The organism is Panacibacter ginsenosidivorans (assembly GCF_007971225.1).
Lineage (GTDB): Bacteria > Bacteroidota > Bacteroidia > Chitinophagales > Chitinophagaceae > Panacibacter > Panacibacter ginsenosidivorans.
Genome location: NZ_CP042435.1, coordinates 288,358 through 346,028, shown reverse-complemented (window position 1 = coordinate 346,028; position 57,671 = coordinate 288,358). Strand labels below are relative to the sequence as shown.

General features: G+C 37.7%; 45 protein-coding genes (1 of these 45 running past the window's edge). 26 read left to right on the top strand and 19 right to left on the bottom strand.

The annotated features are described in order from the left end of the window. Positions 1 to 111: 111 nt before the first annotated feature. The 5 genes from FRZ67_RS01380 to FRZ67_RS01360 form a co-directional block, all read right to left on the bottom strand. Positions 112 to 591, bottom strand: coding sequence for a hypothetical protein (locus FRZ67_RS01380; protein ID WP_147187820.1), 480 nt, complete (start codon positions 589 to 591; stop codon positions 112 to 114). 43 nt (positions 592 to 634) lie between these two features. After that, entirely contained in the window at positions 635 to 1,099 is a 465-nt protein-coding gene (locus FRZ67_RS01375; protein WP_147187819.1) for a hypothetical protein, read from the bottom strand. Between the two features lie 236 nt (positions 1,100 to 1,335). After that, positions 1,336 to 2,556, bottom strand: a complete 1,221-nt coding sequence (locus FRZ67_RS01370) for a hypothetical protein (RefSeq protein ID WP_147187818.1) — start codon at positions 2,554 to 2,556, stop codon at positions 1,336 to 1,338. Continuing rightward, positions 2,553 to 3,113, bottom strand: a complete 561-nt coding sequence (locus tag FRZ67_RS01365) for an RNA polymerase sigma factor (protein ID WP_158638278.1) — start codon at positions 3,111 to 3,113, stop codon at positions 2,553 to 2,555. The genes FRZ67_RS01370 and FRZ67_RS01365 overlap by 4 nt, the downstream gene beginning before the upstream one ends. Before the next feature lie 57 nt (positions 3,114 to 3,170). Next, a complete protein-coding gene (locus FRZ67_RS01360; RefSeq protein ID WP_147187816.1) occupies positions 3,171 to 3,638 on the bottom strand; it encodes a hypothetical protein in 468 nt (155 codons plus the stop codon). 258 nt (positions 3,639 to 3,896) lie between these two features. Here FRZ67_RS01360 and FRZ67_RS01355 point away from each other — a divergent pair, with 258 nt between their 5' ends. The 4 genes from FRZ67_RS01355 (at position 3,897) to FRZ67_RS01340 (ending at position 11,665) form a co-directional block, all read left to right on the top strand. Continuing rightward, positions 3,897 to 4,727 (top strand): hypothetical protein, encoded by an 831-nt coding sequence (locus FRZ67_RS01355; RefSeq protein ID WP_147187815.1) that lies wholly within the window; start codon positions 3,897 to 3,899, stop codon positions 4,725 to 4,727. Between the two features lie 188 nt (positions 4,728 to 4,915). Beyond that, positions 4,916 to 5,860, top strand: coding sequence for an FAD-dependent oxidoreductase (locus FRZ67_RS01350; protein WP_147187814.1), 945 nt, complete (start codon positions 4,916 to 4,918; stop codon positions 5,858 to 5,860). 10 nt (positions 5,861 to 5,870) lie between these two features. After that, positions 5,871 to 6,335, top strand: coding sequence for a GNAT family N-acetyltransferase (locus tag FRZ67_RS01345; protein WP_147187813.1), 465 nt, complete (start codon positions 5,871 to 5,873; stop codon positions 6,333 to 6,335). Between the two features lie 497 nt (positions 6,336 to 6,832). Continuing rightward, positions 6,833 to 11,665 (top strand): fibronectin type III domain-containing protein, encoded by a 4,833-nt coding sequence (locus FRZ67_RS01340; protein WP_147187812.1) that lies wholly within the window; start codon positions 6,833 to 6,835, stop codon positions 11,663 to 11,665. 78 nt (positions 11,666 to 11,743) lie between these two features. On the opposite strand, the gene FRZ67_RS01335 is transcribed toward FRZ67_RS01340, so the two are convergent. After that, a complete protein-coding gene (locus FRZ67_RS01335; RefSeq protein WP_147187811.1) occupies positions 11,744 to 12,286 on the bottom strand; it encodes a hypothetical protein in 543 nt (180 codons plus the stop codon). A gap of 305 nt (positions 12,287 to 12,591) precedes the next feature. Between FRZ67_RS01335 and FRZ67_RS01330 the strand changes: the two genes are divergently transcribed. Both FRZ67_RS01330 and uvrA read left to right on the top strand, forming a co-directional pair. Next, positions 12,592 to 12,945 carry a T9SS type A sorting domain-containing protein gene (locus FRZ67_RS01330; RefSeq protein ID WP_147187810.1) on the top strand — a complete coding sequence of 118 codons (354 nt, stop codon included), beginning with the start codon at positions 12,592 to 12,594 and terminating at the stop codon, positions 12,943 to 12,945. Between the two features lie 192 nt (positions 12,946 to 13,137). Next, the gene (gene uvrA, locus FRZ67_RS01325; protein WP_147187809.1) at positions 13,138 to 16,011 is read left to right on the top strand and encodes an excinuclease ABC subunit UvrA; all 2,874 of its coding nucleotides are present in this window, start codon (positions 13,138 to 13,140) and stop codon (positions 16,009 to 16,011) included. Between the two features lie 104 nt (positions 16,012 to 16,115). Here uvrA and FRZ67_RS01320 read toward each other — a convergent pair whose 3' ends face one another. After that, entirely contained in the window at positions 16,116 to 16,964 is an 849-nt protein-coding gene (locus FRZ67_RS01320) for a hypothetical protein (RefSeq protein WP_147187808.1), read from the bottom strand. Between the two features lie 148 nt (positions 16,965 to 17,112). Further along, positions 17,113 to 17,565 carry a GNAT family N-acetyltransferase gene (locus FRZ67_RS01315; RefSeq protein WP_147187807.1) on the bottom strand — a complete coding sequence of 151 codons (453 nt, stop codon included), beginning with the start codon at positions 17,563 to 17,565 and terminating at the stop codon, positions 17,113 to 17,115. A gap of 155 nt (positions 17,566 to 17,720) precedes the next feature. Between FRZ67_RS01315 and FRZ67_RS01310 the strand changes: the two genes are divergently transcribed. The 5 genes from FRZ67_RS01310 to FRZ67_RS01290 all read left to right on the top strand — a co-directional run bounded on the left by FRZ67_RS01310 (position 17,721) and on the right by FRZ67_RS01290 (position 21,282). Next, entirely contained in the window at positions 17,721 to 18,275 is a 555-nt protein-coding gene (locus tag FRZ67_RS01310) for an RNA methyltransferase (RefSeq protein ID WP_225975468.1), read from the top strand. An 8-nt stretch (positions 18,276 to 18,283) separates the two neighbouring features. Continuing rightward, complete coding sequence (locus FRZ67_RS01305; RefSeq protein WP_147187806.1) at positions 18,284 to 19,195, top strand: UbiA-like polyprenyltransferase; 912 nt, start codon at positions 18,284 to 18,286, stop codon at positions 19,193 to 19,195. Positions 19,196 to 19,291: 96 nt separating this feature from the next. Then, positions 19,292 to 19,705 (top strand): Holliday junction resolvase RuvX, encoded by a 414-nt coding sequence (gene ruvX / locus FRZ67_RS01300; RefSeq protein ID WP_147187805.1) that lies wholly within the window; start codon positions 19,292 to 19,294, stop codon positions 19,703 to 19,705. 69 nt (positions 19,706 to 19,774) lie between these two features. Then, positions 19,775 to 20,353, top strand: coding sequence for a peptide deformylase (def, locus tag FRZ67_RS01295; RefSeq protein WP_147187804.1), 579 nt, complete (start codon positions 19,775 to 19,777; stop codon positions 20,351 to 20,353). Continuing rightward, positions 20,350 to 21,282 (top strand): hypothetical protein, encoded by a 933-nt coding sequence (locus tag FRZ67_RS01290; RefSeq protein ID WP_147187803.1) that lies wholly within the window; start codon positions 20,350 to 20,352, stop codon positions 21,280 to 21,282. Before def ends, FRZ67_RS01290 begins: the two co-directional genes overlap by 4 nt. Before the next feature lie 177 nt (positions 21,283 to 21,459). Here FRZ67_RS01290 and FRZ67_RS01285 read toward each other — a convergent pair whose 3' ends face one another. Then, positions 21,460 to 22,047 carry an outer membrane beta-barrel protein gene (locus FRZ67_RS01285; protein WP_147187802.1) on the bottom strand — a complete coding sequence of 196 codons (588 nt, stop codon included), beginning with the start codon at positions 22,045 to 22,047 and terminating at the stop codon, positions 21,460 to 21,462. 345 nt (positions 22,048 to 22,392) lie between these two features. Here FRZ67_RS01285 and FRZ67_RS01280 point away from each other — a divergent pair, with 345 nt between their 5' ends. Continuing rightward, positions 22,393 to 22,788, top strand: a complete 396-nt coding sequence (locus tag FRZ67_RS01280) for a response regulator (RefSeq protein WP_147187801.1) — start codon at positions 22,393 to 22,395, stop codon at positions 22,786 to 22,788. A gap of 260 nt (positions 22,789 to 23,048) precedes the next feature. Continuing rightward, a complete protein-coding gene (locus FRZ67_RS01275) occupies positions 23,049 to 26,228 on the top strand; it encodes a CheR family methyltransferase (protein ID WP_147187800.1) in 3,180 nt (1,059 codons plus the stop codon). 182 nt (positions 26,229 to 26,410) lie between these two features. Here the strand turns inward: FRZ67_RS01275 and FRZ67_RS01270 are convergent, their stop codons facing one another. The 4 genes from FRZ67_RS01270 to FRZ67_RS01255 are packed head-to-tail and all read right to left on the bottom strand — an operon-like array spanning position 26,411 to position 29,026. Continuing rightward, entirely contained in the window at positions 26,411 to 27,094 is a 684-nt protein-coding gene (locus FRZ67_RS01270) for a response regulator transcription factor (protein ID WP_147187799.1), read from the bottom strand. Beyond that, positions 27,094 to 27,840 carry a sensor histidine kinase gene (locus FRZ67_RS01265; RefSeq protein WP_147187798.1) on the bottom strand — a complete coding sequence of 249 codons (747 nt, stop codon included), beginning with the start codon at positions 27,838 to 27,840 and terminating at the stop codon, positions 27,094 to 27,096. The genes FRZ67_RS01270 and FRZ67_RS01265 overlap by 1 nt, the downstream gene beginning before the upstream one ends. Then, the gene (locus FRZ67_RS01260; protein ID WP_147187797.1) at positions 27,804 to 28,445 is read right to left on the bottom strand and encodes a hypothetical protein; all 642 of its coding nucleotides are present in this window, start codon (positions 28,443 to 28,445) and stop codon (positions 27,804 to 27,806) included. The genes FRZ67_RS01265 and FRZ67_RS01260 overlap by 37 nt, the downstream gene beginning before the upstream one ends. Before the next feature lie 29 nt (positions 28,446 to 28,474). Continuing rightward, positions 28,475 to 29,026, bottom strand: a complete 552-nt coding sequence (locus FRZ67_RS01255) for a hypothetical protein (RefSeq protein ID WP_147187796.1) — start codon at positions 29,024 to 29,026, stop codon at positions 28,475 to 28,477. Positions 29,027 to 29,332: 306 nt separating this feature from the next. On the opposite strand from FRZ67_RS01255, the gene FRZ67_RS01250 reads away from it, so the two are divergent. Further along, positions 29,333 to 31,066 carry a sulfatase-like hydrolase/transferase gene (locus FRZ67_RS01250; protein ID WP_147187795.1) on the top strand — a complete coding sequence of 578 codons (1,734 nt, stop codon included), beginning with the start codon at positions 29,333 to 29,335 and terminating at the stop codon, positions 31,064 to 31,066. Between the two features lie 380 nt (positions 31,067 to 31,446). Next, entirely contained in the window at positions 31,447 to 33,180 is a 1,734-nt protein-coding gene (locus FRZ67_RS01245) for a sulfatase-like hydrolase/transferase (protein WP_147187794.1), read from the top strand. Between the two features lie 111 nt (positions 33,181 to 33,291). On the opposite strand, the gene FRZ67_RS01240 is transcribed toward FRZ67_RS01245, so the two are convergent. Next, on the bottom strand, positions 33,292 to 34,635 hold the full coding sequence (locus FRZ67_RS01240; RefSeq protein ID WP_192903894.1) for a sensor histidine kinase: 1,344 nt from the start codon (positions 34,633 to 34,635) through the stop codon (positions 33,292 to 33,294). A gap of 118 nt (positions 34,636 to 34,753) precedes the next feature. Between FRZ67_RS01240 and FRZ67_RS23900 the strand changes: the two genes are divergently transcribed. Further along, the gene (locus FRZ67_RS23900) at positions 34,754 to 34,966 is read left to right on the top strand and encodes a four helix bundle protein (protein ID WP_147192991.1); all 213 of its coding nucleotides are present in this window, start codon (positions 34,754 to 34,756) and stop codon (positions 34,964 to 34,966) included. Positions 34,967 to 34,990: 24 nt separating this feature from the next. Here the strand turns inward: FRZ67_RS23900 and FRZ67_RS01230 are convergent, their stop codons facing one another. The 5 genes from FRZ67_RS01230 to FRZ67_RS01210 all read right to left on the bottom strand — a co-directional run bounded on the left by FRZ67_RS01230 (position 34,991) and on the right by FRZ67_RS01210 (position 40,128). Then, positions 34,991 to 36,352, bottom strand: coding sequence for a sigma-54-dependent transcriptional regulator (locus tag FRZ67_RS01230; protein WP_147187793.1), 1,362 nt, complete (start codon positions 36,350 to 36,352; stop codon positions 34,991 to 34,993). 616 nt (positions 36,353 to 36,968) lie between these two features. Further along, positions 36,969 to 37,511: a transposase gene (locus tag FRZ67_RS01225; protein ID WP_147187792.1), complete on the bottom strand. Its 543-nt coding sequence runs from the start codon at positions 37,509 to 37,511 to the stop codon at positions 36,969 to 36,971. A gap of 3 nt (positions 37,512 to 37,514) precedes the next feature. Then, the gene (locus FRZ67_RS01220; RefSeq protein ID WP_147187791.1) at positions 37,515 to 37,784 is read right to left on the bottom strand and encodes a hypothetical protein; all 270 of its coding nucleotides are present in this window, start codon (positions 37,782 to 37,784) and stop codon (positions 37,515 to 37,517) included. Between the two features lie 453 nt (positions 37,785 to 38,237). Beyond that, positions 38,238 to 38,510, bottom strand: coding sequence for a helix-turn-helix domain-containing protein (locus FRZ67_RS01215; protein WP_225975467.1), 273 nt, complete (start codon positions 38,508 to 38,510; stop codon positions 38,238 to 38,240). Between the two features lie 673 nt (positions 38,511 to 39,183). Further along, a complete protein-coding gene (locus FRZ67_RS01210; protein WP_147187790.1) occupies positions 39,184 to 40,128 on the bottom strand; it encodes a tyrosine-type recombinase/integrase in 945 nt (314 codons plus the stop codon). Positions 40,129 to 40,770: 642 nt separating this feature from the next. Between FRZ67_RS01210 and FRZ67_RS01205 the strand changes: the two genes are divergently transcribed. The 10 genes from FRZ67_RS01205 to FRZ67_RS01160 form a co-directional block, all read left to right on the top strand. Next, positions 40,771 to 41,409 (top strand): DUF6266 family protein, encoded by a 639-nt coding sequence (locus FRZ67_RS01205; RefSeq protein ID WP_147187789.1) that lies wholly within the window; start codon positions 40,771 to 40,773, stop codon positions 41,407 to 41,409. Between the two features lie 515 nt (positions 41,410 to 41,924). Further along, positions 41,925 to 43,181 carry an efflux RND transporter periplasmic adaptor subunit gene (locus FRZ67_RS01200; protein ID WP_147187788.1) on the top strand — a complete coding sequence of 419 codons (1,257 nt, stop codon included), beginning with the start codon at positions 41,925 to 41,927 and terminating at the stop codon, positions 43,179 to 43,181. A gap of 50 nt (positions 43,182 to 43,231) precedes the next feature. Beyond that, positions 43,232 to 43,909 (top strand): ABC transporter ATP-binding protein, encoded by a 678-nt coding sequence (locus tag FRZ67_RS01195; protein ID WP_147187787.1) that lies wholly within the window; start codon positions 43,232 to 43,234, stop codon positions 43,907 to 43,909. A 34-nt stretch (positions 43,910 to 43,943) separates the two neighbouring features. After that, positions 43,944 to 44,162 carry a hypothetical protein gene (locus FRZ67_RS01190; RefSeq protein ID WP_147187786.1) on the top strand — a complete coding sequence of 73 codons (219 nt, stop codon included), beginning with the start codon at positions 43,944 to 43,946 and terminating at the stop codon, positions 44,160 to 44,162. A gap of 240 nt (positions 44,163 to 44,402) precedes the next feature. Then, positions 44,403 to 46,766 carry an ABC transporter permease gene (locus tag FRZ67_RS01185; RefSeq protein ID WP_147187785.1) on the top strand — a complete coding sequence of 788 codons (2,364 nt, stop codon included), beginning with the start codon at positions 44,403 to 44,405 and terminating at the stop codon, positions 46,764 to 46,766. Between the two features lie 437 nt (positions 46,767 to 47,203). Next, on the top strand, positions 47,204 to 48,241 hold the full coding sequence (locus FRZ67_RS01180) for a DUF4097 family beta strand repeat-containing protein (RefSeq protein ID WP_147187784.1): 1,038 nt from the start codon (positions 47,204 to 47,206) through the stop codon (positions 48,239 to 48,241). 316 nt (positions 48,242 to 48,557) lie between these two features. Next, a complete protein-coding gene (locus FRZ67_RS01175; RefSeq protein ID WP_147187783.1) occupies positions 48,558 to 50,981 on the top strand; it encodes an ABC transporter permease in 2,424 nt (807 codons plus the stop codon). Positions 50,982 to 51,170: 189 nt separating this feature from the next. After that, complete coding sequence (locus FRZ67_RS01170; RefSeq protein ID WP_147187782.1) at positions 51,171 to 53,570, top strand: ABC transporter permease; 2,400 nt, start codon at positions 51,171 to 51,173, stop codon at positions 53,568 to 53,570. Positions 53,571 to 53,789: 219 nt separating this feature from the next. After that, entirely contained in the window at positions 53,790 to 56,213 is a 2,424-nt protein-coding gene (locus FRZ67_RS01165) for an ABC transporter permease (protein ID WP_147187781.1), read from the top strand. A 204-nt stretch (positions 56,214 to 56,417) separates the two neighbouring features. Further along, positions 56,418 to 57,671: the 5' portion of an ABC transporter permease gene (locus tag FRZ67_RS01160; protein ID WP_147187780.1), read on the top strand. The gene runs 1,128 nt beyond the window's last position; only the first 1,254 of its 2,382 coding nucleotides appear in the window; the start codon lies at positions 56,418 to 56,420; the stop codon falls past the right edge of the window.

Below are 57,671 nucleotides of genomic sequence, written 5' to 3'. Positions count from 1 at the left end.
AGTGTGCGACGCAACGATGTTTAATACTTACTCAAATGCGCGGCCCGAAATTTTAAAAACAAAAGCCACAACATTATTTGTTGTGGCTTTTTTAAAATAAGCGTAATATATTTAGAAAGTATAACGAACGCCAGTTCCACCCCATCCAGCCTCAAAATAATTGTACCCAACAAAATTGAAAGAAGGCTGCCAGTCAACAAAGATATTTATAGGTACGGCCTTAAACTTGTAATCAAGACCACCAACGCCATCTATGCCGATGGCAATACCTGCATCTCTTACCGGGTAATCTTTTTTCCATTTATCATTCCAGAAACCAACATGAATACCGGGCCCGGCATACCATTTCAATCCGTCAATACCTGGTATGTCTCCATGAAATTCATACAAGCCTGTGGCTCTTGAACCATAGTTCCAGAAATATGCAATACCTTCCACAGCTCTGTTTTCTTTTAGAAAATGTTTGAAAGTTATTCCGGCAGGGTATATTTTAATTCCAATGGCATTCTCATAAGTACTGCCTGTGCTTTGCGCTTTTGATACTGATAAAATTGTGGTAAGTATAATTACTGATAAGATTATTTTTTTCATTCTGATGTTTGTTTTGAAGTGAAAAAATTATGACAACAAAAGATTAAAAAGTATAACGAACAGCTATACCACCGTACGATGGTGTAAAGCCCGCAGAGCCTACCAGTGTTACGGCTGGCTGCCAGTCAACACTTACATTGACAGGGATGTCTTTAAATTTATAATCAAAACCAATAATTCCATCCACACCAAAATCTGCACGGCTGTTATAATCTTTTTGATAATTATCTTTCCAGAAACCAATATGTACACCCGGGCCAACAAACCATGCAAGCCCTTCAACATTTTTAAAACTGTAAAAATTAAATTCGTACAAAGCGCTTGCCCTGTAACCTTTATTCCATAAGGTTAACTGCGCTTCCACATTATTAGTCTCTGTAAGAAATTGTTTATAAGTAGCAGAAAAACCACCGGGTACTTTTACGCCAATTGCACGGCTATAAGTGCTTTGAGCGTTTACAATTGCGGTGCTGCATAGTGCTATAAGGAGGATCAAAAACTTGCGCATAAAAATTGTTTTGCAATACTATGCATGAAACGCACCAGACTACGTCTATGTTATCAAATAACTTGTTAAAGTGTTTTTATCCACAGTCGCGAGTTTTAGAACCTGGCTAAGAATATGATTGAGCTTTTGTTGCGTCGCACTCTTGTACAAACTGAATGCGTTTGAACAGTAGGTTTATTTTGCGCTGAAAAATAAGCTTGCTAAAACTGATTTATTGATGGCCCGCTAATAGTGTCTTACTTAAACCGGTAAGCTGCTCTTAATGTAATCAATTTATTTTTATCAGAAGATACTGCTGCGCCTTTTAGAACAGGTCTTACACCTGCCTGGTATTGCATACTAAAGGAGATTTTTTTTGCATTGTAGCTGATGCCTGCAATGTATCTTATATCCAACTTATGGGGATCGATCATATTATTGTATACAGGAGCTGCTGACGGTATTGGAGCTAATGTGCCCACATCAGTTACGCGTATCCTGTTACTATCAAAGTCATATGGATCAAGAGAGGTTTTGGTTTTTGTACTTAAGAGGCGAGAAAACTGCACACCGCTTTGTACAGATATTTTACTGGTCAATTTTATACCGGCAGTTAATGAAAGATCGGCATAAGATAATTTTTGATAATTGAGCTTTTCATTGTATCTGCTTACATCTGCAGATGTGTCATTTAGATAAACTGTTCTTTTAATGCCATTTGCATTTGAGCCCACCGGAGCAAATAAAGCTAAAGATGCAGAGACAAAAAAACGTGGTACAAACTGGTATTGTAATTCTGCAAAAGGATAGGGTTGTAATGCATGCGTAGTATTGCTTAAAGAAATATTTTCAGCCAGGCCACCATTCAAATACCATTTTTTATAAACAGTTTTTGCTGATTTTTTTTGTTCACTGCTTTGTGCAGTAGTTTTTTCTTCTTTATTATCCGTTTTAGTAGTAATACTGCTTATAGTATCTTTATTAATGAGGGGGTTGTTAAGCGTTACTTCATTAGATTTCGTTTTGTCGCCATATATATTTACTAAAATATCGTTTGGAGTGTTGGAATTATATGAATCAATAACTGCATCATTAAATCCTGCTGAAGTCATTTGGTTTCCTATAGGATGGTTTACATATCTATGCTGTGCGGTAGTTGCTTTTATCTTGTTATTAGTATTTTCGTCTTGCGTTGCTACAACATGCTTCTTTGCTTTTGATATAATATTATGTTTAAAAACAGATGTTTCATTACCGTGCACTAAATAATTTTTTAAAGGCAAGGCTGTTGTTAGGAAAATGATTGTTGTTAATACTCCTGTTATAAAAAAAATATACCGGCGTGGTTTTCTTTTTGATAATAGCGGCATGTCAGCATTAAGCAATTGCTGCATTTGTTGCCAGCCTTCTTCAGCAGAAATAGAAGGCTGACCATCTGCCTCTTGATCAAAGAAATAATATCGCAGGTCGTCACTCATGTTTTTGCCAGTTTTTTTGGGTTGTTTAACTGCAGGCTTACCCTTAGTCTTTTACGTGCTTCTGAAAGATGCCAGCGGCTCGTTGTTTCTGTAATATCCAGGTGCTGTGCAATTTCTTTGTGCGTATAGCCATCAAACGCAAACAGGTTTACAACAGTCCGTGTAATATTGGGAAGAGATTGTAAGTGTTGCATCAGTTCATCATGCTTCCATTGATACTTTAAAGCAAAATCCTCATCTCCAGGCTCTTCTATATGGTCTATATGTACCACTCTTATATCTTTTTTCTGGCTGCGTAAATAATCAATAGCGGTATTAATTACAATTGTTTTAAGCCATGATTTAAAATGACCCAACGTTTCGCGGTAGTGTACTATATTTTTAAAAACTTTCAGGAAAGCATCATTTACTATACTTAAAGAAGCATGCGGATCTCCTGCATATCTTTGGCAAAGGCGAAACATATCTGTATAAAAATATTTATACAGTTTTTCCTGGGCAGCTCTTTTATTCTCCCGGCATTCTTCCAATATTACCAGTAATTCCTCCTGCGTCAAAGTATTGATTGTTTAAAGGCGCTGCAAAATTGAATAAATAATACAGAGCCTTTCAAATTATTTTTTAAATGAAATTGTTTTTGTGATTTTATTAGCAGGAACAAGACTGTCTATATAAGTCACCTTTAAAACAGAATCATTCAGCGTAAGCACTTTCCATGAAATATATTTTGAAGCCGGCGTTATTACGGCCAGCTGAACAGAGTCATTATTCAGGTCATAGCCCCAATAACCTTTACTATAATAAAAATTAGTTGAATCGCATTTGAGTGTACCATCCTGCAATTCAAAAACACCATTTGACCCAAAAAGTGTAAGGTCATCATTCATGCATGATAATAATATACTGCTGTCACCGGAGCCTGTTTTTTTGGGTACGGTTATCTCATTTATTTTCCAATTGGTTTGAATAAGTTTTTGAATTTTTTCTGGTAATGGCGCAGGGTCGGGGGTATTACAAGCCAATAGCAATAGAATAGAGCTTAGAGAAATAATAGCAAGCGCTAACAAGTTTTGCTTTTTCATATTAATAATCAGAAAGTTTTAAAAATGTAACTGCGATATAATACTATACGTCTTACCAAAAGAGAATGTTGGGTTTGATTTCTTTTTCATCCGAAAATCTTTCATTAGGCTTCGTTGTGTCACTCACTTGTGCAGATAGTTACTTCATTCAGCTTTTATAAATAAGTGCAACACATACAGAATATTCTTCAGTTCATACAACAGCACTTGTTTACCTGGCACAGAACCATACAATTTGCAGCTCATAATATCTGCGCTATGAAATACAGTTCATATATCATCATTACATTGCTCGTGTTTGCAGGTAGTTGCAAAAACAAAGATATTGCAGGTCCTACACCTTTACCTGTAGGCGAGCCTGTAGATACACAAACGGTTCTTTTGAAAGACATGATTATACGGAACCTTCCATCGCCTTACTATCATTTTGAATATGATGATTCGGCTTTTATTACAACAGTAAATTATCAGAGCAGTGCAGGCGTTTACACCTTATCGTATTTAAATGGACGCATAATCCAGATTCAAAATAATACAGCGGTTAATAAAGAACGCTTACAATATGTATATGAAAATGGTAAGGTCATAAAAATTAATTATATAAATGAAGCCGGGATTATTTTTAAAGAAAGTATTTTCTCTTATAATGATTCTAAGCAACTCATTAAAGTAGCATGGAACATTATTGAAACAAGCAGCCGAATTATTCCGGAAAGAACTTTGCAACTGGAGTATTACACAGATGGCAATCTTTCGAAACTTATCGATCACCGGATTGAAATACCTGATAAACAGGCAGAATCATTTTATATTGACACTTATGAAAATTATGACAGCAATACGAATGCAGATGATTTCTCTTTATTGCATAAATCAGGCGATCACCTAATATTGTTACCCGGAATAGTATTGCAAAAAAATAATCCATGCAAAGAAACAAGAACCGGCGATGGAATTAATTATGCAATTACATACAGGTATACTTACCAAAATAAACTTCCGGTAAAAAAAGATGGAGACATGGTATTCTTAAATGGCGATAATATAGGCATGCATAACAACTATAACATATCATTCAGCTATTATTAAAGATATTGTTTCTGCCAAATTGCATTGATACAGCTGAAGAGTGCGACGCAACAAAAGCTTTATAGCAACATACAGCTGACTCCCAAAAATTATATCTGGTAATACAGAAATCGCCTAATTTTTTTGAAAAGAAAATTACCTGTAAATGATAGCATAAAATCAATAATTTTATCGCTTTCAGATTTACAATGGGTAAAAAAATTGCTATTATAGGTGCAGGTATAAGCGGTATGTCTTCTGCATCTTTACTAAAAGAAAACGGGCATGATATTACTATTTACGCCAATGCGTTTTCACCAAACATTACTTCAAATAAAGCCGCAGCGTTTTGGTTTCCTTATCATATCCGAAACGATAAGCGTGGTATAAATTGGTGCAGGCAAACCTATATGGTTTATACTGAAATGGCAAAGCGTTCTGAGACCGGTATCAGTATGCGAAAGCTCATCAAAGTACAGCGAAAAGGAATGGAGGATGGAGAACCGGTGTGGATAGATTTTATGCCAAAAGGCAGTATGCGCATGATGCACGCATATGAACTTCCAGAAGATATTGCTATTGGCTACGAAGTGCAGGTGCCACTTATAGAAACGCAAATATTTTTGCCTTTTCTGCAAAAAAAATTAACCGCAGATGGCGTAAAATTTATTCAACAGGAAATAAAAGGTTTTACTGAGCTTACAAATGATTATGACTTTGTCATCAATTGTTCAGCACTGGGATCAAGATCATTATGTAACGATACTTCCATAATTTCTGTGCGTGGACAGGTAGCATTACTTTCACCATTACATGATATGCATCTATATCTTGACAATGAAAAGCCATTGTATATCGTACCCCGTAAAGATGCCATTATTATTGGCGGTACTTATGAAGAACACGTGGAGCAGGAACAAACAGAACCTGTAACCATACACCGCTTGCTGAATAATGCTTATGAAACATTTCCATTTTTAAAAGAGCAAAAAGTATTGGGTAGCTGGGCGGGATTGAGGCCATATAGGCCCGAAGTAAGAGTGGAGCATGAAACAGAAACCAATATCATTCATAATTATGGGCATGGCGGAAGTGGCTTTACACTTGCATTTGGTTGCGCAGCAGAAGTAGCGAAAATCGTTGAAGGTTTATAAATAAATATTTATGATTATTGTAAGAAAAGCAGAAAGAAAAGATTGCAAAAGGTTACTTGAATTAATAAAAGAGCTGGCTGTTTATGAAAAAGCACCTGATGAGGTTACTGTTGCGCTGGAACATTTTGAAGAAAGTGGCTTTGGCGAAAAACCCGTGTGGTGGGCATTTGTGGCCGAAGAGATAAATGATACAGATAAAAACAAAAATATTCTTGGATTTGCACTTTACTATATTCGTTATTCTACATGGAAAGGGCAGCGCATGTATCTTGAAGACCTTGTTGTTACTGAAGCTGCAAGAGGTAAAGGAATTGGTAAGTTGCTTTTCCATGCGCTTATTGCCGAAGCTAAAGAAAAAAATTTTAGTGGTATTGCCTGGCAGGTGCTAAACTGGAATGAGCCTGCAATAAATTTCTACAAAAAATACAACACTATTTTTGATCCTGAATGGATTAACTGCAGTATACCTGTATAATTTTTTATTTCCATTGCAAAGTAGTGTCCTCTTACTCAATATTAATTTTATTTTTTTGAGCCAGGCTCTATAATATGTGGCATCACCTCTTGCGTCGCACTCTTGTACAACAAAGTACTTTTCAGCTATAATATATTTTTGCTCTTTATAGCTGGTTTTATTTTTCAGCAAAATCTTTATCCTGCAGATGAAAGTATTGCCTCGCAAGAGATGATGCCATGTAAGCAATTGCTGGTATCAAAAAAAATATTATTAGTTTCTTATTGGCTGTCAATACTGTTAAGTATGCGTATTACTTTAAAAGAGTATTAAAATCTTTAATGTGTAAATAAAATTAAAAAGTATAACGTTTACTTTACTGTATAAATCAATGTTCTAAATCAAAAGTTAAACCGGACTCACTGATTGTCTTTCCTTAAATTATTCCAACCTTTATAGTTGGATAAATTTATTTAGTGATGATCGGGATAAAATCCAATTCTTAAACAAAAACCTGTATGAAGAGAGTATTACTCCTCATGGTTCTTGCCATGATTGTCTTCTGTGCAAACGCACAAAATCCCTGGAAGCAAATTAGTCTTACTAGTTCATTCGCAAAAGGAAAAGATGTTTTTCATAAACATTTTAAACCCCAGGCTTATGTTTCATTTCAATTAAATGAATCAGCCATGAGGAAACTCTTACGTAATGCACCTTCAGAAAAAAGTGTTTCATCAGCTACTTCTTCATTTATCATTTCGGTGCCAAATTCAAAAGGGCAAATTGAGCGATTCAGGATTGTGGAAGCCTCTTCTATGGAGCCTGCGTTAGCTGCAAAATTTCCGAATATCAAATCATATGCAGGGCAGGGTGTTGATAACCCTGGCTCCCGTATTCGTTTTGATATGTCCCCATTGGGATTTAATGCAGTGATCATGTCTTCAGAGAGAAAGACTTTTTACATCAGTTCCATAGATCGTTCCAGTCAATCATATATTGTATACGACAGGGAATTAAGAGATGCTAAAAAATTCGGGTTTGAATGTTTATTAGATCAAACAGTAAACAGCGAAGTACAACTAAGCAATGCAATAGGAGGAGGAATTACTGACAAGAATGCAAATACAAATGTATTACGCACTTATAGATTGGCTTTATGTTTAACAGGAGAATATTCAAGAGCTGTGTTGGATGATGTTGCTCCGGGAACTGATACAAGCACAGTAGCATTGAAGAAAGCCATTATATTAGCCGTAGCGAATTCGAATACTACCGAGGCAAATGCAGTCTTTGAAAATGAATTTAATTTAAGATTGGTACTCATATCGAATGAGACAAGTATCATTTATCTTGACGCTACTACTGATCCATTTAGTACATGGACACCAAGTTTTACCACAACAACCTGGAATACTGAAACCCAAAACACTTGTACAAGTGTAATAGGTGATGCGAATTATGATATTGGCCACATGCTTAATTATAATACTGAAAAAAATAATGGCAACGCAGGCTGTATTGGTTGTGTTTGCAAAACACCTTCAGGCTCTATCGGCAAAGGTCGGGGATGGAACATGTACGGAGAATATCAGGGCGACTATCTTATCATAGATTACTGGACGCATGAATTGGGACATCAGTTAGGTGGCAATCATACTTTTACGCATAGCATAGAAGGCACAATAGCACAGGTAGAACCTGGAAGTGCTTCTACAATTATGGGATATGCTGGTATTACGGGTGCTACAGATCTTCAGGCGCACAGTGATCCATACTATCATGCAATTAGTATTCAGCAGATAACCGATTATATTCAAACTGGTTCGGGTAACACTTGTGGTACAACCAGTTCTTTAATCAATAATTTACCTACTGCCAATGCCGGATCAGATTATACTGTACCAAAATCAACACCATTTATTTTAACAGGAACATCAACAGATGCAGATGCAGCAGATGTGCCAACTTATTGCTGGGAACAAATGGATGCATATGGCACAAGTACAAATTCTAATACCTACCCAACATCAACTACTACGAAGGGGCCTGCCTTCAGGTCTTTCTTACCTGTCACCAATACATCCAGATCATTTCCAAGACTTCAGGTTGTACTAGACAGTAATAATACAGGTAAATGGGAAGTATTGCCATCTGTATCAAGAACATTGAACTTTAGATTTACAGTAAGAGATAATCATAGTGGCGGCAGTGCTAATGTCAGTGATGATGTGGTTGTAACTGTTTCCGGCACTACCGGACCCTTTGCAGTTACCTCTCCCAACACAGCAGTTAGTGTAGGTGCCGGAACAACACAAACAATCACCTGGAGTGTTAACAGTACAAACACACTTGCAGCCAATGTGAAAATATCTATGTCAACAGATGGAGGGCAAACATTCCCATATGTTCTTGCCGCCAGTACACCCAATGACGGCACTGAAGCGATTACTGTACCAAATGTAACAAGTGGCGCTTGTCGTATTAAAATAGAAGCAATAGGAAATATCTTTTACGATATATCAAATGTGAATTTCTATGTAGGTTCCTGTGGAACAGCTATAGGGCTGAAAGCATCATCCATCACTAATAGCAGTGCTACACTCGGATGGACAGCCGTAACCGGAGCTACATCATATGATGTAGATTACAGAATATCCCCCTCCGGTGCATGGACAAATGCAGCAACAGCCACTACTTCAACAAGCGTAAATATTACAGGGTTAATGCAAGGAACTCTTTACGACTTTAGAGTAAAAACAAATTGTCCATTAAATAATGGAGATTATGCAACCGCACAGTTTACCAGTTTGTGTAGTGCTACACCAACTGGCCTTACATCATCAAATATTACCAATTCAACTGCAACCCTTAGCTGGACAGCCGTAGCTGGTGCAGCATCTTATAAAGTTGATTACAAATTAAGCTCAGCAAGTATTTGGACTAGGGCTGCAAACGCAACTACTGCTACAACAGTGGACATAGCCAACCTGGTATCAAGTTCTGTTTATAATTTCAGAGTAAGAGCTAATTGCTCATCTGGCAGCACGGCTTATATATCCGGAACAAATTTTACAACATTATGTAGCGCTGCGCCATCAGGCCTGTCTGCATCCTCCATTACCAATTCAGGTGCTATACTCAGTTGGACAGCTTCTGCAGGCGCTTCTTCTTATACTGTGGATTACAAGTTAGCTTCTTCAGGTACCTGGACAAATGCAGCAACAGCCACAACATCAACTTCAGTAACCCTGAGTGGATTATCAACAGGTACAGTATATGATTACAGGGTGAGAGCAAACTGTGCATCAGGCAGTACATCTTATACAAGCGAACAATTTACAACATTGTGTAATGTTGCACCATCAGGTTTATCTGCATCGTCTGTAACAAATAATTCAGCAACCATTAGCTGGTCTGCATCTACAGGTGCAGTAAGCTATGATGTGGATTACAAATTAACATCAACAGGTATCTGGACAAATGCAGCAACAGCAACAACATCAACATCTGTAAACCTAAATAGCTTAACAGCAGGTTCAGTTTATGATTACAGGGTAAGAGCTAACTGTGCTGCAGGTAGTACTTCCTACACTGGCGCGCAGTTTACAACTTTATGTGATATTGCTCCAACAGGCTTATCAGCATCATCCATTACCAATACTTCAGCAACTATAAGCTGGTCTGCATCTTCTGGAGCGGTAAGCTATGATTTCGATTACAAATTAACATCAACAGGCACCTGGACAAATGCAGCAACAGCAACAACATCAACATCTGTAAACCTAAGTGGATTAACTACAGGTTCAGGATATGATTACAGGATAAGAGCAAATTGTTCTTCAGGTAGCACCACATATACCAGTGCACAGTTTACAACATTGTGTAGTACAGCACCGTCAGGACTTGCAGCGTCTTCAATTACCACTTCATCAGCATCAATTAGTTGGAGTTCAGCAACCGGTGCAACAAGTTATGATGTGGATTATAAAGATGCAGCATCAAGTAGCTGGATCAATGCGGCAACAGGCACTACAGCTATCTCTGTAGACTTAAGCAGTTTAAATTATAGCACAGTTTATGACTGGAGAGTGAAAACGAATTGCGCATCAGGTAGTAGTGCTTATTCAACCTCACAGTTCACCACCGCCACACCGGTATGTAATGACCCATCAGGCCTTGTATCATCAGCCATTAGTTCATCAACAGCGACTATTAGCTGGAGTGCCGTAACAGGAGCAGCAAGCTATGATATAGATTATAAAGATGCGGCATCAATCAACTGGGTCAATGCTGCAACAGGCACCACGGCTACTTCCGTTAACTTAAGCAGCTTAAATGCTAATACCACCTACGACTGGAGGGTGAGAACAAACTGTATATATGGCAATACCAGCAATTACACTACTGCACAATTTACCACATTAATAGCAGTAGGTTGCGGTGTGCCGGTAACATTAACTACCACCAATATTACAGCTTCATCAGCCACCTTCAATTGGACTGCAGTAAGCGGAGCACTTGGTTATACAGCAGGATACCGTGCCACCAATACACAAAACTGGATTAATGTAGCCTCAGGTACCACAGCCACTTCAGTAAATGTCAGCGGTTTACTAAGCGAGACAAATTATGAATGGCGTGTAAAAGCTGTATGCGCATCAGGTAGCAGTGCTTATAATACTACTTCATTTACCACAAGTGCAACCTGCCCCGGCAAATTCGATACTACTGCAAATAATAATAATTTTGCTACAGCAGTGGATATACCATTCAGTACAGATGTGTATGGAACCATCAATGCATCAGGCGATGTGGATTATTACAAACTTACTATCCCTGCACCAGGTCCTATAACGGTAACACTTACCAATCTGCCTGCAGATTATAATATCTATACTTATAATGTCAATCAGAAGTTCACCGGCAGTTCCATAAATACCGGCACAGCAAATGAAAGCATCACAATCACAGTCGCCAAAGGCACACATTATATTAAAGTAGCCGGTGCCAATGCAAATGAATACAATGCATCAACCTGCTACACCTTAAGAGCCGTTCAGGGCACAGGCCCAAGCAGTAAAGATGCATCATCGCTTATTGCACAACAAAGCAAAAGCGGCATGAAGGTGTATCCAAATCCGGCGCACACGATCATAAATATAGCAACCACAAAAATGCCGGAACAATCTGTCATCAAAATAGCGGATGTATACGGCAGAACCATCATGCAGCAAAAAGGCGCAGCAAACACTAAGATCGATGTAAGCAGGCTCACCGCAGGCAGCTATTTTGTAACCGTCATCACTAAAGAAGGCAGTATTATCTATAATACAAAATTTGTGAAATATTAACTTTAAGCTTGATCTTTAAACAGGGCCATCGTGATTCCTCACGATGGCTTTATTGTTTGAAATGGACTATAAAAAATATCAATGAGCAAGATTGCTTCTAAACCAATCCTGCTGTGATCTTGCTGCTTGTTCCGCTATAATCTCTTTTGCTATTTTCTTCTGTGCATTTTTAAGTGCACGACCTATCATAGGATGCTCGAGAGATTCATTTTCCTGCATGCCTAAATTCGTCAGCAACACAGTTATATTTTCTCCACCAAAATATTTAAAGAGTGGTTCATCAAGTGCACTGTAAACAATTGCTTCCTGCAATCCCAATGATAAAAACAATTGTTGCTCTTTCAGGGAAAGTGGGTAATGTTCTGCAAAAATTATCTTCCTTTCATGTATATATACTTTTGATGCCTGCCGGTACATAATTACTTCAGCATTTATAGCATGCTGCCCGAAAAAAGATTGCAGTTGCTGTAGCGTTTCTTCAAACCAGCATATAAAGATTACATCTGTTTTTGCTTTTACTAAATCTATGCATGCATTCATCTTTGCGTTAGATGACACCCAAACATGATCTGCAATCTTTATTGCAGGCATTTTGTCTTTTTTACCAAATAGAGAAAACATAAAAGGAGTTTATATTTTTTTGTTACCGGCAATATAACTTGTAGCATCATTCCTTGCGTCGCACACTTCATCTGCAACACTTTAATGATCTGATGTGAACTATATGCTCATCACTAAATCAACACTTAAATATATGCGTAACAACTTAGTGAACTTTTAAATAAGGATCGATTTACTTAATAAGGTTTTAAAGACGCAAAAGAATTATAGCATTTTTTAAATTCCATTATAAAAATTCAGTTTTAATTTTACAAAGCTTGAATTTAATCCGCCTAAGTACTTTAAACTTTTAAAAACGTACCCTTATGAAGAAGAGTTTCCTGCTCTGCTTTCTTTTTATTTGTTGTATTTTATCCAATAAATTATTAGCTCAAACAACTGATAGCAGTTCAACAAACGTCAATGCCTCTTATTCTGTAACATCCGGTGTGAAAATATATCCAAACCCTGTACGGGATGTGCTGCAAATTGAAGGTCTTGATCCTTCCGTTAAAAATATGATTTCAGTTTCATCATCTTATGGAAGAATTATTTTTCAAAGCCGTTCATCAGGTTCAGGAAGTTATTCTGTAAATGTTGGGAAACTAAAACCGGGCTTATATTATGTAACAATAAAGCAAAAAGACAATAGTATTCTATTGAGATTTTTAAAGGAATAAAAATCAAGGGATAGATTTTTATGTCAAAACAAGCACTGCTAAATAATGGTGGTGCCTTTTTTTGTTGAAGCAAGCACAGGAGTAAAAGAGTGCGACGCAACGGTTGCTTAATAGTAGCATTGTGCCCAGGTTCAAAAAATTAGCCTTGTCTTTAAGAACCAGTTAGCTAATTTTGACGTTTAGCAAACTATTATGGCGAAAAAGAAAGTTGAAACAGCTGCAACAATTGGTGTGCGGCATGAAGAAGTGATTGAAGTGATTGGCGCAAGAGAACATAACCTGAAAAACATTGACATCACTATTCCCAAAAATAAGCTGGTTGTTTTTACAGGTGTTAGCGGCAGCGGAAAATCTTCGTTGGCTTTTGATACCATTTTCAATGAAGGGCAGCGTCGCTACATGGAAAGCTTTAGTGCGTATGCAAGACAATTCATTGGAGATATGGAAAGGCCGGATGTAGATAAGATAACAGGTTTATCTCCGGTGATTTCTATTGAGCAAAAAACCACTAATAAAAATCCCCGGTCCACTGTTGGCACAGTTACAGAAGTGTATGATTTTTTGCGTTTGTTATATGCAAGAATAGGAGAAGCATATAGCTACAACACCGGAAAGAAAATGGTGAAGTTTAGTGAAGAGGAAATTGTAGAAAATATTTTTCAGAAATTCAAAGGCAAAAAAATAACATTACTTGCCCCGTTGGTGCGTGGTCGCAAAGGTCATTACCGTGAATTGTTTGAAGACATTCGAAAGAAAGGTTTTGTAAAAGTGCGTGTGGATGGTGAAGTGAAAGATATTACAGCCCGTATGCAGGTTGACCGTTATAAGATTCATGATATTGAAGTTGTAATCGACCGCTTGAAAGTTGAACAGGAATTTAAAGTACGCATCAGTCAGAGTGTACAGCAGACTTTAAAAATGGGAAAAGACCTGATGTTTTTGCTGGTGAATGAGGATGATAATGTGGTGCAATATTCAAAACAACTAATGTGCCTCGATACAGGCATTAGTTATGAGGAGCCATCACCTAACGCGTTCTCATTTAACTCTCCCTATGGTGCCTGTCCAACCTGCAAAGGCCTGGGAAGCGTATTTACCATAGATATGAATGAAGTTTTACCAGATCAATCTAAAACGGTAAGAGAAGGTGGTATTGTGCCTTTGGGAGAAGAGAGAGATGCAAGTGTATTTCAACAGGTGGTGGCATTTGCAAAAAAGTATAAGATAAGATTAGATGTACCAATAAGAGACTTACCAAAAGAACAATTAGACCTGCTTTTGTTTGGCGATAAAAATATTAATGCTTCATTAGAAGTAGACACGGATGACGAAACTGTTCCACATGAATATACAGGAAGTTATGAAGGCATTATCCCTATGCTTAAAAGGTGGTTCTCTTCTTCTTACAGTACAGAGGTGCTGAGAGAGTGGGTGCAGAAATACATGATATTGAAAAATTGTCCAACTTGTAACGGCGCAAGACTAAAGAAAGAAAGTTTGTGGTTTAAAATAGATGAAAAGAATATTTCTGAGTTGAGTGAAATGAATCTTGATAAACTGATGATCTGGTTCAATGGAATCGAAAAAAGGTTGAGCAATAAACAGAACACCATTGCAAAAGATGTTCTTAAAGAAATAAGAGAGCGGTTACAATTCTTATTAGATGTTGGGTTGACTTATCTTTCTGTTAATCGTCCATCAAGAACATTGAGTGGCGGCGAAAGTCAGCGCATAAGACTTGCAACCCAAATAGGATCACAATTGCAGGGCATTACTTATATTCTTGATGAACCTTCTATTGGATTGCATCAAAGAGATAATCATCGTTTGATAACAGCATTACAAAATCTTCGCGATATTGGTAACAGTGTATTAGTTGTTGAGCATGATAAGGACATCATGATGGCATCAGATTATCTTGTGGATATTGGTCCTAAAGCCGGTAAACATGGCGGTGAGATCGTTGCAGCAGGAACACCGAAAGAAGTGATGCAATCGAATTCAGAAACATCACAATATTTAAGTGGTAAGAAAAGTATTGCAGTGCCTAAAGAAAGAAGAAAAGGCAATGGCAAAACACTTGAACTAAAAGGCGCAAAGGGTAATAATCTTAAAGATGTTTCTGTGAAATTTCCATTAGCTAAATTCATCGTGGTTACGGGAGTCAGTGGGAGTGGTAAATCAACATTGATCAATGAAACGCTTTATCCATTGCTGGCCAAGCATGCTTATAATTCACGTTATGCTGTTATGGAGTATAAAAGTGTAAAAGGTTTGGAACATCTTGATAAAGTAATTGAAATAGACCAGAGTCCTATTGGTCGAACACCACGCAGTAATCCCGCTACTTATTGTGGGTTCTTTACGGAGATAAGAACTTTATATGCATCTGTTCCTGAAGCAAAGATCCGAGGTTATAATGCTGGCCGTTTTTCATTTAATGTAAAAAGTGGCAGATGCGAAGTTTGTGAAGGCAGTGGCATGCGTGTGATTGAAATGAATTTCTTACCAGACGTATATGTGCACTGCGAAAAATGCAATGGCAAACGTTATAACCGCGAAACCTTAGAGATCCGTTATAAAGGAAAATCTATCAGCGATGTACTGAACATGACGGTCGATGAAGCCTGTGAATTTTTTCAGCCCGTACATTATCTCTATCGTAAAATAAAAGTGTTACAGGATGTTGGGCTTGGTTATATAACGCTTGGTCAATCTGCTGTAACATTGAGTGGTGGCGAGGCGCAACGTGTAAAGCTTGCAACAGAGCTTGCGAAAAAAGATACCGGTAAAACATTTTATATTCTTGATGAACCCACTACAGGATTACATTTCCAGGATATACAGCATTTGCTTGATGTATTGAATAAACTTGTCGATCGTGGTAATACTGTGCTAGTAATTGAACACAATCTTGACGTGATAAAAGTAGCCGATCATATTATAGATCTTGGTCCTGAAGGTGGCGATGGGGGTGGCAGAATTTTATTTGAAGGCACACCGGAAGAAATGATCAATAATAAAGAAAGTCATACGGCGAGATTTTTGAAATTAGAATTGAAATAAATTTCATTCCAAACACAGCTCCATATATTTACTAAAGTACAAGAGTGCGACGCAACAAAAGCTCCATATTTTGTGTGCAGGCGGGCTAAAAAAAATAAAAGGAATTATAATTTGGGATAGTAGATGTATAATTTCTTATCGAGCCTGATACTAAGCCTGAGATAAAAAGTGGTGTAGCTGTCTTTATCTGTATTATCAGCTTTAAGAATATCTGGTCTAACCTTCTCCGGTTTTCTGGATCTGGCGTATAATTGTTTTGCAACTGCAGCTTTTTCAGGCGTGAAATATTTATCGAATAAGGTAGGATCTATATAAGTAGTGCTGATATCATCCATATAATCCGTAAAGGTCTTACGTATCATCCAGCCTGCAGATAAGCCAAAGCGGTTATTAAAATAATATTTTACACCAACATTGATCGGAATGAATAAAACGGTACGTGCATACGGCTTTCTGTCTGGATACTCCTGAAACCCTTCGCCTTCGAGTCTGAGTGGTTGTAAAGCATACCAATGACCATCCAAATTAGCTTTAGGATTGAAATGCATCACACCAAGACCTGCACTTATATATGGGTTGAATCTGAAAAGCTCCATCCTGTTATGGTAAAGGTGCATAATAGGATACCAGGTATAAGTTCCGGTAGCTTCTATTACATTCGATTTAAAACTAAGATTGCGCCAGTAACGCCAACGCTCCATGTCGCCGGTATTATTTATAAGGCTGTCTGCACCGGTAATCATGGCAAAATTAATACCCAGATTTACTGCCGAATAATTGTTGATATTGTACGTACAGGATGCCCCTGCCAATATCCTGTTTACATCAAACATATAATCCTTAAGGCCGTCGCGGCCAATGCCTTTATTACCACCTAAATCTCCCAGGAATTGGTTGGCTCCTACAGAAACATCAATTTCCCAGTAATTGGTTAAGTCTCTTAACCCATCCAAATCATACGTTTTTTGAGAAAAGGTATAGGCTGACGTAAGCAAAAGGAAACTAATAGCAGTTAGTATTTTTTTACACAGTCCGTGCATACGTGCAAAATAGTATGTTTTAATTGGTTGTGCTCTATAAACGTATTAATTCTCGTATAAATTATTCAACAGGCTCAAAAATCATTTCAATATGTTCAATATCATCTTCCAGGTAAATATCGCTGCATTGAACAAAGCCCAATGATTCATAGAATTTCTTCAGGTATAACTGTGCACCAATTTTTATTCTTGTCTTACCAAAAAGCAATCCGCAGTGTTCGATGGCCTTTTGCATAAGTACACGGCCGGTACCGCTTTTACGGTAACCAGCATTTGTAACTACCCTGCCAATGGAAGGTTCTGTATAAGAAATCCCGGGCGGAACTAATCTTACATAAGCCGCCGGCACATCCCCATCCCATCCGCATAGATGATAGCAATGCTGGTCTTTATTATCCATATCAAGAAACACACAATTTTGCTCTACCACAAAAATCTCGCTGCGTAAACGTAAAATAGCATAGAGTTCAAATACAGTAAGATCACGGAATGGCTTGCATTTCCAATAAATCATAGCTGACAATTTTTATTAGCCCGGCGTAAAATTAATAATTAAGCTGCCGTTGCGTCGCACTCTTGTACGCTTTATTCTATATGAAGCATATTCAAACCCAACGCTGATTTAAAAACTCACAACTATCTTTGCGGTTTTAAACACCCCTTTAGGGGATGGGGGCTTCTATAATGCGTAAACTGAGCATGGATGAACTGAGCCGTAAATCAGTAGAAGAATTTAAGGCGGCGAAGAAAAATACGATCATTGCAGTATTAGATAATATTCGCAGTATGCATAATGTAGGAAGTGTGTTCAGAACAGCAGATGCATTTTTACTGGAGGGCATTTGTTTATGCGGTTATACAGCACAACCACCACACAGGGATATTCATAAAACAGCATTGGGTGCAACAGAAACGGTTGATTGGATTCATTTCTCAACTACAATGGAAGCGGTCCGGCAGTTAAAAGAAAGAGGGTATAAAGTTTTTGCTATTGAACAGGCAGAAGGAAGTATTTCATTAGAAAAATTTACTGCTGAACAAGAAGAGAAACTGGCTGTTGTATTTGGTAATGAAGTGGAAGGTGTGAATAGTGACGTTATAAAACTTTGTGATGGTTGTATAGAAATACCACAGTTGGGTATGAAACATTCACTGAATATTTCTGTAGCTGCAGGGATTGTATTGTATAAATTGTCCGAACAAAGACTGGAATTTTTAAAATAGAATTATTGATGAGTACAGTAAAGAATTATTTGAGTTTAGTAAAATTTAGTCATACCATTTTTGCATTGCCTTTTGCAATGATTGGATTTTTTATTGCATTACCATATTCTCAAATTCCAATGCGATATATTGATTATGCTATAAAACCCTTAAGTATAATTCCTTTTGATTGGGCAATCTGGAGACTTATTTTAATTCTTATCTGTATGATAACAGCACGCAGTGCAGCTATGGCTTTCAACCGTTATTTAGACAGAAGTTTTGATGCAAAGAATCCACGTACTGCTATTCGTGAAATTCCAAAAGGTATTATCTCTGCCAACAGTGCACTAAGGTTTGTGATATTGAATTGCGTGTTGTTTATTACCGCTACTTTTTTTATAAATAAAATCTGTTTTTATTTATCACCTGTTGCATTATTTGTTGTATTGTTCTATAGTTATACAAAACGTTTTACACCACTTTGTCATTTAGTGTTAGGTCTCGGTTTATCATTAGCACCAATAGGCGCTTATCTTGCTGTTACCGGCAGGTTTGATGTTTTGCCAATCTTGTTTTCATTAGCTGTAATATGCTGGGTTAGTGGCTTTGATATCATTTATGCTTTGCAGGATATTGAGTTTGATCAATCTCAACAACTCTATTCTATTCCTGCTATGCTTGGTAAATCAAAAGCATTGCGTGTTTCAAAATTATTGCATGTATTAAGCGCTGCATGTGTTATTGCTGCTGGCGTATATGGTGGTTTTAGCTGGTTGTATTGGGCAGGAATAATAGTATTTGTCGGCATGCTCATTTACCAGCATTCTATTGTAAAACCCAATGATCTTAGTCGTGTAAATATTGCTTTCATGACGGCAAATGGTATTGCCAGTGTGGTATTTGGTGTACTAGTAATTGCTGATCTGTTGCTTTTATAAAAGTTGCGTAAGGAATAAAGTGTACAAGAGTGCGACGCAACGATGTTAAATGTATATTCATAAGCCGGGCTCAAAAAAATATTTTTATAAAAATTTATGGCAAGAATACTTTCAATTGATTATGGTGCAAAAAGAACAGGCCTCGCTGTAACTGATCCATTACAGATCATTGCAAGCGGCCTTACTGCTGTTGATACAAAAGACCTGATGCCTTTTCTTAAAAAATATTTCCAGGATGAAATTGTGGAATTAATACTTATAGGTGAACCCAAGAACTGGGATGAAAGCGATACGCATGCCACGCCATTAGTACAGGCATTCATCAAAAAACTACATAAAGAATTCCCCACTATGACTGTGCAAACAGTGGATGAACGTTACACTTCAAAATTGGCGGTACAGGCCATGCACGAGATGGGAATGAAGAAAAAAGACCGCCAAAATAAAAAGAATGTAGACGAAATTGCCGCCACTATTATGCTGCAGGAATACCTGAACCGCCATGTATAATGTGCTTTTTGTTCAACCATTAACAAGCTAAGAATTATATTTGCGGCAATTTTTAATTTAGAAGGTTTTATGATTTTACCCATTGTTGCATACGGAGCAGATGTTTTAAGAAAGAAAGCGTTGGATATAGAACCGGAATATCCTCAACTTGATAAATTGATAGCTGATATGTGGGAAACCATGTATGCCAGTAATGGTGTGGGTTTGGCGGCACCGCAGGTTAATAGGAATATCCGCCTTTTTGTAATGGACAGTGCTCAGATCTTTGAGCACCAGGAAGAAGATGATAAAGGTCAATACCCTGATGAGCCAGGTGTAAAGAAAGTTTTCATTAATGCACATATTGCAGATTTTGGCGGTGATGACTGGAGTTATAATGAAGGTTGTCTAAGCATTCCTAAAATACGCGAAGATATTTTGCGCCCTGAAGAAGTGACTATTGAATATCTTGATGAAAATTTTCAGCCGCACACAGAAACATTCAATGGCATTACAGCCCGTATTATACAACATGAGTATGACCATATAGAAGGTAAATTATTTATTGATTACCTGAAACCATTAAAGAAAAAAATGCTGCAGGGTAAATTAAATGACATTTCCAAAGGCAAGATAAAAGTGGATTATAAAATGGTTTTTCCTAAATGAAATATTGCATCGCTCTTTTAATATCGCTAACCTTTTTTACTTACACCTACGCACAGGATACTACAGTTATATGGGATAACCAGCAGATTACTTTGCCCGAAGCTGTTGTAAAAAATAATCTTGATTATAAAAATATCTTACAGCGCATTAAGAACGATACTACTTTTTATAAGGCATTCCGCAACCTGCACATTATCGAATTCAGTTCTTACAACGATATACGCATGCTTAACAAAGGTGGTAGCGTAAAAGCAAGCTGGGACAGCAAAACAACGCAACATAGAGAAGATAGTTGCCGCACCATGGAGATCATTAACCAGCAAACAACCGGTGATTATTTTGATAAGAAAGGCAATTACAATTATACTACTGCAGAAATGTACGCATCAATTTTTCTTACCAAAGGAAAAGTATGCGGTGAAACAAATATTGTTACAGGCCATGAGTTTGATCTTAGAAATAAATCAGGAATGGAAAAACATAAAGAACAATTAAAGATGTTGTTCTTCGATCCGGGTAAGAAAATTCCAGGCATTCCATTCATTGGTAACAAACTGGATCTCTACGATGATGATGCACACAAGCTGTATGATTACAAACTTGACTTCATTGATTATAAAGGCAGCTTTGCTTATGTGTTTACCATAAAACCAAAAGAAGATCTGGGTATGTTCGGCAGGGATGATATTGTGATGGATGAAATGACAACATGGTTCGATTATAAAACATTTGAAGTGCTTGCACGTAATTATGCACTCAGTTATAAAGTTGGTGTTTACGATTTTGATGTTAACATGCAGGTTGAAATGACAAGAGTGGGAGAGTTGCTTGTGCCAAAAACTTTACGGTATAAAGGAGACTTTGCTGCTTTGTTTAAAAAAAGAGAACGTGGCGAGTTCACTGCCACGTTGTTTGATTTCAAAAGATAAAAATAAGTGCGAAGCAATTGAAAGTATGCATCTAAACTGAAAGCAAAAACGCTGCCGGTGTAGATTTTAAGTAGGAATTTTTTGTAACCGGCTTTCTGTTAAATCTTCAGCTTCTGTTGCGTCGCACTCTTGTACTGTATAAACACTGCGCATCATTTGATGCTGCAGGAATATTTTTTATTTCATGGGATCTTTAGCCAATTGCTTTACCTGTTTGCCTGGCAGATAGATCTGAAACCCTAAGCCAAAACCTATGTTGTTATTAGTAGTTGAACTTCCAAAACCTACAGTAAGGTTATATTTTACTAATGCTTCCAGTGCAATATTCTGATTAAGAAAATAGGAGAGGCCGGGACCAATTCCCACACCAAGTCCGTTAGTGCTTGTTTTTTCTACATTATCTCCTGAAAGATTGGTACCATTGATACCTGCATTTGCTTCTACAAACCATTTGGTGGTTCGTGCAAGGTTAGTTGCTTCAGCGCCAAAATATTTTCTTGCAAAAGCACCCACGCCATAATTAGTTGCAGTAGCTCCCTTTTGTGTGTTGAGACCAAAATTTACTTCAGCACCTAAAAGCATATTGTCTTTAATAAACCATCCTGCTTTGGGGTTCAGGTTTAAACTGAATTGTGTATTACCTTCCTGGAAATTCAAACCAAAACCTGCAAGGTCTGCACCAACCAATACATTTCCTTTTTGTGTTTGTGTAAATGCTGCAGACATAATAAGCAGTGAACATGCAGTAATAATAATTTTTTTCATAAATAGCTTGTTTTACAATAATTAAAACAAGTATTGTTCCATAAGTATTTTATGCCTGAAAACTGGAAAGAAGCAAAGTATTAAGTGTACTATGTGGAATTAGTTCCCCCCGGTTTATAAATTACATTTTATAAACTCCAAAAATATTTTCATTTATATAATTAATGCACCTAATATTCTGTTTAGGAAATACTTGCCAATACTTCTGATTACTTCATCAGAAAAAAATTTGGGCATATTTATCATTCCAATTTTCTTTATTAACAGGCATTATATGCTAAGAATATTTATTACAAGCAAGCCTGAAATAAGAACTACCTTTAAATAATTCAACACATATAATTTATGGGGCGGCAAGTTTTAATAATAGATGATGATACGGATACCTGTAAGTTATTAACCAGGGTCCTTCTAAAAATTGGGTTCTGTGCAGATGCTGCATATACTGCTAAAGAAGGTATTCAGCTTTTCACCCGAAAACACTTCGATATTGTTTTGTGTGACTATAACCTCGGAGATTCAAACGGTCTTGATATATTAATTAAGGTAAAAGAAATAAGCCCGGATACAATTGTGATCATAATGACAGGTTACCTTAATTCCAATATTGAAATGGAATTGAAAGAACATGGAGCATTTGATTATATTACCAAACCAATCTATCCGGAGGTTATTTTAAAAATATTTAAAAATGCTATGGCTTTCGCAAATAATAAGACCGCTGTTAACGGCCAGCAATAAAAAACTCTGCATTAGATAACTAGTTAATAACTTTTATAAACTTCCGCCTTGACACATATAAACTTCAGCTCAATCATACAGAAAGTACAAGAGTGCAACGCGACGAAGTCTTATACCTATTAACCTAAAAGATGATTTTAATCAGCATATTTCCCTATTCGTCATCTTATATTTAATAATTCACGAGCCTGGCTAAAGATTAATGCAAGTTAAACCTGTTCTGAAACCGATTTTTTTGAACATATCTTGAACTTCCCATAATGAAAAATGAACAATATATAATAGCCATCGGCGCCTCTGCAGGCGGGCTGCAGGAGATCAATTCTTTTTTCGACCATACTCCCTTGGACGGTGTTTCATACATTGTTATCCAGCACTTATCAGCAGATTATAAAAGTATGATGGCCGCATTGCTTGCCAAACACACAAAGCTGAAAGTTGTTGAAGCGCAAAACAACATGTTTGTAGAGTCCAATAATATTTACCTTATTCCAAGTACAAATATCATGACGATTGATGATGGCCGTTTATTGCTGACCGATAAAGTAAAAGGCATACCCAATCGTACAATCAATACTTTTTTTAACTCTCTTGCAAACGAGAGGGGCAATAAAGCCATCGGTATTATTCTTTCGGGTACCGGGTCTGACGGTACAGAAGGTATTGAAGCTATAAAAAATGGAGGTGGCATGGTGATAGTGAGTGATCCTAAAACAGCAGAATTTAATGAAATGCCGATTAGTGCTATTGCTAGTGGTAATGCTGACTATGTTGTTGAGCCTGAACAAATGCCCAATATAATAGAGCAATATGTAGCAGAAAAAACGAAATTGCCCGATGAAGAATTTAGTAATGAAGAGGAAGAAAAAATAATGGGCAATATAACAGATCTTATTAAAGAGCAGTTACCTGTTGACTTTTCTGATTACAAAACTACTACTATCTTTAGAAGGATCAGGAGAAGAGCTTCTCTTCTTAACTATCGCAATATGGAAAGCTATTTTGGCCTATTAAAGACCAATAAAGCAGAGTTACAAATACTTGCCAAAGATTTTTTAATAAGTGTTACTTCTTTTTTCAGGGATCCTGATGCTTTTGAGATCCTGAAAACAAAAGTGATCCCCGGAATCATTAAAGACAAATCAAATGGAGAAGAAATAAAAATCTGGGTAGCCGGCTGCGCTACAGGTGAAGAAGCCTATTCCCTTGCCATGCTTGTACAGGAAGAATTAACAGCTACGCAAAAAGACAACACTGTAAAAATATTTGCTACAGATATTGACAGCGATGCGCTTCAATTTGCAGCTAAAGGCGTTTATAATGAAAGAAATATAAAGAACTTATCTCCTGAAAGGCTTGAGATGTTTTTTACAAAACAAGCCAATGGCTATAAAATAAAAGATGGCATCCGCAAGATGCTCATTTTCGCCCATCATGACCTGGTGAAGAATCCGCCCTATTGCAATATGGATATTATCAGTTGCAGGAACCTACTCATCTATATGAAACATGATCTGCAGAAAAAAATATTCCACCTGCTGCATTTTGGATTGTGTAACGGAGGTTATTTGTTTCTCGGGCCAAGTGAAAATATTTCAGAAATCACTTCTTCCTTTGAAGAGATAGATAAAAAGTGGAAGATATACAAGAACATTGAGAAAAAACGGGTGCTCAATTTTGAATCGCTTACACCTGTAATTATTGAGCGTAAGGTATCTGCTTCCCCCCATGGTCAAAAAGATCCCAAGGAAAATAATAAAACTGCCTTGCCTGAAGCTTTTGATAAAGAGCTAATGATAACGCTGGGGTATGCAGGGCTGTGGGTGGATGAAAATAACCAGGTTATCAGTTCTTTTGGCGATACAAGTAAACTCTTGCTACAAAAATTGTTTAATCATAACCTCGTTGACCTCTTACAAAAAACACTGGCTATTGCATATAGCACAGCAGCCCTTGAAGCAGACAAAAGGAATGAAACAATAGTTGTTAAGGAGATTAATGTGATGATTAATTCATCCGCCAGCGCGGCTACGCTGATCGTTAAGCCTTTAACCATACATGAAGACGGTTCAAAAGAAAGGTTAGTGCTGCTGAAAGAAAATGAGTCATTGAGTGTAAGCGGGAAAAACCAGCGGTTATTTGATGAAAAAGTTTTTGCCGGTGAATACCTGGTTAACATAGAGAAGGAGTTAAAGGAAACGAAAGAAAAGCTGGCTTCCACTTACGAGTTGCTCAGGGCGTCTGATGAAAACATGCAGTCTTTTAATGAAGAATTACTTTCTGCCAATGAGGAACTGCAAAGCACCAACGAGGAAATGCAATCGGTGAATGAAGAACTGCATACCGTTAATGCTGAATATGATTTAAGGAATAGAGAACTGAGTAACCTTAATGATGATTTGAATAACTATTTCCGTAGTAATATAAACGGACAAATATTTGTAAGCAGAGACCTGCTGTTAAAGAAATTTTCTCCGGGTGCTGCAAAACATATTAATCTTCTTGAAACGGATATAGGGCGGCCTTTAAGTAATATTTCTATCAATATTAAATTTGAAACGATTGAACAGGATGTAAAAGAAGTTGTAAGAAGCGGGGGGGTCATTACAAGAGAAGTTGAAGCTACAAATGGTAAGTGGTACCAGGTTATGACCATGCCATATATAAGGCAGGCAGATAACACAATAGATGGGGCCATCATTACCTTTAACGACATTACCGAATTAAAAATAATACAGCAGGAACTGGATGAAAAAAATAAAAGCTTAACATTGATAAACGCCGATCTTGACAATTTTGTTTACACTGCATCACATGATCTTTTAGGTCCCGTTGCCAATATAGAACAGATCATATATATGCTGGAGGATAAAAAAACGTTGTTTGATGAAGAGGTTGTGGACTATTTAAATATGCTTTCATCAGCGGTGAATAAATTCAAAACAGTGATTAAAGACCTTACTAAGATCAGTCAATTGGAAAATACAAAAGAGGAAAAGGAATTGATCAATATAGATGAAATGATCGATGATATAATAGAATCGATACAGGATAAGGTGACTGCAACAAATGCGCAGGTCAGGAGAGAGTTAAATGTTGCTGAGATCAGGTTTTCAACGAAGAATTTCAGAAGTGTGGTTTATAACTTAATTAATAATGCGCTGAAATTTAGATCTCCCAGCCGCGTTCCTGAAATAATGATAAGAACAGAAGAATTGGATGATTTTATTCTTTTAACGGTAAAAGATAATGGAATAGGAATGGATGAAAGTAAAATTGATACTATTTTCAAAATGTATGGGCGTCTTAATGATGATATAGAGGGCCAGGGTTTGGGATTGTTTCTCATCAAAAAAATCATCAATGCATCCGGTGGCAAAATAGAAGTTGAAAGTGAAGCAGGCAAGGGCACTACATTTAAAATATTTTTTAAAAAATAGTGTGAACATATTTTTTTTGAACCAGGCGATATTACTGCTATTATACGTTGTTGCGTCGCACACTTGTACGTTTGGAAAAGCCGTCGACAGTTGACGGTCGACTGTCGACAGAAGTTTATCAGTACAAGTGTGCGACGCAAGAAAAGCATCATAATTATACTGTTGCCGGGTTCATAAAAACATTAGGCCTGTTCGGGTGTGTATAATCCAAATTTAATAGCGGCGATAACAATGCCAACTGTATTCTTAGCTTCAAGTTTTTCAAGAATTTTTAAACGGTAACCTTCAACGGTTCTTGGGCTCATAAATAATTGCTCGCCTATTTCTTTGGTGGTGTATTGTTTGCAGATGAGTTGTATGATCTCTTTTTCTTTTTCTGATAATTGCAGTGCAGAATATTTATTATCCTGCTTCTTTGCATTACGCGCCATTACCTGCATCAGTTTATTGCCGGTATGCCTGCAGTAATATTGCTCCTTTTGATGAACCCTTTCAATAGCTTCTTTTATCTCTGCTTTGTCGCAGTCTTTTACAAGATAGCCAGATGCTCCTGCTTCCAGCATTTCTACAATAAGCGAAATTTCATCAAACATAGAGAGCGCAATCACGCCAATCTCCGGGTGATGTTGTATAATGTATTTTGTTGCTTCCACACCGTCCATCAACGGCATCTTAATATCGGTAATAACAATATCAGGCTGTATTGCATCAACAAGTTTTATTAACTCCCTGCCATTAGAGGCATCACCTGCCAAAGAAATTTCCGGGAACTTTGAAAGCATCAGTTTCATGCCATCCCTGAATATCTCATGATCATCTGCAAGCACAACTTTTATTAACGGCTTTGTATTTTTATCTGTTGACATTATATTGGAATTTCAAAAAAGTATTTGGTTCCTTTATCTCTTTCCGAGTCTATTATAAATTTAGCATTAAGCACTTCTGCACGGCTTTGCAGGTTCAGTAATCCAAGACCGGCTCCGTTCTTTGATCTTTCTTCATAATTAAAACCAACGCCATCATCAATGATGGTAAGCAAAAGCACATTCTCCTGTTTCTTTAATTCCATTACAAGTGTTTTCGCTTTAGCATGTTTAATCGTGTTGTGTATTGTTTCCTGGAATATGCGGTAAATATTAATTTCTTTTTCTTTCGATAATTCGATCTTCCCTTCACATACAAATCTTATGTTCAAAGTATACATGCCGTTTACCTTATCAATAAATTCTTCAACGGCATGTATCAGTCCGTTTCTTGCCAGTGTATTGGGTAAAAGATTGTAAGATATTTCTTTGATCTTAACGATTATATCGCTCAGGTGTTTGTTGGCAAATTCAACGATATTTTTATCATCATCACTTTCTGCATCAAGCTGGTTTATACGAAGTTTTACCGCAGATAGCAAAGGTCCCAGTTCATCATGCAGGTCTGCTACAATTCTTTTTCTTTCATTCTCCAGGGTAGAGATCTCAGCATTGATCTTTGCTTTGTACAATTGCATATTCCGGCGCTGGTGTCTTATCATCGTTATGATAAAATAAATAATGATAATGCCCAGCACTACAGCCGCAACGGTTACCGCAGTGTAATAGTTCGCTTCTTCGGTATGCATAGTATAACAAATGTTAGAAGAATATTGAAAAGAACATTTACGTATGCCTGTATATCAAATATCCTGTTTTGAAGTTCATGATCATCGGTATACCGGTAAAATATTTCTGATAAAATTCTATAAGCATAAAAAATAATGACGGCTATACAAAATAAAAAAATTGGGTTCTTCAAAACATTTCCATGCTCATTGGCAACAAGAAAATTTAACTCATTCACCGCAAGCAAAACCAATAAAAACGGGTACAGTATAAGAAAGAAAGATGTAAAAGTATTTAGCTTGCCCAGTATTATTTCGTCGGTTATCCAAAATAGTGCAACAGATATTGTAGTCAGGTAATATGAAAACTTCTTTTGTAGAATATGTTTCCAGTTCCTGAACTGGCGGCAATAAAATATAAACTCCAACAGGTTATAGATATTGGTAGGTATTGCATTACCCGAGCGAAAAAAATAATAAGTGATGATTTCATTTATCAGCCCCAGACTTATAACATAAACAAGCGGATGATACGAGACCGGTATTTGTTTAAACTTAAAAACACTTACAGAAAATGGAAAAATAATGCTCAGGCTTAATAAAAACCGATACGTTGCATCGCTCATGTTTATTTTGTTTTGGAGTAAGCTGCCCGTTATGGTTGACGCTGCCCTGATTCAAGTAACAGATCATTTTTACTGGTTGCAGGAGGCGGTGGTGCCGATGCAGTTGTAACCATACCCCTTTGTTTCAGCGATCCTTTCTCTCTCCTGGTTTGTTGCAATATATCTTCCCCGTTTGCATCAACACCCGCTAAGACCAGCCGTATTTTTTTATTCTCGTCAAGCCCAAGGTACATGCGAAAACCAACTGTTGCTTCCTGGCATACCAGCGAATCAATAGCTTTCAGATTAAACGTTTCATAATCAGGTAAAATATCTTTACTGCTGCCATAAGCGCCAGATAAAATACTGTCTTTATTTCTTGCATAGTTATCTGTAAGTTCCAATGCACGTTGCAATGTTATAACATGATTAATACCGTTAAGTTCTTTGGTATAACCGGTTGTATCAGCTTTATTATCTACACATGAAGTAGTTACCACTTCATGGGTATTGTCTTTGCAGGAGAAAAAAATATTGCTGCATAAAAGAATGCCGGCAACGCTGTACTGTAAACCACGTAAGGCGGCGGATTGTTTTTTCATGATCACTTTATTTAAATGTTGTAATAAATTTTTGCCAATGTAAATGATTGGCAATTAAAGATACTGCGTAGTTCTACTTTATTTCAAAAGGATTTATCACGACAAGTATTTGGCCAGGCTGCAGATTCAATAATAAGCGTTCCTTGCGTCGCACACTGCATCTGCAGAAATCTTCCTCAACAATTCTTAAATAACAATATGATTTATATTTTTTAATCCCTTATGTTTTTTAAATAAAAACATGGAAAGGTTTTTGTTATGTTTCATCTTGTCAGCATCAGTGAAATTGCAAAAATTTAATATTTTATGCCCCCCATTTCTAAAAGGCTTGTAATTACATGCCGCCTGCTTCTTTTTCTGCTCTTCGCTTTTATAAAGCCCTTCGCTTTGTTTTCACAAACCACTCAACACTATAATGTACTGTTTATTATTGTAGATGATATGAACGAAAAGGCAGGCATGTTTGGATACCCTGCTGTACTCACGCCTAATCTTCAGCGGCTTGCCCGTCGTGGTGTAGTTTTTAGAAAAGCTTATACGCAGTTTCCGTTATGTAACCCCTCACGCACCTCTTTATTAAGCGGCTGGAGGCCAGATAAAACAGGCATTTACGATAACAAGACTAGCCCCAGGTCTAAAATGGGGCAACAGGTGAAATTCCTTCCGGAATATTTTGGTGTCTATGGTTATCATACAGAAAGGGTAGGTAAAGTAATGCATGGTGGTTTCCAGGATGAAATTGCCTGGAATTACTCCGATAAGACCAGGTCTGACGATTTTTCAAGCGAATCTGATTTAGGTTCCTGGTGGGTAACAAACTTACAGGATTCAAAAACTATAAATGGTATATATGCAGGTGCTATGGTTAAACGTATGCAATTACAGCCTGCACAACCTTTTTTTCTTGCACTCGGGCTTACTGTTCATAGCCCCTTTACGCCATCTTTAAAATATTGGAATATGTATGGCGAACCTTCTGTGCAGCAGTTATTACCTATTAACAATAAGGGCGATAAAGGCACTTTGAAAGGGAATGGTTCCGGAAATATTGTTTTACCAGACACTCCGCCAAACGACAGGAAAGATGCACCGGGTGCAGCCTTTCCTTCACAAATACTAAAAACAACAACAGATTGGCAAAATACACGGCACGCTTATTTTGCAGAAGTAACAGAAATGGATGCACAGCTGGGAACCGTTCTGGATGAAATGGACAGGCAGAATCTCTGGCAAAATACAGTAGTGGTTTTCGTAAGCGATCACGGTCAGCATCTTGGAGAGCATGAAGGTTTATGGGGTAAGAACACTTTGTTTGAAGAGTCTGACCTTGCACCATTAATTGTTTGCGTACCCGGTAAAAAAGCAGGTGTAAGCGATGCGTTGGTAGAGTTCGTTGATATCTATCCTTCTCTTGCAGAGATATGTTCGCTGCCTGCACCATCGGGAATGGAAGGATCAAGTTTTGCAAAGGTAATTGACAATGTAAGCACACCATGGAAAAGAGCAGTATTTACGCAGGTTACACGTGCCTCAACTATAGGTCGCTCAGCATCAACAGGTCAATACCGTTATAATTCATGGGGTCGTGTAGGCGAAGAATTATATGATCATGCAACAGATCCTTTTGAGTACACCAATCTTGCAGAAAATAAAGCCTATTCAACGCAGTTAAATACAATGCGTACAATACTTAATGAAGGATGGACAAAATCCCTGCCACCTGGAGCAGGCGTTGCATCTTTTGCAATCAATAATTCTTATGTAACTAAACCAGCTATACAATCACAGATATCAGTTAAAATATTTCCTAATCCTTCCACCGGAAATATAATTGTTTCATTAGATAATCAACATGCCGGTATTGTTGCCATTACTGTTTATGATAATGCCGGTAAAAGTGTTTTTAAAACAACACATTTACTAAATGAAGGCTCTAATACTATAAATCTTCAGCTCAGCTCACTTGCTGCCGGTATATATACACTTGATCTAAAGCATAAAGATTTCAATCAAACTATTAACCTCCTAATAAAAAAATGAGCATTCTTAATAGAAAATAAGCGTAAGATGATACAAACATTTTGGAGCCCATCAGCAGCACCAATATTAAGCTTCGTTGCGTCGCACACTTGTGCACCAAAACGTTGGGCAGCAACAAATACAGTTCAATAGCTTTTTTGAATAAGTAGTTATCGTTATCAAATTTTTAAAATGAGATAGCTTGAATATTTATTTGATGTAAAGACTTTTAGAACGTTTCCTTTTTTTTTGCATGCTCCCCTAACAATGTTTTTGGACCGGTGTATCTGCATAAAAATTAAACTTTCTCAGGCAATACTTTTATACGAAATTTATAAAGTATCTGTTACTCAAATCCTCCTTTGGATTCTGCAATTTTTTAAACAGCTAAATTTTTCTCTATGAAATACTACTGCCAAAGAAAGTTTATACATATTTCTCTTTCATTACTACTGATAGCAAGCGGTTCTATGAAGCCATTAATTTCACTTTCGCAGGATGGGCCGCATTACAATGTACTTTTTATTGTGGTTGATGATATGAATGAAAAGGCTTCTGTTTTTGGTTACCCGGAAGTACTTACGCCCAACCTTCAGCGTCTTGTAAACCGTGGTATTGTTTTTAGAAGAGCATATTGCCAGTTTCCCTTGTGCAATCCTTCACGTACTTCTTTATTGACTGGCTGGAGACCAGACAAAACAGGCGTTTTTGATAATGGTACAAGTCCACGTTCTAAGGTAGGAAACCAGGTAAAATTTCTGCCGGAATATTTCAGTCAATTTGGTTACCATACAGAAAGAGTGGGTAAGGTAATGCACGGCGTTTATCAAAATCAGATTGCATGGGATTATTCAGACAAAACAAATGCTGATGACCTGTCAAAAGGCTCAACTCCCGGTTCATGGTGGGTAAGAGATTTGCCGGATGCCAGTACAATAAACGGAATATATGCAGGTATAATGATCAAACGCATGAGACTACAACCACCACAACCGTTTTTTCTGGCGCTGGGCCTTACTGTGCATAACCCTTTCACACCATCGTTAAAATATTGGAATATGTATGGTGACCCTTCTGTGCAACAGTTACTGCCGATTGATAAAAATGGAAATACAGGAGATTTAAAAGGTAATGGTTCAGGCAATATTAAATTACCTAACACCCCCCCGGGAGACAGGAATGATGTTCCCCGTATAGCTTTTCCCATACAGGTAAATAAAACAACCACAGACTGGCAAAATACGGTACATGCGTATTATGCCGAAGTAACAGAAATGGATGCACAACTGGGATCTGTGCTGGATGAAATGGACAGACAGAATCTTTGGCAAAATACAGTGGTTGTTTTAATTGCAGATCATGGTCAGCACCTGGGTGAGCATGAAGGCCTGTGGGGTAAGACTACTTTGTTTGAAGAGTCTGATCTTGTACCGCTGATCGTATGTGTACCCGGCAAACCGGCCGGGGTATGCAATGCTTTGGTAGAATCGGTTGATATGTATCCTTCGCTGGCAGAAATTTGTTCTCTTCCTGCGCCTTCGGGTATGGAAGGATCAAGCTTTGCGAGGTTGATTGATAATGTAAACGAACCATGGAAAAGAGCGGTGTTTACGCAGGTTAAACGCAGAACAACTGAAATGTACTCTGCATCCACAACGCAATACAGGTATAATTCATGGGGCAGTTCTGGGGAAGAATTGTATGACCATCTGACAGATCCATTTGAATATACCAATCTTGCAGGTAATGCTGCTTATACATCTGTGCTCAAAATGATGCGTACAATACTGGCAGAAGGCTGGACAAAATCTCTACCACCTGAAGATGATCTGTCATTTGTAAGTACAGATAACTATGTTGCTAAAGCAACGATTGGTTTGCAGACTACAATAAAAACGTTTCCTAATCCTTCCGATGGAAATATGTTTGTTTCATTAACAAGCCTGCATGCGGGTATGGTGAGATTAAATGTATATGACAGTTTCGGCAGAATTATTTTAAGCACAACAAATGCAATAAGCGAAGGCCATAACACTTTTAGCATTCATCTTGACTCCATTGCTGCGGGATTGTACACGCTTGAAGTAAAAAATAAAGAAGTACAACAACTGGCAAAGCTGGTTATAGAAAAATAAATACCAAAGTAATTAAAGCTGATTAAAGAAATAAAAGTACAAGTGAGTGACACAACGAAAGCTGAAAAAAGTTCATAAGCTGACATTATAAAAAATTCAAAAAAAACAAAATTAAAACTGGAGCATAAAAGCAGTGCCTTCACCTACATTGCTTTGCACCTGGATATTTCCTTTATGCAGCATCATTATTTGTTTGCATAAACTAAGCCCGATACCGCTACCTGTTTTTTTAGTGCTGAAGAAAGGAATAAAAATTTTATCTAAAAGCTCTTCCGGCATGCCTGCACCATTATCCGCAATTTTGATGATTGTTTTATGATTGGGTGAAACATATGCAGACAATAAAATATGCGGATCTGCACTTTCTTTTACTGCTTCAATAGCATTTACAATAAGGTTAATGAGCACCTGCTCTATAAGATTGGTATCGGCCTCAAGCATAAGATCAGGGTCTTTTAGAATGATGTCCATTTCAATATTCTTTTGCTCAAGTGTAGGCTCCATCAACGTATGCATGTTCTCAAAAAGATCACGTATATATACTTTTGAAAGATTAGGTGTAGTTATTTTATTGAGGTTACGATAGGTTTCTGCAAATTTCAGCAATCCTTCACTTCTTGTTTTGATAGTATTGATACCAAGTTCAAGATCTTCGAAATTTGATGAGTTCTTAGGTGATACATTATCTCTTGACTGTTCAAGAATATTTTTAAGCGTACTGGACAGAGAAGAGATTGGCGCAATGGAATTCATGATCTCATGTGTCATTACACTTAGCAAACGTTGCCATGCTTTGCTTTCTGTTTCATCCAATGCTTCATTCACATTTTGAAAAGCTACGAGTTTATATTTTTTTCCTTCTGTGTGAAAAGCAGTTGCCGATAGCAATACTTTAAATGCAGATTTATCATGGTGCGCCGTTGCAATAATACTTTGCCCCAAAGGAAGCGACATGATCTCATGATACAAATTCCAATCTCTCTTTGATAAAGAATGAATAGTTTTTAAATAGGGTATCTGCAATAATTTTTTTAGCGATTCATTCATCCATACCACTTCACCGGTTTCCATTTCGTATGAAAGTATACCGGTATCTACCAGCTCAAGGATCTTTTGCAGGTATTGGTATTGTGTTTCTTTTTCTTTACTGATCACTTTCATGGTAGTGTTAATATCGTTGAAACCCTGGCGCAAGGGCTGTAATTCAAGCGGGGCATGTTTTACATCAAAGTAGCGGGAAAAATCGCGGTAGTGTACACTCTCTACAAACTGCGCTACTTCATCCTGCGCTTTTTTATGAAACTTAAAAAAATCAATTACCTGTATAATGATGATAGGTATAATAACAATCTCATAAGGATATAGCCCCGATACCAGCAAATAGCTTCCAATGCTGATGGTTACAAACATCAGCACTACGCGTACAATTATGCGCCATTCATATTGTTTAAACATAAGAAACGTATCAGGTTACAGATATCAGTTGTCAGTTATAATACAAGATAGAAGTAATCTGAAAATATTATTTTTAAATTATAAAAAATATTTTATGTGAAACTTTAAAGAACTTTCGATTTGGCAAAGAAGCCATCAGCTTACCCTTAGAATTTATCTTTCTATTAAATGCGGATCAATTTCAGAACTTGAATACCAGGTATTATTAGCAAAAGAACTTAGTTATTTATCTGCTGCTCTTTTTGAAGAACTAACTGATGAAATAATTGAAATAAGAAAAATGATCTGTTCATTTATTCAAAAAATTGAAATAATAATACCCCACTGCTGATACCTGATCGCTGATATCACACAACTATATATCATACTTACTCAACCTCCTGTACAATGCCGTTCTTGTAAGCCCCAACTCTTTTGCCGCCTTGGTAATATTGCCGTTATGCTTTTCTATTACACGAAGAATAGTATTTTTTTCGATGCTGCTTAAATTAAGATCATCTGCATCATTATTTTCAGGTGGTGCAGATTCAATAGGAGAGTAGATAAGATCTTTAGGTTCCAGTACGTCTCCATCACTCATTATAATAGCTCTTTCAATAATATATTGCAGTTCCCGCACATTACCGGGATAATGGTATTGCATCAGTTTATGTAAAGCCGCATCATCAAATTTTATTACAGGCTTCATGTATTTGGAAGCATATAATTTAAGAAAGTGTTTTGCCAGCATAATAATATCCTCACCTCTTTTACGCAATGGCGGTACTGTTATCTCAACTGTATTGATGCGGTACACAAGATCTTTCCTGAATTTGCTTTCATTGGCAAGTTCCACCAAAGGCAGGTTGGTAGCGCATATCAGCCGGATATCTACCGGTACCGGTTGGTTGCTGCCAAGCCTTGTTATAAAACGGTTCTGCAAAACAGTCAGCAGCTTTGCTTGCTGTGTAAGACTTATATTGCCTATCTCATCCAAAAACAATGTTCCTTCATTAGCGCTCTCAATGCGGCCCATGCGGTCTTCCTTTGCATCTGTAAAGGCACCTTTCTTATGACCAAATAATTCACTTTCAAAAAGTGTTTCGGTAAGCGCACCCACATCCACTTTTATAAAAGGTTTATTGGCCCTTAAAGATTTTTGGTGAATGGCTTTTGCTATCAGGTCCTTACCGGTACCATTTTCACCAAGTATCAATACGTTTGCATCCGTGGGAGCGATCTTGTCTATCTTAAAAAAAATATCTTCCATTACCTCACTTTCACCCAGCAACTCTTTACCAATAACGCTATCGCCCCGGATAGAAAAATCTCCTTTATTTTTTGCTGCACCCTTTCTGCGCAAAGCGTCGTCGATCGTGGTCAGTAATTTTTCATTGTGCCAGGGCTTTACCACAAAATCAGATGCGCCTTCTTTTAAAGAACGTACAGCAAGATCAATATCTCCATACGCTGTTATCATGATCACTGCAACATCAGGCTTCAGTTCCTTTACGCGTTTAAGCCAGTAAATACCTTCGTTGCCCGTATTAATAGAAGCTTTAAAATTCATGTCCAGTAAAACAAGATCAGGAGATTGCTTTGAAAGCAACGCAGGAATATTCTCAGGGTTTTTTTCTGTTACAATTTCTTTGGCTTCCGGTTTCAGTAAAAGGCGCACCGCCGTTAAAACATCCGGATCATCATCAATGGCAAGTATGCTGTATTTCTTAAGACTCATATGCGTGCTCTAATTTATACTTTTTATTTTTTGTAGCCTGTCTTCATTACATTATTCAGCTTTCGTTGCGTCGCACTCCTGTACGCTTTGTTCTTTACGCAGCACCGCATGAATTTGCTTTATACCAATATTCAACTTTCGCAATCCGGTTGTGTTTGTGTGCATTATTTCAAAACATACTCCTGCGTACAAACTTATTTACTATTAACATACCAAGATAAAAAAATATGATAATGAGAGCTTTATATAAAACATGCCTTTTTGTTTTGTTGCATTTGCGTACAGTAATGTATCGAAAGCGTACAGTGATGAATGCAGAATATTATTGTTGCAGTACAAGTGTGCGACGCAACAGGTGGCGCCATTAATACCAGGTTTTACAGGGTTATGATGAATGTAGTGCAGTTTATCAATTAATATATTATCAGGACTGACTGGAACTGCAAGCGGGTCTCTTTTCCAGAATTGATAATCTCTATCTTCTTTTTTACTTTTATATTGAATAAGGAGTGTTTTGTCTTTTGCCAGATACTTTTTGAACTGATGTGCTGTAAACTCAGAGAAACTTTCTGCGGGACTTTCATTTTTCTGTCGGTTGGTGTCCCACCAACCGAAATTATTCTCTGAAATGCGTCAATATTTTATATTCATCTTCTCCTGATGCATAAAATTTAGCGCTACTCCATTTATATTCTTCAGGCAGCTTACATAAAGCCCATTTAGGTTTTACAGGGTTATGATGAATGTAGTGCAGTTTATCAATTAATATATTATCAGTACTGATTGGAACTGCAAGCGGGTCTCTTTTCCAGAATTGATAATCTCTATCTTCTTTTTTACTTTTATATTGGATAAGGAATGTTTTGTCTTTTGCCAGATACTTTTTGAACTGATGTGCTGTAAACTTAGAGAAACTTTCTGCGGGACTTTCATTGCCATTTTGCCGGAGCATGCACCATAACAAATGAATGTGGTTAGGCATAATTACATAACCATAAATTTTTACCAGTTTATTATTAACAAGATACTGAAGTGAGCGGATGACGATAAGCTTTAAATAATCATCTGAAAGCAGGTGTTTGAAATCCTGAATAGTTTGGGTATAGAAATAGCAGGTATCTGTATGCATTTGACCCTGCCTTCTGTGAAAGATGTTCATACTTTAAGATAAGGATTTAGTGTAACATTTCGGCAGGTGGGGACACCAGCCGATAGAGCGTAGCAGTGTTACAGGTTGACCTGGTTGTACATTTTGCGTACTACCGGCGGTGTGTCTCCACCCGCCGGAACGGCTGAGATTATAGACACCAACCGATAGCAAAAGCTTTAAATAATCATCTGAAAGCAGGTGTTTGAAATCCTGAATAGTTTGAGTATAGAAATAGCAGGTATCTGTATGCATTTGACCCTGCCTTCTGTGAAAGATGTTCATACTTTAAGATGAGGATTTAGTGTAACATTTCAGCAGGTGGGGACACCAGCCGATAGAGCGTAGCAGTGTTACAGGTTGACCTGGTTGTACATTTTGCGTACTACCGGCGGTGTGTCTCCACCCGCCGGAACGGCTGAGATTATAGACACACCCCAACCGATAGAAAAAGCTTTAAATAATCATCTGAAAGCAGGTGTTTGAAACCCTGAATAGTTTGGGTATAGAAATAGCAGGTATCTGTATGCATTTTGACCCTGCCTTCTGTGAAAGATGTTCATACTTTAAGATAAGGATTTAGTGTAACATTTCGGCAGGTGGGGACACCAGCCGATAGAGCGTAGCAGTGTTACAGGTTGACCTGGTTGTACATTTTGCGTACTACCGGCGGTGTGTCTCCACCCGCCGGAACGGCTGAGATTATAGACACCAACCGATAGCAAAAGGTCATGCAACTTATTTATTTCTATGTTGCAGTAGCAGTATTTCAATATCTGTTTCTTTATAGTATATTTTACCTTTTATTTTCGAGTAGGGCAGCAGACCGCTGCTGCGCCAGTTTTGCAATGTGCGTGCACTTATATGCAGGCGCTGTAACACATCCTGCTTATCTAACCATATATCATCTGATATGGTTGCCGTTTCATTTTTATTTTCAGCGGCTGAAACTATTTTTTTGATTGGTTGATTATTGTTGTTTTTATTGTCAGGCGCAGGGTCTTGCATCATAAGAATTTAGTTTAGGGGTTTAAATTTTATAACAGAAGATTTATTATTTGCTTTTTTTCTTTTTGCGTCAAAACAAATCCGTACGCAATAAAATACAGGAAGCAGAATAGTAAAAATTTGGGTTTGTTGCATATGGGTTTTATTTTATGCCGGGTTTATTAACTATCGTGCTATTGCTATGTAAAACTTTTCGACCCTGAAAATAGAGAAGCGTGCTCATTTGAAAAATGTGATTTTTCACGGCATAGTATGTGATTTTTCACATGGGATCACACCCACAAACAAAATGATGTTCGCTCATTGTTCGCCCTATGGCCGTACCATGTTCGCAACCCGCCGACAATATGTAACAAAACCCTTAAATCCTTATGAAGCGGCACACGGCTTCGCAGCGAAGCTGATACGAACATGATACGAACATGATACGAACAAGAGACGAATGAAAGACGAGGAAAGTATTATGGTCTTTTGCCTGTCTTATACGGTAAAAACTTTGCAGGTAGATATGTTTATTACAGAATTAGCTTTACAGGTTTTTACAATATTACGGATACAGCTTTACATCACTTTTAGTTTTTAAAAGAGTTTTGGGTTGAATGGTGAGCTGCAGAAGTATTAAGATTTCAACTAAAAATGCAACCTTACAGTGCGGAGCTGTATTTCTTGCATTGCTTTATAGAATGGTTTGTGCCGGAGATAGTTTTGCAGACATTTTTTCCATATAGGTATCAAGATAAGATTGTACAAGGCTAATGTACCTGTAAAATGATTTACTGTTCTTTGTATGCCCGCTTATCATTCTCACAATATGCTCAGGCACGCCAAACATCAGCATCATGGTAATGGCTGTCCGGCGCATACAATGAGAAGAAAGAAGATCGCAAAATCTGTATGCCTGTGTAGTACCCGGTCTGTATAACATTTTTTGTTTGCCTCTTCTGTTCCTTGTTTTAGGCATAGGCTTTGTCCACCCTGCTTTCTCCGCAATCCTTTTTATATTGTGGTTAAACTGATTCTTTGAAATATAAGGTATCAGTATTTTCCGCTTGCCTGCTTTTGCTATAAGTTTATCTATAATAAGCAGTGTATAACCTGTAAGCTTTAGTTTTACTGTAGCACCTGTTTTTTGTGTTTTTATTCCCAGGTATTTATTGCCACATGCTTCTTCAATATCAGTAACTTTTATGTTGAAAAGATCACTATACCTTAGTGCCAGCAGGCAACCAAATACAAAAATATCTTTGGTACGCCTTAACGAAACGGAAAGGCTATTTTCGAAATCTTTATTATTAATAAGAAAACTAACCTGTTCAGGTAAAAGGCTAATTACAGGTATTTGTTCTTCCAGCACATAAAATCTTTCATAGAAATTGCCAATATTAATTTGTTGCTCATTGCTCAGGTACCTGAAAAAAGCACGTATTATTCTTATCACCGTTCCAACATAATTGTCAAAACATTTTTTTTCTGTAAAAAGAAAATCGGTAAAGGCGGCATAAAAGTTTTTCCAGTATTCAGCTTCTTTAAAGAATAGGTTACTGTTGTAATGTGGCAGGCGTTTTATACGCAGTTTTGTGTTGGTAAATTTTTCAAATGCACATATCAGCAACAATACCATTCGGTAATTATTGATTGTCTGTGCTTTAATCCTGCAGCCATCTTTTTTTAAGGCGCATACAATTGCGGCTTGCGTTTATAAACTGTTTGAACAATTGTGTAAACGTCCATTGGTTCTTTTTCATGATTTACTTTTTATGGTGAAGTAATTTTTACATGAATTAAGTGTATTTTTAAAATAACAAGTTCTTTGAAGAGACAAGCGGTACATGTTTTTTAGAAAATAAAATTACTATCCCTTTGGGATAGTAATCATAATTATCAAAACACTTCACAGTATTACATCTTCAAAGAACTTTCACTTTTCAAAATAAGCCTTTATTGGTGAAAAAAGGATTGATAAAGTTATCAAAGTCTCCATTTTATTTGAGCCCATACTTACCTGCAAAATCTTCAATAGCATTTTTATATGCTACCCGTTATCAAAATACTATTTTGTTATAAGAGAGCAAAACGAAGCAAGATGAAGCAAAACAAAGCAACTTAAAGCAAAACAGCGCAATGCGGTTTAAAAATATATTCTTTCCGTTTTTGCCATCGTTATTTTTTGTGCAGAAACAGTTAACCAATTCCTTAATACCGGTTACAGGAACGTAAACAGTTTCAGATAATATATTATTTAAAAAATCAAAATCCAATTTTTATGGGCACCATTAACAAAGGGATCCTTGGCGGATTCAGCGGTACAGTAGGCACCGTAATAGGCGGCAGCTGGAAAGGTATAGACTACATGCGCAGCCAGCCATCACGCAAAAGCGGCACAACTTCACAGCCTCAGTTAGAGCAACAGGCAAAGTTCTCTCTTATAGTAAAATTTCTGCAAAGCATGACAGGTTTGGTTATGGTTACCTTTCATAATTATGCTGTAAAAATGACGGGCTTTAACAGTGCGCTTAGTTACAACATTAAGAATGTAATTACCGGCACTTATCCCTCGTATGCAATTGACTACACCAAAGTACTGGTAAGCCGCGGCGACCTGCCTAATGCAGGCGGCCCTGCTGCTGTGGCAGGTACAGCAGGTAATATAAATTTTACCTGGACAGATAACAGTGGTATGGGTAAAGCGGCAGCTACAGATAATGCCGTACTTGTTGCATATAGCAGTACCATGAACCTTACGATCTATGATCTTGAAGCCGCAACAAGAAATGCTGCGGCAGCAACGCTTAACGCTGCTACATTTAGTGGCGAGACTGTAGAAGTGTATATTGGCTTTATGAGTGAAGACGGGAGAGAGGTTGCATCAAGCATTTATCTTGGGCAGGTAACGGTTGCTTAGCATTTGGGCTTATTGCTCTTTGCCACAAAGTATAACAGGTTGTTTTACACTTTTTGTTCCGCAATATAAGGCTGCCCTCAAAGCAGCCTTTTTTCTATAAGAGCAGGTGTACGCCCCCCTGTTACACTACCGCACACAAATTGTATCAAAACCGTACACCTGCTATTTGTAATAAAATATAACTGCCTGTTTTTCAATGTATAATTTTCTGGCACTACTCTTTATTTAACTATAGTGGTTCGCCGGGAAAATATGATGCACACAACCGCAAACTGAAGCTGATTGAAAAGAGTAACCTTGAAGGGAGTGACACAACAGGCGATGCCAAAAGTTCTTTAGCTGATAACAAAAAAAGATATTGAAGAGCGTTTAGTTTCTCATGTGCAATTCGAACCTGTGTTTCCACACCGGGTTTCTTTTAAGCCCCCGGCCCCTAAAGGGGGAATTAAAAGAATACAGGATGACAAACTAAACGGGTGAACAAGTAAACATTTAAACTAGTAAACTATATAACAGTGGATAGAGTAATTGAAAAAAAGACATGGACCAAAAAACGGATACTGACGATAGTGGGTATTGCGGCTTTAGCAGGTTTGATCATTGCAAGTTATTATTACACTTCCGGTGGCAGCAAACTTAATGTGGATACTGAACGTATTACCATCAGTGAAGTAAAGAAAGGTGTGTTCCAGGAAACAATTCCCGTAAATGGTATAGTACTGCCTGAAACGACCATATACCTGGATGCAGTGGAAGGTGGGCGTGTGGAAGAAAAATATGTGGAAGATGGTGCAGTAATGAAAAAAGGCCAGCCTATTTTAAAATTAAGTAACACAGATCTTCAGCTTAACCTGGTGAACCAGGAAACTTCTGTATATAACCTGCTTACGCAAATGCAGATTTCAAGAAATGCAGCGCAACAAAATACGGTTAATAAACTGAACCAGATGACTGATGCGGAAAGCCAGTTGAAAGAAGCGGAACGTGTTTACCTGCTGGATAAACACCTGTACGATCAGAAAGCAATCGGCTCGCAGGAATACAAGAAAGCAGAAAATGATTACAATTATTACCTGCAAAAAAAGAAGCTTACTGAGCAGATACTGAAACAGGATTCAGTTTCCAATCAGCAACAGTTAACACAGGCACAGCAATCTTATGAAGGCTCTCAAAATGCATTGGCTGTAATGCGTGAAAAAGTAGGAGACCTGATAGTGCGTGCACCGGTTGACGGACAACTTACATCACTTGATGCAGAGGTTGGTCAAAATAAAAACAAAGGCGAAAGACTTGGCCAGCTGGATGTAGTGGGTGGTTACAAAGTGCGTGTAGACGTAGATGAACATTACATTTCCCGTATTTACGCAGGTCTGAAAGGTCACTTCGATTTCGCCGGTAAAACATATGAACTGATCATAAAGAAAGTATATACGCAGGTAGTGAATGGCCGTTTCCAGGTAGATATGATATTTACCGGTAAAGTGCCGGATGGTATTCGCCGCGGACAAACACTGCAGATATTATTGGCACTGAGCGATGAAAGACAATCCCTGTTACTGGCTAAAGGCGGCTTTTACCAGCAAACAGGCGGCAACTGGATCTTTAAAGTAAGTAAGGATGGCAGCACGGCGTATAAAGTAGATATACAACTGGGTAATCAGAATCCTGACTACTATGAAGTGCTCAGTGGTTTGGAGCCGGGAGATAAAGTAGTAACCAGCAGCTACGAGAATTATGGCACCATGCAGGAATTAGTTTTAAAAGGCAAGTAACAAATCATCATTATAAACGTAACACAATAACTAAAATAAATCAACCGGTCATGATAAAAATTACCGACCTCGAAAAAGTATATCGCACAGAAGAAGTAGAAACTGTTGCCTTAAACAAACTAACTGTTGAAGTAAAAGAAGGAGAATTTGTTGCAGTAATGGGTCCTTCTGGTTGCGGCAAATCTACGCTGCTTAATATTCTTGGATTACTGGATGATCCCGATGCAGGTAGCTTTATCTTCAATGGCATTGAAGTAGCAAAGTTCAACGAACGCAAACGTGCCGATCTGCGTAAACACAATATTGGTTTTGTGTTCCAGAGCTTTAATCTTATTGATGAACTGACTGTGTTTGAAAATGTAGAATTGCCATTGATCTACACCGGCATTAAACCTGCAGAAAGAAAGAAACGCGTAGAAGCAGTTTTAGATAAAGTACAGATCATGCACCGCCGTAACCACTACCCACAGCAGCTTTCAGGTGGTCAGCAACAGCGTGTGGCAGTAGCAAGAGCAGTAGTAAATAATCCAAAATTAATTCTTGCGGATGAGCCTACCGGTAATCTTGATTCATCAAACGGTAATGAAGTAATGCAGTTGCTTACAGAGTTGAATGAACAGGGTACCACTATCGTAATGGTTACACACAGTGAGCATGATGCACGTTACAGTCACCGCATTGTACGCATGCTTGACGGGCAAACCGTTACGGAAAACATTCTTATTTGATCATACACTTCCAAACAATAAAACCACACTGTTTATGAAAAGCATATCCATCCATATCGTAAGAGCAATGTTATTGCTTACATTGTATGTTTGTTGCAGCAGTGTGGTTTGCTGTGAAGCAAGTAAGCCGGCGGTGTTGGAATCAACGTCACCAGGTAAAATGTTTGAGCATTCAGGTTACAACAAAGAATCTTTAGATGAAGATATCACACCATTACAAATGATATCTGTGCGTATTACTGAGTTGCTATAATTTTTTTATGAGCCCTGGCTTTCGGTAATACTATTGAGCTTTCGTTGCGTCGCACACTTGCACTGAGAGATAGGTTTGAGCAATTAGCTGCGAGCTTTGAGCTTTTATGTTTTGTTCGAAGCTTGCTTAACAAAGCTCTAAACGTAAAAGTGTGCGACGCAACAGGCGATGCCATGTTGATCAAATGCCCGGCCCCCAAAATATACACGCACATAACTTATTACTTATAACTTTCTTTTTATGATCAAAAATTTTTTCAAAATAGCTTACAGGAATCTTTTACGTAATAAAGGTTTCTCAGTAATAAATATATTGGGCCTTGCTGTGGGTATGGCAAGCGCTATGCTTATTTTGATGTGGATACAAAGCGAGGTTAGTTATGATCAGTTTCATGAAAAGAAAGACCGTATTTATGAAGCGTGGAACCGTGCAGAATTTAGTGGCAAACTGCAATGCTGGAACACTACACCAAAAGTATTGGCAAGAACGTTGGAACGTGATCTGCCCGAAGTAGAACAGGCTGTAAGAGTTGACTGGAAACAGAATCATCTCTTTAGCATTGGCGAAAAAAGATTAACTGTTGGAGGCAATATTGTTGATTCTAATTTTCTGCAGGTGTTTAGTTTTCCGCTGGTAAAAGGCAATGCTACAACTGTATTAAAAGATATGCATTCCATTGTGCTTACAGAAACACTTGCCAGAAAAATTTACGGTAATGAAGACCCGATGGGCAAAGTGATCAAGATAGATAATAAAGAAAGTTTTACCGTAACCGGCGTTGTAAAAGATTTGCCGCTTGATACCAGGTTTGATTTTGAATATTTATTGCCATGGTCTTATAAACGCTTTCTCGGAGATGATGATGAATATTGGGGCAACAATAGCACACGCACCTATGTATTGCTTAAACCGCATGCATCTGAAGCATCTGCCAATGCAAAACTGAAAGTACTGAAACCAAAGTATGAAAAGGATGAACCAAAATGGGAAATGTTTATTTATCCTATGAGTAAATGGCGTTTATATTCAAGCTTTACAAATGGAAAAGAAGATGGTGGGGGGCGAATAGAATTTGTAAAATTGTTTGGCATTATTGCAGCATTTATTTTACTGATTGCCTGTATAAACTTCATGAACCTTAGTACGGCACGCAGTGAAAAACGTGCAAAAGAAGTTGGCATAAGAAAAGTAGTAGGCGCAAATAAAGGAAGCCTCATCGGTCAGTTCATAGGAGAATCTATTTTACTTTCTTTTCTTGCAGGTATACTTGCAGTAATACTTGTACAAATTTCTTTGCCTGCATTTAACAGTCTTACAGATAAACATCTTGCTATTGAATATGGTAATATTTATTTCTGGTTAGCAGCACTTGGGTTTATTATTTTTACGGGTGTACTTGCCGGTAGTTATCCTGCATTTTTCCTTTCTTCTTTTAAACCCGTTAAAGTGTTGAAAGGAACATTCAAAAAAGCAAATGCATTGGTTACACCCCGCAAGGTGTTGGTGGTATTACAGTTTACGTTTGCGATCATACTTATCATTTGCACCATCATTGTAAAGCAACAGATAGATTATGCGCAGAACAGGGAAACCGGTTATAATAAGAATAATCTGATCTATCATCTTTTTACCGGGGATATAGAAAAAAATTACACCCTTATAAAAAATGAATTGCTTAATTCAGGCGCTGCCTCTTCTGTAACAAAAACAAGTGCCCCACTTACACAAAGCTGGAGTGATGGATGGGGCCAGGAGTGGGAAGGCAAAGACCCAAATGATAAAACAGATTTTTACCGTTACAATGAAGATGAAGGATTGGGTAAAACAGCAGGTTTAACTTTTGTGCAGGGCCGTGATTTTGATCTTACTAAATTTCCCACAGATTCAACCGGAATGATCATTAATGAATCTGCATTGAAAGTAATGAAGTTCAAAGATCCCATTGGTAAGATCGTAAAAGACAATGGAACGGAATGGCATATTGTAGGTGTAATAAAAGATTTTATTCTTACCTCACCCTATGAACCAACAAGGCCTATGCTCATTGCAGGGTCTAAAGCGTGGTTTCAAACTATACTTATAAAACTCAACAGTAATGTTGCAACAGGTGAGAGCCTGAAAAAAGCAGAAGCTATTTTCAAAAAATACAATACAGAATATCCTTTTGAATACAAATTTGTTGATGAAGAATACGCACAGAAATTTGAAGATGAACAGCGCCAGGGCACATTAGCAGCTTTGTTTGCAGGGCTTACCATTTTCATTTCCTGTCTTGGTTTGTTTGGCCTTGCTACCTATATGGCTGAGAATCGCATTAAGGAAATTGGTGTGCGCAAAGTGTTGGGTGCTTCTGTTGCAGGCATTGCCACATTGCTCTCCAAAGATTTTCTAAAGCTGGTTATAGTTTCTTTCATCATTGCAGCGCCTATCTCCTGGTGGGCCATGAATGCGTGGTTACAGGATTATAATTATCGTGTAACAATCGAATGGTGGGTGTTTGCAATGGCTGCAATATTATCCATTGTCATCGCAATTATCACAGTAAGTTACCAGGCAATAAAAGCTGCAGTTGCTAATCCTGTAAGAAGTTTGAGAACGGAATAAAAGCCCCTAACCCCTAAAGGGGGATTGAGTGAAGAAGAGATTTTATTTGCCCCCCTTTAGGGGATGGGGGCATCTCCGTTGCGTCGCACACTTGTACTGATGAGATTTATTGAGCAGTTATATCAATCAATATAAGTATTTAGCAAGCATGCAAAACATTATCGTTGCTAATTAGGGATATAAGATGAAGTGGAGGATATAATGTTCAATAAAGATATACAGAACCGCTCCTGCTCCTTTAGGAGAAGGAGATGAAGGATAAATAAAAAATATTTTTTGAATCTCCTGTAACCTTAACGGATAACACACGTTCCATTTAAAACCTGTTGCTTACTGCTGACCAGATAATAAAGTGTACAAGTGAGTGACACAACGAAGATGAGTTTATGATAAACAGCTCGTCAAAAAAAATAATCGCACAAAAAAAAATCACAAACATGAAAAAGTTATTTTTCTTTTTTTTGGCTGCAACAAGTACAGCCATCACGGTAAATGCACAAGACAATAAAGAACCTTATCTCACACAGTCATTAAGCAGCGAAACTATTAAACAGGCCAATGTAGAAACAAGTGGCGGCAGCATTGCAGTAATGGGTTCATCGCAAAGTGAAGCCAGGATTGAAATGTATGTTAATGCCAACAACGGCCTCAATACGCTTTCAAAAGATGAAATTAAAAAAAGACTGGAAGAAGATTATGTGGTAAAGATCAATGTTGCGGGTAATACACTTACTGCAACAGCAAAAAATAAAAGAGACAACTGGGATTGGAAAAGATCACTAAGTATTTCTTTTAAAATTTATGTACCGTCTAATGTTTCAACAGATCTTAATACCAGTGGCGGCAGCATTAAACTTAGCGATCTTATGGGAACGCAGGTTTTCAGAACAAGCGGTGGTAGTTTGAAAGTTGATAAGGTAAGCGGCAAGATCGATGGCAAAACAAGTGGCGGCAGCATTACCGTTTCTAATTGCTCAGATAATATTGATCTTGCTACAAGTGGTGGTTCTATTAATGCAGATAATTGCAAAGGAAACATTGAATTATCTACAAGTGGCGGCTCTGTTCATCTTTCTGCACTTGATGGCACTATTGATGCATCTACAAGTGGTGGCAGAATTGATGCTGATAATGTTAAAGGAAAGCTGTCTGCATCTACAAGTGGTGGCAGTGTGCATCTTTCAAATATTCGCGGTACACTTGAAACATCTACAAGTGGTGGCAGCATGGATATTGAGGTAACAGAATTAGGACAGTATGTAAAAGTTAGTAACTCCGGTGGAAGCATTGATATTACGTTACCTGCTAACAAAGGCATCGATCTCAACCTTCATGGAAACAGGGTAAAAGTTAACCCGATGAATAATTTTAGCGGTGATACTGATGATAACAGCATTACCGGTAAAATGAATGGTGGTGGTACAGAAGTAAGCGTTCATGCAGGCAGCGGCCATGTTAATGTTAATTTTAAATAACAAGGACCGTTTTTTTGAATTGCTTAGTATTTACTATAAAAACAATGCAGTCGTAACGGCTGCATTGTTTTTATAAACCCATTGCCGGCCATTTTATGCTGTTAATATGTATCGTTTTATTCATTACAAAATATTTTCAAAAAGGGTTTGATCAGCAGGTAAAACGTATTGTATCAATACTGAACAAAAGTTGTATCGAAAGCGGACACCCTGAAAATATAAGGTTATCTAACTTATTGCAAACCAACTGATATGTAATTGGCATATTATTCATCTTAATTTATAGACTAATTGTGTCAAATTTAAAAAGGGTAATATGGTTCGGAACTACATAAAAACAGCATGGCGCACCTTACTACGTAACAAAACATATACTGCAATTAACAGCAGTGGACTTGCTGCCGGTATTGCGGCATGCCTGTTGATATTTGTTGTTGTACAATTCGAACTTAGTTATGATACGTTTCAAAATAATTATGATCGTATTTACCGAATAGTTAGCACCGAAAAGCATACAGATGGAAGCATTGCCCGCAACCCCGGTATTCCTTGTCCGGCTTACGATGCATTAAAAACTGATTTTCCCCAGCTTGAAAAAATTGTGCCCTTGGTTATCTCATCAGGCAACCAGGTTACAGTTTTAGGAACAGATGCCAACTCAGATGTGGCAGCAAGTAAGAAGTTTATTGAAGACAACAAGATTTCATTTACGGTGCCTGCTTATTTTGATATGTTTAGTGCAAAATGGATCAGTGGAAATGCAGCTACTTTAAAAGATCCCGGTAATGTAGTGCTTACGAAAAAAAATGCACAGAAATATTTTGGCGATTATAAAAATGCTGTAGGTAAGTTTATCAAAATAGATAATTCAGTATTACTAAAAGTAAGTGGCATTATTGGAGATGCACCACTTAACAGTGATATGAACATGGGTGTGTTTATTTCCTATGAATCTTTTAAAACAAACCCTGATAATTTTGGTTACTCAACAGAATGGGGAAACCTTAGCAGCAATCACCAGATATTTGTTTTGTTGCCCAAAAATGTAAGCGCGGCAAGCATACAATCTCAGTTGCCTGCTTTTGTAAAAAAATATTATAAACAGAACGATAGCAGAAAGGCTCAGGTATTACAGCCATTTAAAGATATTCATTTCGATGCAGGCTATGGAAGCCTTGGTGATCACAGCACAGACAAAAACGTTTTGTGGACACTTGCTTTTATTGGTGTACTGATCATTGTAATGGCCTCTATCAATTTTATTAATCTCTCTACTGCACAGGCAATTGGCCGCAGTAAGGAAGTTGGTATAAGAAAAGTATTAGGCAGCAAACGTAGTCAGCTAATAGCCCAGGTAATGGGAGAGACCTTTCTTATTGTTTTATTCGCATCAATACTGGCGGTTTTTATAGCAAAACTTGCTATGCCATTCCTGTCAAATGTTGCAAGCGTTCCTGAAGGTATTGCGCTTATCACAGCACAAACTATTATATTTCTTTTAGCAGTGCTGGTAGTGGTAACACTTCTGTCAGGTATTTACCCTGCCCTGATCGTATCAGGTTTTAAACCGGTGCTTGCATTAAAAAGTAGAATTACTTCTGCAAGTGTAGGCGGTATTTCTTTAAGAAGAGTATTGGTGGTTACACAGTTTGCTATTTCTCAGATGCTGATCATAGGAACAATTGTAGCCGTAAGTCAGATGAATCATGTGCGTAATGCAGATCTTGGTTTTAATAAAGAAGCCTTGCTTATTATGCCAGCTTATACAGACAGTACTGATCTTGCCCGTATGGAACCATTAAGACAACAAATGCTCCAAAACCCTGGTGTAACAAGTGTTTCCTTTGGCAGCGATGAAGTATCCTCCAACAATAACTGGGCTTCTAATTTTGCATTTGATCACAAGGAAGATGAAGGCTATCCTGTTTTTCATAAGTTTGGAGATGCTGAATATTTAAAGACATACGGCGTGCAATTACTCGCCGGAAGAAATTATGCTGCGAGCGATACTACCAACGAAATTATCATCAACGAAACATTATTGCACAAACTTGGTTTTACAGACGCGCAAAAAATAATCGGTAAAGATCTTCGTATCGGCGGCGGCCATTGGTTACCAATCGTTGGAGTGGTAAAAGATTTTAAAACCAATTCGCTTAAAGAAGAAACAAAACCGCTTACTATAGCAGCACGAAAGGATTTTTATTTTACGATCGCTGTAAAAATTAATACTGCTAACCTAAGCAAGACAACTGCGCAAATACAAAAGCTTTGGGAAAAAGCTTACCCCGAATTTGCTTTCAGCAGTCATTTTGCAGATGAAACAATAGAAAGTTTTTACAGGCAGGAAACACAGTTGTCTTTGCTGTATAAAATTTTTGCAGGTATTGCCATTTTCATTTCTTGCCTTGGATTATATGGTCTTGTTTCTTTCATGGCTTCACAAAAAACTAAAGAAGTAGGTATAAGAAAAGTATTAGGTGCAAGTGTAAGCAGCATCGTTGTAATGTTCTCAAAAGAGTTTACTATACTTATCAGTATTGCATTCATTATTGCAGTACCTGTTGCATGGTATTTTATGAATGGCTGGTTACAGGACTTTCAATACCGCATCAGTATTGGTGTTGGTGTATTTGCATTGGCCATTGTTGTTTCGCTGATCGTTGCATGGGTAACAGTAGGGTATAAAGCGGTAAGAGCAGCGTTGGTAAACCCTGTGAAGAGTTTAAGGAGCGAATAAGAGCATGTGCAAAGGAAGAAGGTTTTTGCATCAGGCTCAAGAATATAGATTAAGCATTGTTGCGTCGCACACTTGTACGCTTTGTTCATTATTGATCTGAACGCAGAAGTGAGTGACACAACGAAGAACAGTAAAGAATAAAAGTTCAGTACATAAAACTTATTACATACTAATTATAATTTATAACAGATGTTCAGGAATTATTTTAAAACAGCATTGCGTAACCTGCAGAAAAATAAATTATACTCTGCAATAAATATTTTTGGTTTAACGATCGGGCTTACAGCCTGCCTGCTGATCGGCGTGTACATCAATCATGAATTGAGTTATGATAAATTCAATACAAATGCCAACAGGATTGTACGTGTAACGATGACATACGGCAGTGCAGGAACAGACAATGCCGTAGCCACCACCGGAACCAAGGTTGGTCCGCAATTTAAACGCATGTTCCCATCAGTAGAAGAATATGCACGAACTTTTATCAGTCATAACGTAGTAAAGAGCGGAGATAAAATTTTTGATGAACCACGCATATTGTATGCAGATGAGCCATTTTTTAAAATGTTTTCTTTTCACCTTGTTGAAGGAGATGCATCCACTGCATTAAATGCGCCTGATAAAATTGTTATTACCCAATCAATGGCTAAAAAATATTTTGGTAAGGAAGATGCACTCAACAAAACGCTTACCAGTGGCGGCAAAGATTTGCGCGTATCTGCGGTGATCGAAGATGTTCCGCAGAACTCACAACTAAAATTTGATTTTGTTACACAGTTCATGAACCTTGGTAATAATGTAAAAGAAGAAACATGGTGGACGGCAAATTGGGTTACTTACATGCTGGTGCGTGATGAAAAAAACATTGCGCAATTGCAGCAACAGATTAATGATTATACAAAATCAACTGCATTAAGAACAGATGCCGGTTTAAAGGATAATGATTACCTCAGATATACTTTAGAGCCACTGGCAAAAGTGCATTTATATTCTTCGCTACCCGGGTTTGAACCTAACAGCAGCATTACGTATATATACATGTTTGCGTTGATCGCATTGCTGATTTTGATTATTGCCTGCGCCAATTACACCAATCTTGCTACTGCACAATCTGCCGGAAGAAGCGGGGAAATTGGTATGCGTAAAGTAATGGGTGCATCAAAGCGTATGGTGTTTATGCAGTTCATGGGAGAATCTTCTGTAATTACCTGCATTGCAGCTATACTTGCATTTGTACTCAGTATTTTATTGATCCCCTATTTCAACAACATTACAGGAAAACAATTTACGGCTGAAGTATTGTTGCAGCTTTTGCCCATTATTGCATTGATCTTATTTTCACTTGCGGTAAGTTTTTTTGCAGGTCTTTATCCTGCATTGGTCTTATCGGGTACAAAGATCTCTGGTGTGCTAAAAAAAGGATTCAGTTTTACGGGTGGTAGTAATATACTTCGCAAGACCTTAATAGTAGCACAGTTTGGTATTTCTGTTTTCCTGATCATATATACCATTATTATTCTGCAGCAGATGCATTACATGCAAACGAAAAATCTTGGCTACGATAAAGATCATTTAGTAGTGCTGCCTATTGGCGGCAATATGACACAAAATTTTCAAAGTTTAAAAGATGCATTCCTGCAGGTGAAAGGTGTGGAGAGCGTTACTGCATCATACGATACGCCTGAATATGTTGGATGGGGTGATGGAATCACTGCAACTGATGAAAAGGGTAAACATGAAATTTCACTAAATGCCATGCCGGTTGATCTCGACTTTACAAAAACAACAAAGATGCAGTTAGTGGCAGGCCGTGATTTTCTGCAGTCAGATTTTGCATTGATGGACACGACAAATAATTACGCAAATTATCAGCAGCCTTATATCATCAACGAAACGCTGGCAAAGAAAATAGGATGGACCCCACAGGAATCAATTGGCAGAATAATTGAAAACAGAGCAATGGGCCCTGTAGTTGGCGTTGTAAAAGATTTTAATTTCAGCAGCCTGCATGATCCTATCGGGCCAATGCTTATTTTTCTTGGCCGTGATTTCTCCCGCAATTTCATTATACGCGTTAATGATAATGATGTGCAGTCTGTATTAGCACGTTTGGAAATGGTTTGGAAACAACGTGTAACGGACAGGCCATTCAATTATCATTTCCTGGATGACAGTTATAATAAATTATATCTCGCAGAGCAACGCACCTCTGTGTTGTTCAGTATGGCTGCGGCTCTTGCTATCATACTGGCCTGTCTTGGTTTGTTCGGCCTTGCTGCATTTACCACTGTTCAGCGCACAAAAGAAATTGGTATAAGAAGAGTACTTGGTGCAAATCTCAGCAGCATTACATTACTGGTCGCTAAAAACTTTTTGCAACTGGTAGGTATTGCTATTCTTATTGCTGCACCGCTTGCATGGTGGGCCGGCAATAAATGGTTGCAGGATTATGCATTCCGCGTACCTATAGAAGTGTACGTTTTTATAGCCACTGCAATTGTAACGGTGTTGATAGCATTGATAACGGTTAGTTATCATTCATTAAAAGCTGCATTGATGAACCCCGTAAAGAGTTTAAGAACGGAATAATAATCGTGAATGGTGAGTCGTCAATCGTGAATAAAGAATTTTTTTGAACCAGACTGCTGAACATTAATTAAACTTTCGTTGCGTCGCACTCTTCTACGCTTTTGTTCAACAATGAGCTGAACGATGAAGTGAGTGACACAACAGGAGTTTAAAAAAATAGCGAAAGCTGGTAACATAATCAAACTTATATCGTACTACATGTAACTTAAATTTTTCTCTATGTTTAAAAATTTTTTGAAAATAGCCTGGAGAAATCTTGCAAAATACAAACTATACTCATTTTTGAATATAAGCGGGCTTACCATTGGAATTCTTTGCGCTGGTTTTATCTTTCTTTTTGTAACCAATGAGCTTAGCTACGATAATTATCATAAAGCTGCAGACCGCATTTATCGTTTAAATTTTTATGGTAAAATCGGAGATCAGCTGGCCAATACAGCACAATCGCCTGCACCCGCAGGGCCTGAGTTACAAAGAGCATTGCCACAGATAGAAACAATGTGCAGGCTTAAGCCTAATGGTCGATCTGTAGTAAAGTTTGATAACGTTTCTTTTAATGAACAAAATGTGCTGTATGCAGACAGCACTTTATTCCAGGTGTTTAATTTTCCATTGCTCCGCGGAAATCCCGCCACTGCCTTAACAATGCCAGGATCTGTTGTAATATCTGCAGCAACGGCAAAAAAATACTTTGGCAATAGTGATCCCATGGGCAAAACAATGCAGGTGGATAATGATAAATTGTACATTGTTTCCGGCGTTATGAAAGATATTCCGGTAAATACACATTTCAAATGTGATCTGTTTCTTTCTATGTCGTCTGTGGAAGATAGCCGCGTCGAAAATTGGGGAAGTACGAATTATCAAACATATTTTGTTGTAAAGCCCGGAACAGACGCAGCGAAATTATCAAAGGCTGCTACTGATCTTTTTGTAAAGAAAATGACCATTGTTGTAAAGCAATATCTCAATACTTCGTGGGATGAGTTTACAAAAGCAGGCAATTATGTAAAGGTTGAAATGTTTCCGGTAACAAAAATTCATTTGTATTCTGAACTTGACGACGAGCTTGCTGTAAACAGCAACATAAAATATGTATATATATTTTCAATTGTTGGGCTATTGATCCTGGCATTGGCTTGTATCAATTTTATGAACCTTGCTACGGCACGGGCGGCTACAAGGCTAAAAGAAGTAGGTGTAAGAAAAGTGTCAGGTGCTTTGCGTTTCGATCTTATAAGACAATTTCTAGGCGAAAGTCTTTTGTTAAGTTTTACGGCATGGCTATTTGCTTTCGTGCTACTATGTTTTATGCTTCCCGCGTTGAACCAGCTTTCAGGAAAAACTTTTGAAATAAAAGATCTGCTTACCATGCATTTCTTACTGCCTTCCCTTGCCCTGGGTTTTATCACCGGCTTTGCGGCAGGGATTTACCCGGCATTGTTCTTATCAGCTTTTGCACCTATTAAAGTGCTGAAAGGTTCAGTAGCAATACGATCAAAAAATACTTTACGCAGCGGACTTGTAGTGTTCCAGTTTTTTATAACAACAGTTTTACTGATATCCTCTTTGATAGTGTATCAACAGATGCAGTATATACGTAATAAGAATGTAGGGTTTAACAAAGAAGAAGTTGTTGCAATTAATGATGCATATCTGCTACAGGATAAATTCCCGGTATTAAAACAAAAGCTATTAGAATTGCCGGCTGTAAAAAGTGTTACTTCTGCTAATATACTCCCTGTTGGTGATGAGCGTAATACCACTTCCATCATAAAAGGGCGAAACCCATCTACTGAAAATACGGTGCTGGTAAGCAATTTCTGGGTAGATCCCGACTACGTAAAAGCAATGGGAATAAGTATTGCAGCAGGAAGAGATTTTTCAAAAGAGATTACATCCGATAGCTCCTCTGTGTTGATCAATGAAACTTTGGCGCAGTCATTTGGTTATCCGGGTAAACCTGTTGTCGGCCAGGAGCTAAGCCTTCCCGGAGAAGATGCAGAACACTTAAGAACTTTTAGGATTGTAGGCATTATGAAAGACTTTCATTATAACAGCCTTAGAGATAAGATTGGCCCTTTGGCTGTTTTTGAAGGCACAAGCCCCTTGTATGTATGTGTACGTTTCCAGACAAAAGATGCATCATCACTAATAAAAAATCTGCAAAAGGTATGGAATGAAACCGTACCTGCACAGCCATTCTCATACAATTTTCTCAGCGAAAAATTTGCACAGGTGTATGAATCAGAAACACGCATTGCACAAATCACTGATGTCTTTACTGCTATTGCAGTTATGATAGCTTGTTTGGGTTTACTTGGATTGGTAACTTTTGTGGCACAACAACGCACCAAAGAAATAGGCATACGAAAAGTACTTGGCGCAAGTGCTATGAACATAACCAGCCTGCTTGCAAAAGATTTCATCAAACTTGTACTGATATCAATAGTGCTTGCATTTCCGGTGGCCTATTATTTTATGCATCAATGGTTACAGGATTTTGCATACCGTATAAATATTGAGTGGTGGATGTTTGCAGTTATAGCAATTGCTGCGTTGGTGATTGCAATGCTAACATTAAGTTTCCAGGCTATAAAAGCCGCCGTTGCAAATCCTGTAAAGAGTTTGAGATCAGAATAATAATGTGTAAAAGTGCGAATGAAGAAAATTTTTTTTGAACCGGACAGTAGAATATGAATTGAACTTTCGTTGCGTCGCACACTTGTACACTTTGTTCAATAATGAACTGAACGTACAAGTGAGTGACACAACGAAAGACGGGTAATGATCAACAGACGACTTCAAAAAATATAAAATAACACATACCACTTATAACTTTTTTTTATGATCAAGAATTATTTAAAAATCGCCTGGCGAAACCTGCGCAAAAGCAAAGCCTATTCCGCTATTAATATACTTGGCCTTTCTATTGGGATGGCCGTTGCAATATTGATTGGGTTGTGGATATGGGATGAACTAACCTTTAATGAGTATCATACAAATCATGCGCAACTAGCCCAGGTGATGACCACGCAAACTTTCAACGGCCACACCGGAACCGGCGAGGCTGTTGCGATGCCTTTAGGAAATGAACTGCGTACAAAATACGGAAGCGATTTTAAAGCGGTGTCTATGGCGTCCTGGAATTTCGGGCACATACTGGCAGTAGGGGATAAAAAAATAAATTCAGAAGGCATGTGGGTGGAAGCTGTGTTCCCATCAATGTTTTCTTTGAAAATGATAAAGGGAGATAAGAATAGTCTTAAAGATCCATCATCTATTCTGTTAAGTGCATCAATTGCAAAAACGTTGTTTGGCAATGATGATGCAATGAACAAAATGGTAAAACTTGATAACAAGGATAGCTATAAAGTAACAGGTGTATATGAAGATTTGCCACGCAATACCACGCTTTACACTACTAAAATATTACTGCCATGGGAAAAGTATATTACTACAGAGGATTGGATGAAGAATGCAATGACACAATGGGGCAATCACTCCTGGCAGGCTTTTGTGCAGGTAAATGATCATGTGGATATAGCTAAGACAACACAAAAAATAAAGAACGCTTCTATGATCCATCTTAAAGAAGCGGAAGATGGTAAGGAAGAACTTGTTTTGCAGCCTATGGACAAGTGGCGCTTGTATAATAAGTTTGAAAATGGAAAAGTAGTTGGAGGAAGGATAGAATTTGTTTGGTTGTTTGGGGTTATTGGTGTTTTTGTATTGTTGCTTGCGTGCATAAACTTTATGAACCTTGCAACAGCACGAAGTGAGAAACGTGCAAAAGAAGTTGGTATTCGTAAAACGGTGGGTTCATTAAGACAGCAGTTGATTGGTCAATTTCTTTCTGAATCAATATTGGTAGCCTTCATTGCTTTTATTGTTTCTATCGGTCTTGTTCAACTGATGCTTTCTTTTTTTAATAGTATAGCAGATAAAGAAATGTCAATACCATGGAGTAATGTTTGGTTTTGGGTACTTACGATTGGATTTACATTTTTTACAGGACTTATTTCCGGAAGTTATCCGGCATTTTATTTATCCGGCTTTGAACCCATCAAAGTGTTGAAAGGAACATTTCGGGTTGGCCGT

What these genes read in the sequence shown, in the direction of transcription:
- FRZ67_RS01380 (WP_147187820.1), bottom strand. Translation starts at nt 591, where the DNA reads ATGAAAAAAATAATCTTATCAGTAATTATACTTACCACAATTTTATCA.
- FRZ67_RS01375 (WP_147187819.1), bottom strand. Translation starts at nt 1,099, where the DNA reads ATGCGCAAGTTTTTGATCCTCCTTATAGCACTATGCAGCACCGCAATT.
- FRZ67_RS01370 (WP_147187818.1), bottom strand. Translation starts at nt 2,556, where the DNA reads ATGAGTGACGACCTGCGATATTATTTCTTTGATCAAGAGGCAGATGGT.
- FRZ67_RS01360 (WP_147187816.1), bottom strand. Translation starts at nt 3,638, where the DNA reads ATGAAAAAGCAAAACTTGTTAGCGCTTGCTATTATTTCTCTAAGCTCT.
- FRZ67_RS01355 (WP_147187815.1), top strand. Translation starts at nt 3,897, where the DNA reads ATGAAATACAGTTCATATATCATCATTACATTGCTCGTGTTTGCAGGT.
- FRZ67_RS01350 (WP_147187814.1), top strand. Translation starts at nt 4,916, where the DNA reads ATGGGTAAAAAAATTGCTATTATAGGTGCAGGTATAAGCGGTATGTCT.
- FRZ67_RS01345 (WP_147187813.1), top strand. Translation starts at nt 5,871, where the DNA reads ATGATTATTGTAAGAAAAGCAGAAAGAAAAGATTGCAAAAGGTTACTT.
- FRZ67_RS01340 (WP_147187812.1), top strand. Translation starts at nt 6,833, where the DNA reads ATGAAGAGAGTATTACTCCTCATGGTTCTTGCCATGATTGTCTTCTGT.
- FRZ67_RS01335 (WP_147187811.1), bottom strand. Translation starts at nt 12,286, where the DNA reads ATGTTTTCTCTATTTGGTAAAAAAGACAAAATGCCTGCAATAAAGATT.
- FRZ67_RS01330 (WP_147187810.1), top strand. Translation starts at nt 12,592, where the DNA reads ATGAAGAAGAGTTTCCTGCTCTGCTTTCTTTTTATTTGTTGTATTTTA.
- uvrA (WP_147187809.1), top strand. Translation starts at nt 13,138, where the DNA reads ATGGCGAAAAAGAAAGTTGAAACAGCTGCAACAATTGGTGTGCGGCAT.
- FRZ67_RS01315 (WP_147187807.1), bottom strand. Translation starts at nt 17,565, where the DNA reads ATGATTTATTGGAAATGCAAGCCATTCCGTGATCTTACTGTATTTGAA.
- FRZ67_RS01310 (WP_225975468.1), top strand. Translation starts at nt 17,721, where the DNA reads ATGGGGGCTTCTATAATGCGTAAACTGAGCATGGATGAACTGAGCCGT.
- FRZ67_RS01305 (WP_147187806.1), top strand. Translation starts at nt 18,284, where the DNA reads ATGAGTACAGTAAAGAATTATTTGAGTTTAGTAAAATTTAGTCATACC.
- ruvX (WP_147187805.1), top strand. Translation starts at nt 19,292, where the DNA reads ATGGCAAGAATACTTTCAATTGATTATGGTGCAAAAAGAACAGGCCTC.
- def (WP_147187804.1), top strand. Translation starts at nt 19,775, where the DNA reads ATGATTTTACCCATTGTTGCATACGGAGCAGATGTTTTAAGAAAGAAA.
- FRZ67_RS01290 (WP_147187803.1), top strand. Translation starts at nt 20,350, where the DNA reads ATGAAATATTGCATCGCTCTTTTAATATCGCTAACCTTTTTTACTTAC.
- FRZ67_RS01285 (WP_147187802.1), bottom strand. Translation starts at nt 22,047, where the DNA reads ATGAAAAAAATTATTATTACTGCATGTTCACTGCTTATTATGTCTGCA.
- FRZ67_RS01280 (WP_147187801.1), top strand. Translation starts at nt 22,393, where the DNA reads ATGGGGCGGCAAGTTTTAATAATAGATGATGATACGGATACCTGTAAG.
- FRZ67_RS01275 (WP_147187800.1), top strand. Translation starts at nt 23,049, where the DNA reads ATGAAAAATGAACAATATATAATAGCCATCGGCGCCTCTGCAGGCGGG.
- FRZ67_RS01270 (WP_147187799.1), bottom strand. Translation starts at nt 27,094, where the DNA reads ATGTCAACAGATAAAAATACAAAGCCGTTAATAAAAGTTGTGCTTGCA.
- FRZ67_RS01265 (WP_147187798.1), bottom strand. Translation starts at nt 27,840, where the DNA reads ATGCATACCGAAGAAGCGAACTATTACACTGCGGTAACCGTTGCGGCT.
- FRZ67_RS01260 (WP_147187797.1), bottom strand. Translation starts at nt 28,445, where the DNA reads ATGAGCGATGCAACGTATCGGTTTTTATTAAGCCTGAGCATTATTTTT.
- FRZ67_RS01255 (WP_147187796.1), bottom strand. Translation starts at nt 29,026, where the DNA reads ATGAAAAAACAATCCGCCGCCTTACGTGGTTTACAGTACAGCGTTGCC.
- FRZ67_RS01250 (WP_147187795.1), top strand. Translation starts at nt 29,333, where the DNA reads ATGCCCCCCATTTCTAAAAGGCTTGTAATTACATGCCGCCTGCTTCTT.
- FRZ67_RS01245 (WP_147187794.1), top strand. Translation starts at nt 31,447, where the DNA reads ATGAAATACTACTGCCAAAGAAAGTTTATACATATTTCTCTTTCATTA.
- FRZ67_RS01240 (WP_192903894.1), bottom strand. Translation starts at nt 34,635, where the DNA reads ATGTTTAAACAATATGAATGGCGCATAATTGTACGCGTAGTGCTGATG.
- FRZ67_RS01230 (WP_147187793.1), bottom strand. Translation starts at nt 36,352, where the DNA reads ATGAGTCTTAAGAAATACAGCATACTTGCCATTGATGATGATCCGGAT.
- FRZ67_RS01225 (WP_147187792.1), bottom strand. Translation starts at nt 37,511, where the DNA reads ATGAACATCTTTCACAGAAGGCAGGGTCAAATGCATACAGATACCTGC.
- FRZ67_RS01220 (WP_147187791.1), bottom strand. Translation starts at nt 37,784, where the DNA reads ATGAACATCTTTCACAGAAGGCAGGGTCAAATGCATACAGATACCTGC.
- FRZ67_RS01215 (WP_225975467.1), bottom strand. Translation starts at nt 38,510, where the DNA reads ATGATGCAAGACCCTGCGCCTGACAATAAAAACAACAATAATCAACCA.
- FRZ67_RS01210 (WP_147187790.1), bottom strand. Translation starts at nt 40,128, where the DNA reads ATGGTATTGTTGCTGATATGTGCATTTGAAAAATTTACCAACACAAAA.
- FRZ67_RS01205 (WP_147187789.1), top strand. Translation starts at nt 40,771, where the DNA reads ATGGGCACCATTAACAAAGGGATCCTTGGCGGATTCAGCGGTACAGTA.
- FRZ67_RS01195 (WP_147187787.1), top strand. Translation starts at nt 43,232, where the DNA reads ATGATAAAAATTACCGACCTCGAAAAAGTATATCGCACAGAAGAAGTA.
- FRZ67_RS01190 (WP_147187786.1), top strand. Translation starts at nt 43,944, where the DNA reads ATGAAAAGCATATCCATCCATATCGTAAGAGCAATGTTATTGCTTACA.
- FRZ67_RS01185 (WP_147187785.1), top strand. Translation starts at nt 44,403, where the DNA reads ATGATCAAAAATTTTTTCAAAATAGCTTACAGGAATCTTTTACGTAAT.
- FRZ67_RS01180 (WP_147187784.1), top strand. Translation starts at nt 47,204, where the DNA reads ATGAAAAAGTTATTTTTCTTTTTTTTGGCTGCAACAAGTACAGCCATC.
- FRZ67_RS01175 (WP_147187783.1), top strand. Translation starts at nt 48,558, where the DNA reads ATGGTTCGGAACTACATAAAAACAGCATGGCGCACCTTACTACGTAAC.
- FRZ67_RS01170 (WP_147187782.1), top strand. Translation starts at nt 51,171, where the DNA reads ATGTTCAGGAATTATTTTAAAACAGCATTGCGTAACCTGCAGAAAAAT.
- FRZ67_RS01165 (WP_147187781.1), top strand. Translation starts at nt 53,790, where the DNA reads ATGTTTAAAAATTTTTTGAAAATAGCCTGGAGAAATCTTGCAAAATAC.